50 protein-coding genes, 1 tRNA gene and 1 pseudogene (1 of these 52 running past the window's edge) are annotated in these 56,453 nt (G+C 69.0%); 23 read left to right on the forward strand and 29 right to left on the reverse strand.

What is annotated here, in order from left to right; genetic code table 11:
- Both ACI3KS_RS09300 and ACI3KS_RS09305 read left to right on the forward strand, forming a co-directional pair.
- Positions 1-1,152 (forward strand): DUF222 domain-containing protein (locus tag ACI3KS_RS09300; protein WP_404917505.1); only part of this gene is annotated, 1,152 nt, incomplete at its 5' end.
- Between the two features lie 712 nt (positions 1,153-1,864).
- On the forward strand, positions 1,865-2,707 hold the full coding sequence (locus tag ACI3KS_RS09305) for an NAD-dependent epimerase/dehydratase family protein (RefSeq protein WP_404917507.1): 843 nt from the start codon (positions 1,865-1,867) through the stop codon (positions 2,705-2,707).
- Between the two features lie 256 nt (positions 2,708-2,963).
- Here ACI3KS_RS09305 and ACI3KS_RS09310 read toward each other — a convergent pair whose 3' ends face one another.
- The gene (locus tag ACI3KS_RS09310; protein WP_404917509.1) at positions 2,964-4,664 is read right to left on the reverse strand and encodes a hypothetical protein; all 1,701 of its coding nucleotides are present in this window, start codon (positions 4,662-4,664) and stop codon (positions 2,964-2,966) included.
- A 72-nt stretch (positions 4,665-4,736) separates the two neighbouring features.
- Here ACI3KS_RS09310 and ACI3KS_RS09315 point away from each other — a divergent pair, with 72 nt between their 5' ends.
- Positions 4,737-5,981: a D-arabinono-1,4-lactone oxidase gene (locus tag ACI3KS_RS09315; RefSeq protein ID WP_404917511.1), complete on the forward strand. Its 1,245-nt coding sequence runs from the start codon at positions 4,737-4,739 to the stop codon at positions 5,979-5,981.
- Between the two features lie 106 nt (positions 5,982-6,087).
- Here ACI3KS_RS09315 and ACI3KS_RS09320 read toward each other — a convergent pair whose 3' ends face one another.
- The 10 genes from ACI3KS_RS09320 to ACI3KS_RS09365 form a co-directional block, all read right to left on the reverse strand.
- Positions 6,088-7,203, reverse strand: coding sequence for a LacI family DNA-binding transcriptional regulator (locus tag ACI3KS_RS09320; protein WP_404917513.1), 1,116 nt, complete (start codon positions 7,201-7,203; stop codon positions 6,088-6,090).
- 139 nt (positions 7,204-7,342) lie between these two features.
- The gene (locus ACI3KS_RS09325) at positions 7,343-8,098 is read right to left on the reverse strand and encodes an SDR family NAD(P)-dependent oxidoreductase (RefSeq protein WP_404917515.1); all 756 of its coding nucleotides are present in this window, start codon (positions 8,096-8,098) and stop codon (positions 7,343-7,345) included.
- 2 nt (positions 8,099-8,100) lie between these two features.
- On the reverse strand, positions 8,101-8,949 hold the full coding sequence (locus ACI3KS_RS09330; protein WP_404917517.1) for a phosphogluconate dehydrogenase C-terminal domain-containing protein: 849 nt from the start codon (positions 8,947-8,949) through the stop codon (positions 8,101-8,103).
- A complete protein-coding gene (locus tag ACI3KS_RS09335) occupies positions 8,946-9,740 on the reverse strand; it encodes a sugar phosphate isomerase/epimerase family protein (RefSeq protein ID WP_404917519.1) in 795 nt (264 codons plus the stop codon). The genes ACI3KS_RS09330 and ACI3KS_RS09335 overlap by 4 nt, the downstream gene beginning before the upstream one ends.
- Positions 9,737-10,513: a triose-phosphate isomerase family protein gene (locus ACI3KS_RS09340; protein ID WP_404917521.1), complete on the reverse strand. Its 777-nt coding sequence runs from the start codon at positions 10,511-10,513 to the stop codon at positions 9,737-9,739. The genes ACI3KS_RS09335 and ACI3KS_RS09340 overlap by 4 nt, the downstream gene beginning before the upstream one ends.
- Positions 10,513-10,983, reverse strand: coding sequence for a ribose-5-phosphate isomerase (locus tag ACI3KS_RS09345; RefSeq protein ID WP_404917523.1), 471 nt, complete (start codon positions 10,981-10,983; stop codon positions 10,513-10,515). Before ACI3KS_RS09345 ends, ACI3KS_RS09340 begins: the two co-directional genes overlap by 1 nt.
- The gene (locus ACI3KS_RS09350; protein ID WP_404917525.1) at positions 10,980-12,722 is read right to left on the reverse strand and encodes a dihydroxyacetone kinase family protein; all 1,743 of its coding nucleotides are present in this window, start codon (positions 12,720-12,722) and stop codon (positions 10,980-10,982) included. The genes ACI3KS_RS09345 and ACI3KS_RS09350 overlap by 4 nt, the downstream gene beginning before the upstream one ends.
- Complete coding sequence (locus ACI3KS_RS09355; protein WP_404917527.1) at positions 12,719-14,077, reverse strand: MFS transporter; 1,359 nt, start codon at positions 14,075-14,077, stop codon at positions 12,719-12,721. Before ACI3KS_RS09355 ends, ACI3KS_RS09350 begins: the two co-directional genes overlap by 4 nt.
- A 193-nt stretch (positions 14,078-14,270) precedes the next feature.
- A complete protein-coding gene (locus tag ACI3KS_RS09360; RefSeq protein WP_404917529.1) occupies positions 14,271-15,890 on the reverse strand; it encodes a hypothetical protein in 1,620 nt (539 codons plus the stop codon).
- Between the two features lie 60 nt (positions 15,891-15,950).
- Complete coding sequence (locus tag ACI3KS_RS09365) at positions 15,951-17,285, reverse strand: ABC transporter substrate-binding protein (RefSeq protein ID WP_404917531.1); 1,335 nt, start codon at positions 17,283-17,285, stop codon at positions 15,951-15,953.
- A 167-nt stretch (positions 17,286-17,452) separates the two neighbouring features.
- Between ACI3KS_RS09365 and ACI3KS_RS09370 the strand changes: the two genes are divergently transcribed.
- Both ACI3KS_RS09370 and ACI3KS_RS09375 read left to right on the forward strand, forming a co-directional pair.
- Positions 17,453-18,223: a FadR/GntR family transcriptional regulator gene (locus ACI3KS_RS09370; protein WP_404917533.1), complete on the forward strand. Its 771-nt coding sequence runs from the start codon at positions 17,453-17,455 to the stop codon at positions 18,221-18,223.
- An 18-nt stretch (positions 18,224-18,241) separates the two neighbouring features.
- The gene (locus ACI3KS_RS09375) at positions 18,242-19,132 is read left to right on the forward strand and encodes a nucleoside hydrolase (protein ID WP_404917535.1); all 891 of its coding nucleotides are present in this window, start codon (positions 18,242-18,244) and stop codon (positions 19,130-19,132) included.
- Between the two features lie 229 nt (positions 19,133-19,361).
- Here ACI3KS_RS09375 and ACI3KS_RS09380 read toward each other — a convergent pair whose 3' ends face one another.
- Entirely contained in the window at positions 19,362-20,327 is a 966-nt protein-coding gene (locus ACI3KS_RS09380; RefSeq protein ID WP_404917537.1) for a serine hydrolase domain-containing protein, read from the reverse strand.
- A gap of 47 nt (positions 20,328-20,374) precedes the next feature.
- Here ACI3KS_RS09380 and ACI3KS_RS09385 point away from each other — a divergent pair, with 47 nt between their 5' ends.
- From ACI3KS_RS09385 to ACI3KS_RS09425, 9 genes are all read left to right on the forward strand, one after another.
- Positions 20,375-22,153: an ABC transporter ATP-binding protein gene (locus tag ACI3KS_RS09385; RefSeq protein WP_404917539.1), complete on the forward strand. Its 1,779-nt coding sequence runs from the start codon at positions 20,375-20,377 to the stop codon at positions 22,151-22,153.
- Positions 22,154-22,217: 64 nt separating this feature from the next.
- Complete coding sequence (locus tag ACI3KS_RS09390; RefSeq protein ID WP_404917541.1) at positions 22,218-23,306, forward strand: Gfo/Idh/MocA family protein; 1,089 nt, start codon at positions 22,218-22,220, stop codon at positions 23,304-23,306.
- Positions 23,303-24,214: a hypothetical protein gene (locus ACI3KS_RS09395; protein WP_404917543.1), complete on the forward strand. Its 912-nt coding sequence runs from the start codon at positions 23,303-23,305 to the stop codon at positions 24,212-24,214. The genes ACI3KS_RS09390 and ACI3KS_RS09395 overlap by 4 nt, the downstream gene beginning before the upstream one ends.
- A gap of 182 nt (positions 24,215-24,396) precedes the next feature.
- Positions 24,397-25,692: an ABC transporter substrate-binding protein gene (locus tag ACI3KS_RS09400; RefSeq protein ID WP_404917545.1), complete on the forward strand. Its 1,296-nt coding sequence runs from the start codon at positions 24,397-24,399 to the stop codon at positions 25,690-25,692.
- Positions 25,693-25,751: 59 nt separating this feature from the next.
- Positions 25,752-26,753 carry a carbohydrate ABC transporter permease gene (locus tag ACI3KS_RS09405; protein ID WP_404917547.1) on the forward strand — a complete coding sequence of 334 codons (1,002 nt, stop codon included), beginning with the start codon at positions 25,752-25,754 and terminating at the stop codon, positions 26,751-26,753.
- Positions 26,750-27,661 carry a carbohydrate ABC transporter permease gene (locus ACI3KS_RS09410; protein WP_404917549.1) on the forward strand — a complete coding sequence of 304 codons (912 nt, stop codon included), beginning with the start codon at positions 26,750-26,752 and terminating at the stop codon, positions 27,659-27,661. The genes ACI3KS_RS09405 and ACI3KS_RS09410 overlap by 4 nt, the downstream gene beginning before the upstream one ends.
- Before the next feature lie 2 nt (positions 27,662-27,663).
- On the forward strand, positions 27,664-28,323 hold the full coding sequence (locus tag ACI3KS_RS09415) for a hypothetical protein (protein ID WP_404917551.1): 660 nt from the start codon (positions 27,664-27,666) through the stop codon (positions 28,321-28,323).
- 62 nt (positions 28,324-28,385) lie between these two features.
- A complete protein-coding gene (locus tag ACI3KS_RS09420) occupies positions 28,386-29,390 on the forward strand; it encodes a LacI family DNA-binding transcriptional regulator (RefSeq protein WP_404917553.1) in 1,005 nt (334 codons plus the stop codon).
- Positions 29,391-29,700: 310 nt separating this feature from the next.
- Positions 29,701-29,789: transfer RNA gene (locus ACI3KS_RS09425), tRNA-Ser, on the forward strand.
- 15 nt (positions 29,790-29,804) lie between these two features.
- Here ACI3KS_RS09425 and ACI3KS_RS09430 read toward each other — a convergent pair.
- Positions 29,805-30,728: a helix-turn-helix transcriptional regulator gene (locus ACI3KS_RS09430; RefSeq protein ID WP_404917555.1), complete on the reverse strand. Its 924-nt coding sequence runs from the start codon at positions 30,726-30,728 to the stop codon at positions 29,805-29,807.
- 149 nt (positions 30,729-30,877) lie between these two features.
- Between ACI3KS_RS09430 and ACI3KS_RS09435 the strand changes: the two are divergent.
- Positions 30,878-31,717, forward strand: a pseudogene (locus ACI3KS_RS09435) (SDR family oxidoreductase).
- 28 nt (positions 31,718-31,745) lie between these two features.
- A complete protein-coding gene (locus ACI3KS_RS09440; protein WP_404917557.1) occupies positions 31,746-32,723 on the forward strand; it encodes an aldo/keto reductase in 978 nt (325 codons plus the stop codon).
- On the opposite strand, the gene ACI3KS_RS09445 is transcribed toward ACI3KS_RS09440, so the two are convergent.
- The 6 genes from ACI3KS_RS09445 to ACI3KS_RS09470 are packed head-to-tail and all read right to left on the reverse strand — an operon-like array spanning position 32,687 to position 38,806.
- Positions 32,687-34,201 (reverse strand): ROK family protein, encoded by a 1,515-nt coding sequence (locus ACI3KS_RS09445; RefSeq protein ID WP_404917559.1) that lies wholly within the window; start codon positions 34,199-34,201, stop codon positions 32,687-32,689. The two genes, ACI3KS_RS09440 and ACI3KS_RS09445, sit on opposite strands and share 37 nt — an antisense overlap.
- The gene (locus ACI3KS_RS09450) at positions 34,198-35,211 is read right to left on the reverse strand and encodes a sugar phosphate isomerase/epimerase family protein (RefSeq protein ID WP_404917561.1); all 1,014 of its coding nucleotides are present in this window, start codon (positions 35,209-35,211) and stop codon (positions 34,198-34,200) included. The genes ACI3KS_RS09445 and ACI3KS_RS09450 overlap by 4 nt, the downstream gene beginning before the upstream one ends.
- On the reverse strand, positions 35,208-36,359 hold the full coding sequence (locus ACI3KS_RS09455; protein WP_404917563.1) for a Gfo/Idh/MocA family protein: 1,152 nt from the start codon (positions 36,357-36,359) through the stop codon (positions 35,208-35,210). The genes ACI3KS_RS09450 and ACI3KS_RS09455 overlap by 4 nt, the downstream gene beginning before the upstream one ends.
- Entirely contained in the window at positions 36,356-37,282 is a 927-nt protein-coding gene (locus ACI3KS_RS09460) for a TolB family protein (protein ID WP_404917565.1), read from the reverse strand. Before ACI3KS_RS09460 ends, ACI3KS_RS09455 begins: the two co-directional genes overlap by 4 nt.
- Positions 37,279-37,746, reverse strand: coding sequence for a heme-binding protein (locus tag ACI3KS_RS09465; protein ID WP_404917567.1), 468 nt, complete (start codon positions 37,744-37,746; stop codon positions 37,279-37,281). The genes ACI3KS_RS09460 and ACI3KS_RS09465 overlap by 4 nt, the downstream gene beginning before the upstream one ends.
- 25 nt (positions 37,747-37,771) lie before the next feature.
- Entirely contained in the window at positions 37,772-38,806 is a 1,035-nt protein-coding gene (locus ACI3KS_RS09470) for a Gfo/Idh/MocA family protein (protein WP_404917569.1), read from the reverse strand.
- A gap of 142 nt (positions 38,807-38,948) precedes the next feature.
- Between ACI3KS_RS09470 and ACI3KS_RS09475 the strand changes: the two genes are divergently transcribed.
- Positions 38,949-40,214: an MFS transporter gene (locus ACI3KS_RS09475; protein WP_404917571.1), complete on the forward strand. Its 1,266-nt coding sequence runs from the start codon at positions 38,949-38,951 to the stop codon at positions 40,212-40,214.
- Positions 40,215-40,269: 55 nt separating this feature from the next.
- Here the strand turns inward: ACI3KS_RS09475 and ACI3KS_RS09480 are convergent, their stop codons facing one another.
- Positions 40,270-41,301, reverse strand: a complete 1,032-nt coding sequence (locus ACI3KS_RS09480) for a LacI family DNA-binding transcriptional regulator (protein ID WP_404917573.1) — start codon at positions 41,299-41,301, stop codon at positions 40,270-40,272.
- A gap of 311 nt (positions 41,302-41,612) precedes the next feature.
- Positions 41,613-42,185, reverse strand: coding sequence for a TetR/AcrR family transcriptional regulator (locus ACI3KS_RS09485; protein ID WP_404917575.1), 573 nt, complete (start codon positions 42,183-42,185; stop codon positions 41,613-41,615).
- A gap of 90 nt (positions 42,186-42,275) precedes the next feature.
- Between ACI3KS_RS09485 and ACI3KS_RS09490 the strand changes: the two genes are divergently transcribed.
- Positions 42,276-44,453: a glycoside hydrolase family 3 C-terminal domain-containing protein gene (locus ACI3KS_RS09490; RefSeq protein ID WP_404917577.1), complete on the forward strand. Its 2,178-nt coding sequence runs from the start codon at positions 42,276-42,278 to the stop codon at positions 44,451-44,453.
- A gap of 124 nt (positions 44,454-44,577) precedes the next feature.
- Complete coding sequence (locus ACI3KS_RS09495; RefSeq protein ID WP_404917579.1) at positions 44,578-45,879, forward strand: MFS transporter; 1,302 nt, start codon at positions 44,578-44,580, stop codon at positions 45,877-45,879.
- 131 nt (positions 45,880-46,010) lie between these two features.
- On the opposite strand, the gene ACI3KS_RS09500 is transcribed toward ACI3KS_RS09495, so the two are convergent.
- From ACI3KS_RS09500 to ACI3KS_RS09520, 5 genes are all read right to left on the reverse strand, one after another.
- Complete coding sequence (locus tag ACI3KS_RS09500; protein WP_404917581.1) at positions 46,011-47,393, reverse strand: DUF3100 domain-containing protein; 1,383 nt, start codon at positions 47,391-47,393, stop codon at positions 46,011-46,013.
- Positions 47,394-47,413: 20 nt separating this feature from the next.
- Positions 47,414-48,556, reverse strand: coding sequence for an amidohydrolase (locus ACI3KS_RS09505; protein WP_404917663.1), 1,143 nt, complete (start codon positions 48,554-48,556; stop codon positions 47,414-47,416).
- Positions 48,557-48,650: 94 nt separating this feature from the next.
- Positions 48,651-49,679, reverse strand: coding sequence for an Lrp/AsnC family transcriptional regulator (locus tag ACI3KS_RS09510; RefSeq protein ID WP_404917583.1), 1,029 nt, complete (start codon positions 49,677-49,679; stop codon positions 48,651-48,653).
- A gap of 261 nt (positions 49,680-49,940) precedes the next feature.
- Positions 49,941-51,032 (reverse strand): zinc-binding dehydrogenase, encoded by a 1,092-nt coding sequence (locus ACI3KS_RS09515; protein ID WP_404917585.1) that lies wholly within the window; start codon positions 51,030-51,032, stop codon positions 49,941-49,943.
- A gap of 24 nt (positions 51,033-51,056) precedes the next feature.
- On the reverse strand, positions 51,057-51,677 hold the full coding sequence (locus ACI3KS_RS09520) for a TetR/AcrR family transcriptional regulator (RefSeq protein WP_404917587.1): 621 nt from the start codon (positions 51,675-51,677) through the stop codon (positions 51,057-51,059).
- Positions 51,678-51,751: 74 nt separating this feature from the next.
- Between ACI3KS_RS09520 and ACI3KS_RS09525 the strand changes: the two genes are divergently transcribed.
- A complete protein-coding gene (locus tag ACI3KS_RS09525; RefSeq protein ID WP_404917589.1) occupies positions 51,752-52,579 on the forward strand; it encodes a hypothetical protein in 828 nt (275 codons plus the stop codon).
- A 179-nt stretch (positions 52,580-52,758) separates the two neighbouring features.
- Here ACI3KS_RS09525 and ACI3KS_RS09530 read toward each other — a convergent pair whose 3' ends face one another.
- On the reverse strand, positions 52,759-53,763 hold the full coding sequence (locus ACI3KS_RS09530) for a cation transporter (protein ID WP_404917591.1): 1,005 nt from the start codon (positions 53,761-53,763) through the stop codon (positions 52,759-52,761).
- Positions 53,760-54,248 (reverse strand): hypothetical protein, encoded by a 489-nt coding sequence (locus ACI3KS_RS09535; RefSeq protein ID WP_404917593.1) that lies wholly within the window; start codon positions 54,246-54,248, stop codon positions 53,760-53,762. The genes ACI3KS_RS09530 and ACI3KS_RS09535 overlap by 4 nt, the downstream gene beginning before the upstream one ends.
- A 207-nt stretch (positions 54,249-54,455) precedes the next feature.
- On the opposite strand from ACI3KS_RS09535, the gene ACI3KS_RS09540 reads away from it, so the two are divergent.
- A complete protein-coding gene (locus ACI3KS_RS09540; protein WP_404917595.1) occupies positions 54,456-54,956 on the forward strand; it encodes a hypothetical protein in 501 nt (166 codons plus the stop codon).
- A 69-nt stretch (positions 54,957-55,025) separates the two neighbouring features.
- On the opposite strand, the gene ACI3KS_RS09545 is transcribed toward ACI3KS_RS09540, so the two are convergent.
- A complete protein-coding gene (locus ACI3KS_RS09545) occupies positions 55,026-55,421 on the reverse strand; it encodes a VOC family protein (protein ID WP_404917597.1) in 396 nt (131 codons plus the stop codon).
- 170 nt (positions 55,422-55,591) lie between these two features.
- Here ACI3KS_RS09545 and ACI3KS_RS09550 point away from each other — a divergent pair, with 170 nt between their 5' ends.
- Together ACI3KS_RS09550 and ACI3KS_RS09555 are read left to right on the forward strand one after the other, a co-directional pair.
- Entirely contained in the window at positions 55,592-56,416 is an 825-nt protein-coding gene (locus tag ACI3KS_RS09550; RefSeq protein WP_404917599.1) for a sugar phosphate isomerase/epimerase family protein, read from the forward strand.
- On the forward strand, positions 56,413-56,453 hold the 5' end (the start) of the coding sequence (locus ACI3KS_RS09555) for a Gfo/Idh/MocA family protein (protein ID WP_404917601.1). The gene runs 1,081 nt beyond the window's last position; the window shows 41 of its 1,122 coding nt (coding positions 1-41); the start codon lies at positions 56,413-56,415; its stop codon lies beyond the right edge, outside the window. Before ACI3KS_RS09550 ends, ACI3KS_RS09555 begins: the two co-directional genes overlap by 4 nt.

The raw sequence follows: 56,453 nt of genomic DNA on the forward strand, positions 1-56,453 counted from the left end.
GGGGATACGGACGTGGATGCTGACGGCGAGACCGGTGGCGACGGTGGTGCGGGTGCCGAAAGGGACGGCAGCGATCGAGACGGCGCTGATGCGGCGTCGGCGGCGTCGGATGGCGCGGGGCGGGGTGGGCGGCAGGGTCCGCCGGCGACGCCGGGGGAGTTGCGCAACGCTGCCCAGTATCTCGCGGCGGTGTTGGATCCGGATGGGGCGGAGCCGAAGGACAGGGATGCGTCGTCGCGGCGGTTCGTGAGGATCGGGGCGGCGAAGAACGGGCTGCACTCGATCACGGGGAACCTGTTGCCGGAGGTCGCCGCACAGTTGCAGTTGATCTTCGACGCGTACAACAACCCGAAAGTCGGCGGCGCACCCGTACCCGGCGGTGTGCACTTCGCGCCCTCCGACGGCGGATACACCGACGGTGAAACCGCGATCGGGAACGCCGGACGTGAGGATGCCCCGTGCGACGGGGCCGCCTGCAACGGAGCCGGCTGCGACGGGTGCAGTTCGTGCGCCGGTCCGATGCCGGACGCAGCCCGCCTGGATAACCGTGATGCGGGGATGAAGCGACATGACGCTCTCGCTGCCGCGCTGGGAATCGCCGCACGGCATGAGGACACCCCGTCTCTGGGTGGGGCGTCGCCGACGCTCGTGGTGCACGTGAACGTGTCCGATCTCGCGGCCGGGACGGGGTGGGCGCGGATCCCGGGTGCTCCGGGAACGGACAACGGGTCCCTCGCCCATGTGCCGGTCTCTGTTGCGACGCACACGGCATGCACGGGGGCGATTCAGCGGGTGTTGATGGATGAGGGTCGGATCGTGGGGATCAGTGTCACCGACCGGATCTTCACGGTCCATCAGAGGCGGGCGATCATCCTGCGGGATAAGGAGTGTCTGATCCCGGGGTGTCATGTGCCGGCGTCGTGGTGCGAGATCCACCATGTGACCGAGCATGCTCGGGGTGGGCCGACGCATACGGACAACGGGGTCCCGTTGTGCTGGTGGCACCACCGGTCGTTGGACACGTCCGGGTGGGAGATCCGCATGAACCATGGGGTGCCCGAGATCCGGGGTCCGGGCTGGTGGGACCCCGCCCGCAGGTGGCGCACCCCACGACCCATCCTCCAACCTGTTCACGCCGCCGGGACCGGCTGACCACGCGGGGAAGCGGACCACCACGCCCGGACCAACTCGCCACGACGCGCGGGTCGGCTGACCACGGCGCGGGCCGGCGGGCTACGGTGCGGGCCGGCTGACCACCGCCCGGACCGGTTGACCACGACGCGGAACCATCTTCCACCGTCCGCGCCGGCTGTAAACACTGTCGTGCTTTCGAAGTCCTGTAACCAGCCCTCGTCCTGTGCTGGTGGTCGCCCGTGCCGGCCGTGCCGGCCGTGCCGGCCGACAGGCGTACGCGTGAGCACGTGACTTCAGCGGGAATCGGGACGAGACCGTCGTCGATCCTGAGATTCTTTGGGCCTGTCTCTGCGGCTTGAGCGCGCCATCGTGGTCACCGCTGTCGTCTGCTTGGCCCGCGGAGACTGCATCAGTGGGAAGCGCCTCTCGTGTGCGTGTACGGGTGCGAGTGCGGTGCTGATGCGGGGATCTGGGCTGGGGCCGCGCTTTCTCTCGTCCACGACCTTCCTTGGGTTGCCCGCGCCACCTTGGTTGCAGACGTCGCTGCCGCGCTTCCCCGCGCTTCTGCACGTCGCCAGCGCTGCTGCCGCCGGACTGGCTGAACCTGATCAGATCTGGCCAGCTACTCTGCCGCATCCGGCTGTGCCACATGGAAGACTGGAGTCGGGCGGCGAGTGACACGTTTCAATGAGGATCAGCCGCTGACGAGGAAGACGACGAAGGAGTCCTGATGATCATCGGCGTGACCGGCAGCGAGGGGAAGCTCGGAAGGGCGACCGTGACCCGGCTGCGCGAAGAAGGCCATGAGGTCATCGGGTTCGATCTCGCTGGGCCCGCGGGTCCTGGCTTCACCCGGGTCGATCTCGCCGACTACGGGCAGGTCCTCGATGCGCTCCTCGGCGTCACCGCACGACACCGAGGACTCGACGCTCTCGTCCATCTCGCCGCGATCCCGGTCAACGGTCTCGTCCCCGACGTCACGACCTTCGAGAACAACGTCCTCGCGTCATTCCACGTGCTCCTCGCTGCCCACCGCGCCGGCATCCGCACCGTGGTGACGGCATCCAGCATCACGGCCACTGGGTTCCCGTACGAGGTGCCGCCGCCCTTTCTCCCGCTCGACGAGTCCCACGCGCAGGCCTTCAATACGTACGCCCTCGGCAAGATCGTCGAGGAGGCGATGGCCGCGCAGCTCGTGAACTGGGCCGACGGCACGTCGATCACAGCCCTGCGCTTCACCAACGTCGTGGCTGAGGGCGAGTACGCCACCTTCGAGCGGGCGGCGGAACCCGGATATCGGCGCGACCTGCTGGGATCCTGGATCGACGCGCGCGACGGCGCTCAGGCGGTCTCGCTCGCGATCAGGCACGCCCGGCCGGGCTTCGAGATCTACCACGTCGCGCATCCGCAGTCCGGCGTCGCCTCGCCATCGCGGGATGCTGCAGCACGGTGGTTCCCTGGCACTCCCGTCGCTGACGATCTGGGCGAATTCGAGTCGCTCTTCTCCGTGCGCAAGATCCAGGAGCGCCTCGGCTTCGCACCAGAGTTCGACTGGCGTCAGCCGTCCGCCTGACAGCGCTCACACCCCGCACACGCGGGGGCGGAGTTCACCGTCTCGGGCGGAAGAATCTCTAGGATTTCTCCGCCCGAGCGTGTGTTCTCCTTCCCGCCGTGCGGGTGCTGCGTGGATCGAGGAGCGGGGGTGCGCGCACGCTGGGGCAGAGTTCGCCGTCTTGGGCGGAAGAATCTCTAGGATTTCTCCGCCCCAGCGTGTGTTCTCCTCCCCACCGCACGGGACGCCGCGAATCTCCAACGGCCGAGACCGCTCGTCAGACCCGCACGAGCTGCCACGCCCCGGCATCCACCCGGACGATCACGTCCTCGCGGCCCGGAACCGCCACCGTGATCCGTCGAGCCTCCCGTCCGACGTTCGCGACCAGCAGGGCATCGCCCGACTCGGCCCTCGACCCCACGGCCCAGACCAGGCCGTCCGGGCTCTCACCCGTCAGCAGCGTCCCGCCGCCGAGCGACACGAGCGCCTGAACGGCCTCAGCCGCCGGCGTCCCCTCGACCCCGCGCGGACCGACCGTCTCGAACCATGACAGCGTCTCGACGCCGGGAACGGCAAGCGCCGCGGCGCTCGCGACGACCCACGCCGCGAGCTCGGGAGCTGACTGCCGCGCATCGACGGCGCCGGTGAACTCTGCTCCATATCCTTCGGAGAGGTCGCTGCGCGTCGGCGCGGCCTCGGGGCTCGTCGCCACGTTGTTGAACCGGGGTCGCAGCGACACCGGACCGATGTGCACCGGTAACCCGTCCGCGATGACCACGCTCTGCAGCGCGATCAGGCGCTGCATCGGCAGCGCCTCGACCAACTGCTCGGTGTCGAGCGTGTGGAACAGCGGCGTCGTGTTCACCGCGATGCCCGCGACATCCCGTGCGATCCGCGCCTGCTCGCGATTGAGCTCCGTGAAGTGCGACCGCGCCCCGGCCAGCACGGGGGCGTCGACGCCCGCCGCAGACAGCGCCGCGCGCGCAGCCGCAACCGTCGCCTCCTCGCTCACGTGCGACACGGAATCGAACGGCGTGACACGAACGACATCGAGCCCGCGAAGTGCGGATGCCACCGCATCGAGAGCATCCGGCGCTCCGTCAGTCACGATCCGCACGTCCAGCGGCACGCCGTCCGCCGCCGCCCGCGCGAGCGCAGCCGGCCAAGGGGGAGTCGTGAGGTTCAGCTCGACGACACGGAGCGCTCCGATGTCCGACTCATCGACGGGAGATGCGGCCGTCGACGCCTCCACGCCGACGGCCGGGAACATCCCTGCCTCGACCAGCGCGATCATGGCATCCGAATCCCTGACCTCCGATGCGTCACCGCGCGGCGGACGCACCGTGATCGACTGCGCGATGCGCTCGCCGGCATCCAGCCGATACGGATACGGCAGCCCGAGCGGCCGGCTGTACGTCTTGAATGAGGCATCGGTCCAGTTGCGCTGGTCCTCCATCTCGAACACGTCGCCCTCGAAGCGCAGCGTCGCTCCGTCGTCGATGCGCAGTTCGCGGATCTCGAAGATCGGCTGATGCGGGCTGATCGCGGTGGGGAACGCGGTGCGCTCGACGCTGCCGTCCGGATGCTCGACGGCTGCTGCGGTCCCCGCCTCGGCCGCCGGATGCAGAGCCACGAGCCCGACCCGGCAGGTGTGGAAGTCCGGGCCGTTCACGGCCTCCCACGAGATGACGAGCTGCTCGTCATCCGCCGCCACCGTGAGGCGAGAGGTGATCAGAGCGCCCAGACCCTCGTGCCGAAGCTCGAGGGCCAGGGAATCGTCGGTCGACGTCACCGACGAGACGGCCACGGGAACCGTGAGCCATCCGTGATCGCGCACCGCCGCCCGCACCGCGCGCAGCAGCATCCGTCCGCCGTACGAGATCTCCGCCAACTCGTCGCCGCGGAGCTCAATGCTCCACCCGCCAGAGCGCCACTGCTGCGCGTCCGTGCGCCACCAGGAATCCGTCGTCGATGCCATCCATCCAGCGTAACCGGTTGACCAATTCGACCGATAGTGTCATCCGAGATACACCGAGCGGAAAGGGCCGCGATGACAGGCAACTGGGCAGGCACATACCAGTATCGAGCACCCCGGCACATCGCCGTGTCGACGGAGGAGGAGCTCCGCGAAGCGCTCAGCGGCGACGGTCCCGTGCACGCGCTCGGCACCCGGCATTCCTTCACGGACCTTCCCGACACCACCGGCACGCTCATCGAGATGAGCGGCTTCGACCGCCCGGCCGTCATCGACGCCGAATCGCGGACCGTGCGCGTCACTGCGGGCACCCGGTACGGCGTGCTCGCGAAGCAGCTGCACGACGCCGGTTGGGCGCTGCACAACACCGGTTCCCTCCCGCACATCAGCGTCGGCGGGGCCACATCGACCGGCACGCACGGCTCGGGAGACCGCAACGGCGTCCTCACGAGCGCGGTGGCCGCGATCCGGTTCCTCGACGCGAACGGCGAGGTGCACGAGGTGCGGCGCGGCGAGCCCGACTTCGCGGCGCTCGCCGTCGGCGTCGGCGCCTTCGGCATCCTCACCGAGCTCACCCTCGACATCCAGCCGACGTACGACGTCCGCCAGGACATCTACGAGGGCGTCACCTGGGACGACCTCCTCGACGACATCGACGCGGTGACCACAGCGGGCGACAGCGTCTCGGTGTTCACCCGCTGGGCCGATGACCTCGGCTTCGTCTGGGTCAAGCGCCGCAGCACCACCCCCGAGTCGGTCATTCCCACCGAACTGCTCGGCGGGCGACTCTCCGAGACCGGCGTTTCGCCCCTCGGCATGGGCGACAACGTCACCGAGATCGGCACCGCGGGCCCCTGGTACCAGCGCTGGCCGCACTTCCGGGCGGATGCCGAGCCCTCGCGCGGCGACGAGATCCAGTCGGAGTACTTCGTCGACCGCAAGGATGCCGCTGCCGCGCTGCGCGCCGTCCGCGCGGTGTCCCCGGCCTTCGCCGAGCACGTGATCTGGACCGAGCTGCGCACGGCCGCCGCCGACGACCTCTGGCTCAGCGGTGCCTACGAGCGCGATGCGTTCATCATCCACTTCACCTGGGAGAACCGCCCGGACGCGGTGACCGAGGCGCTGAAGCTCATCGAGCCGGCACTCGCACCGTTCCGCGCCCGCCCGCACTGGGGCAAGTGGCACCTCCTCGAGCGCGCCGACATCGAACGCGTCTCGCCACGGCTGGCCGAAGCGCGCGCCGTGTTCGAGCGGCTCGACCCCGAGGGGCGCTTCGTGAACGAGCACCTGGTGCGGGTGGGACTGCGCGAGGCGCGCTGAGCCTCGCCGCCGCCCCCTCCCAGCGCCCGCGCCCCCTCTGATTCACGCACGCTGACCGTCGCCGACGCCCCCGCTCGTCGCCCGCGCCCCTGCTGAATCACGTGAATCAGAGGGGGCGCGGATGCTCAGCAGGGGCGTCGGCGTGCCAACCGGCGTCGCCGCGTCGCCGCGTCGCGGCGACACCCATCGTGCTCTCGCCCGCACGGATGCCGATCGGCAGCACGACGCGTTCGTGAACGTGGTCCGGCTCTCCCTCGGCGGCCAGCAGACGCACGCCCTCGGCTCCCATCGCGAACCCGGGCAGCTCGATCGAGGTGAGAGTCATCCAGTCGGCACCGCCGTCGCGGTGGTCGCCGTCCATGCCGACCACGGCGACGTCGTCGGGCACCCGCAGATCGCCGTGCTCGCGCAGCTGCTGCAGGCAGCCGAGCGCGACCTTGTCGTTCACCGCGAGGATCGCGGTGCGCTCGCCGCGCAGCCAGGGGGCCAGGGCCGCCGTGCTCGCGTGACCATCCGCCGACAGCAGACCCGTGGTCTCGACCTCGATGAGCGTGATCCCGAGCCGCGCCGCGGCCTCCCGCGCGCCCCGGCGACGCTCGACGACGGGCTGCACGATGTCGGGGATCGACAGGAACACCGCCCGACGGATGCCGAGGCCGGCGATGTGTTCGACCGCTGCCCTGCCCACCTGCTCGTTGTCCATGAGAACCGTGCACCAGTCGGCATCCGGCACGTCGTAGTTCACCACCACGATCGGGCGCACATGGTTGCGGATGCGGGCGATGCCCGCGGCGGGGTCGCGCATGGAGGCGACCATCACGCCGCCGGTGCGCGCCTCCGCGAAGTGCTCGAGGAACTCGTCCTGCATGTCGAGCTGCGCGGTCCCCGCCGCGAGCTCGTGCGCGTTGAACAGGCTGTTCGCCATCATCAGATACCGACCGTTCGCCGCCGCGGTGAGCTGCGCACCGCGCGCGATCTCGACGAACAGGACGTTCACGAGATCGGGCGTGATCAGGCCGAGGGCGTCCGAGCGGTTGCGGATCAGCGTGCGCCCTGCCGAGCTGCGGATATAGCCGAGACGGTCGATCGCCTCCTGCACGCGCTGCAGGGTCTCGGGAGCGAGGCGATCGGGGGAGTTGATCGCGTTCGACACCGTCCCCACCGACACGCCCGCTTCGCGCGCCACCGCGTTGATGGTGGGATTCGGCCGATAGCCCGTCATCGGACCCTCTCTCGCTCTGCGGTTTCACGCAATCGTACGGCGAGCGCGGGATGCCGGCGGTCTCGGCGCACCGGACACGAACCGCGCCCCTGTCGTTCCAGGGCGAACGGCAGGGGCGCGGTGGTGCGTGCAGCGAGGCTCAGAGGCTGGTCATGCCTCCGTCGACCTGGAAGGTCGCGCCGGTCGCGAACGACCCGTCGTCGCTGGCGAGGTACACCATGATGCCGGCGACATCGTCGGGTGTGCCGGCACGGCCGATCGGGATGCGGCCGACGATCGCCGCCCGCGACTCGGGGTCCTCGCTGATCGCGGCGACCAGGGGGGTCTCGGTGTACGCGGGTTGCACCGTGTTCACGCGGATGCCGCGGTCGGCATACGCCGCGGCCACGGTGCGACCGAGACCGTGCATGCCGGCCTTGCTCGCACTGTAGGCGGTGAAGTCCTTGCCCTCGCCGTTCACGGCCGTCGGGCTGCCGGTGAGGATGATGGATCCGCCACCCGTCTTCAGCATCGACCGCACCGCGTACTTGAGGGTCAGGAACGAGCCGGTGAGGTTGATGTCCACCGTCCGCCGCCAGACCTCGAGGTCGAGGTCGGCGATCTGCGCGTCCTGGCCGAAAAGCTGCACGCCGGCGTTCGCAACGACCACGTCGGGCGCCCAGCCGTCGGCCTCGATCTCGGCGAAGCCTGCGGCGACGGCATCCTCGTCGGAGATGTCCATGGTCACCGCACGTGCCTGCGCACCGATGGCGGCCGCCGCAGCTGCCGCACCCTCACCGTTGCGGTCCGCCAGCACGACCCGTGCACCCTCACGGGCGAAGCGGGTCGCGACGGCGAGACCGATGCCGAGAGCCGCGCCCGTGACGAGCGCGGTCTTGCCTTCGAGCTGTCCCACGGTCAGCGCTCGATGTGGTCGAGGTGCAGCATGCGGGCGAGGTTCTTGTCGAGCTCGTCGTCCTGGAAGATCTTCTTCCAGTCGTCCTTGATGATGCTTTCGCGACCGTAGTCCATCGCGATGAGGCAGGCGTCAGAGAACGGGTTGTCGCCGCGCAGACCGTTGGCGAGAGCGACCTGCGTGTGCCCGTACAGGATGCTGCGCGCAGCGGCCTCGGGAACCCCCATGGTGTTCACCGTCTCCTGCAGAGCCTCGTTGAGCAGGTCGCCGATCATGCAGGCGACGGTCTCGACGAGGGTCGGCTCGAGCTGCGCGAGCTGCTTGATGGTGACCCAGTGCACGTCGATGACCGGCGCGTAGATCGCACGGACGGTCTCCTCGACGATCGCCTTCTTGGCGGGGTCGTCGCTCTCGATCGCGGCGATCGCGTCCTGCGGGGCGGCGATGCCGCCGAACGTGTCGGCCCACTGCTCGGGCGTCTCGCGCTGCAGGAAGATCGACGGGTGGCACGGGTGCGCGACTGCCTGGATGATGTCCTCGCGCGTGGTCAGCAGGCCCGCGTAGGCGGCAGCCGGGTCGAGCGTCAGCACGATGGTGCCGGGCTTGAGCTGCGGCACCAGGTCGGCGGTCACCGGGCCGAGGGCCAGGTCGGGCACGGCGAGCACGACGATGTCGGCGTCGGCGACGGCGACCGAGGCCTCGGTCAGCTCGCGACCGGCGGCGAGCGTGCGCTCCTGTCCGGCCGGCGAGTTCTCGACGTACCAGACGGTGTGGTCGGTCTTCACGAGGTTGTTGGACACGCGGGTGCCCATCTTGCCTCCGGCGCCGATGACAGCGATCTTGTGGCTCATTGCGTACTCCTCAGGTATTCCAGGGTGGTGCGGGTCCATTCCCGCTCGGTTCGGATGGTGGTCTGTGCGTCTCCCTGCCAGGGGAGCCAGTGCTCGACGATCTCGTTGATGCCGCGCTCGCGCGGGCTGACGGTCTCGAGGAGGTGCGGGTAGTCGTGCAGGCCGGTGCCCATGGCGGTGCCGGAGTAGGTGAAGCCCACCCAGCCGTCCTGCCGCGCGAACGCGAAGTCCTTCACGTGCACGTTCGCGACCAGCGGCGCGGTCTGCTCGACGCACGTGCGCGGCTGCTCGAGCCGTGCGACGATGTTCGCCGGGTCGAGGCAGATGCCGATCCGGTCGCTGCCGACGCGCTCGACGAGACCCACGAGATCGGGCGTCGCCACCTGCTCGTACGTTTCGAGCGCGAGCGTCACACCCGCCTTCTCGAACGAGCGGATGCTGCTGCGCAGCCAGGTCTCCGCCTCGTCGAGCGAAGGACGTGAATCGGGGCCGTAGACCATGCTCCGCACGAGCTGTGCGTCGAACACCTCGGCGAGACCGAGGAACCGGCTCAGGTGCTCGGGGACGATGCCCTTGGTGCCGAGCTCGACCGTGAGGCCGAGGTCGCGGGCGGCCGATGCCGCATTGCGGAGCTCGGCATCGCTCATCGTGTCGAGCGGCGCGTAGTCGCAGATCTGGAACAGCTCGACGCCCTGCTCGCGGGTGTCCTCGAACGCGCCGATCAGGCTCAGCGGCTCGGGAACCCGATCAGAGTGCTGCCAGAAGTAGGCGTAGGTGCCGAAGCCGATCATCCGGTCGCTCCCTCCCGACGAGCGGCGAGCTCCGCCGCCTCATCGAGCACGGTCACCAGAGCGGCGGGATCATGCGCGAAGCGGCCGAGGAACACGCCGTCCACGGCGTCGCCGAGTGCGGTGAGCAGACCGGGGCCCGCTGCGCCGCCGTAGATGACGGCGGAGCCCTCGCGGTCGGCATCCGCCTCCACAGCCGCGCGCAGCGCCGCAGCGACCACGCGGATGTGATCGTGCCCGGCGGGTTCCGGGGCGCCGATCGCCCAGACGGGCTCGTAGGCGACGATGACCGGGCCTGCGTCCGCACCGTCGAGCGCCGAGCGCAGCTGCGCCACGGCGACCTCGGCCGCGGCATCCGGATCCTGCTTCTCGACCTCGCCGATGCAGAGCAGCGGAGTGAGGCCGGCGCGGAGAGCGGCGCGGGTCTTGGCGGCTGTGACCTCCTCGGTCTCGCCGAACAGGCGACGACGCTCGGCATGACCGATCTCGGCGATCGAGGCGCCGACCTCGGCGAGCTCCGCGGCCGAGACCTCACCCGTGAATGCGCCGGAGTCCTCGGAGGAGACGTCCTGGCCGCCGATGCGCACCGGGGTGCCCTCGAACGCGGCCACCGCGGGCAGCACCTGCAGGTACGTCGGCGTGATGAACAGCTCGACGGCTCCCGAGCTCACGGCCTCGTGCGCGCGCACGCGTGCCGCGACCTCGTCGAACCAGGCGCGAGCCCGCTCGTGCCCGAAGTACATCTTCAGGCTCACGCCGACGGTGACCTTCGCCATCAGCAGGTTCCGGTGGTCTCGTACTCGTCGATGACGGCGACCTTCTCGGCGCTGGCGCTGGTCTCGTCGAACCGGTAGGTGAGCCACTCGCGGACGAGGCGGCGGGCGAGCTCGATGCCGATGACGCGCTGGCCCATGGTGAGCACTTGTGCGTTGTTCGAGAGCACGGCGCGCTCGACGGAGAAGGAGTCGTGGGCGGTGACGGCGCGGATGCCGGCGACCTTGTTCGCCGCGATCGCGACGCCGAGTCCGGTGCCGCAGAACAGCAGGGCCCGGTCGGCTTCGCCCTTGGCGACGAGTTCGGCGGCGGCGATCGCGACGCGGGGGTAGGCGGTATGTCCATCCGCGTCGACGCCGACATCGACGAGGGAGGCGACGCCGTCGTTGTTCTGGAGATCCTTCTTGACGATCTCCTTGTAGTCGAAACCGGCGTCATCGCTGCCGATGACGATGCGGAGCTGGTCGGTCATGAGTGTGTTCCCTTTCCGTTCGAATGCTCGGCGAGCATAGCGCCGAGAGCAGTGGTGATCAGTGCGAACGAGACCGCACCGGGGTCGGGGGTGCCCACGGCGTGCTCGCCGTGGGTGCGGGCGCGGCCCATCTTCGGCAGCAGATCCGCCGAGGCCTCGGCGGCACGCGTCGCGGCCTCGGCGGCGGTGGCCCAGGCCGGAGCGAGCTCGGCACCGCCGTCGACAGCCGCGCTGAGCGTGGTGGTGAACGGCACGAGGGCGTCGACCATGGTCTTGTCGCCGACCTCGGCCTTGCCGTAGGTCTGCACGCCGCGCACGCCGTCGGCCACGCCCGCGGCCACGGCGACGGCATCCGGACGTCCGCTGTCTCCGAGGTGGGCGGCGACGGCGTTGAGGATGACGCCCCAGAGGGCACCAGACGTGCCTCCGGCCTTGTCCGCCCAGGCATCCGCTGCGCGCGTGAGCGCCGTCTGCGCCCCGGCACCGGCCTCGACCGCGATCACGACGGCGTCGAGCGCGGCATGCGAGCCGCGCTGCATGCCGATGCCGTGGTCGCCGTCGCCGGCGATCGCGTCTATGCGTCCGAGCTCGTCGACGTTCTCGTCGATCGTGTCGACGATCAGACGGATGGCGGCGCCGACGGTCTGCGCGACGGTCTGCGAGACCGGGTCGCCCTGGGCGATCGTGTCCTCGGCATCAGCGCGATCCGAGACCTCTGCCTGGGCGGCGGCGACGACCGATCCGCGGCGGTAGGCGGGGGCGTCGACGGGGGTGTTCCAGAGGGTCTCGAGTTCCTCGTCGAGCCAGAACAGGGTCAGCGAAGTGCCTGCCATGTCGAAACTCGTGCAGTACTCGCCCACGTGCGGGTCGACGATCACCAGGCCCGCGGCTTCGAGCAGCTGTGCGATGCGCCGGTACACGACGAACAGCTCCTCGTACTTCAACGATCCGAGCCCGTTCAGTACCGGCACGACCCGGGCGCCCTGGGCCTCGACGCCGTCGGGGATCTCGGCGAGGAGCCTCGAGACGAGGAGCTCGGCGAGTTCGTCTGCGGTGGGGATGTCGGTCTCGTCGACGCCCTGCTCGCCGTGGATGCCGAGTCCGATCGCCATGCGCCCCTCGGGGACGGTGAACAGCGGGGCGGGAGCGCCGGGGAGCGTGCAGCCGGTGAAAGCGACACCGAACGACCGGGTGCGCTCGTTCGCCCTGGCCGCGACTGTGGTCACGGCGTCGAGGTCGTATCCGGCCTCCGCCGCGGCGGCGGCGGTGCGGAACACGGTGAGGTCGCCGGCGATGCCGCGGCGCTTGTGCTTCTCGTCGAGGGGGGCCGAGGCGATGTCGTCGGTCACGGCGACCGTCTGCGTGGGGATGCCCTCGGCACGCAGACGCTCCTGGGCGCTGTCGAAGTTCAGCACGTCACCGGCGTAGTTGCCGTAGGAGAGGAACACCCCGCCGCCGCGGTGCGCGGTCTTCGCGACCGCGTGCACCTGCTGCGTCGAGGGAGAGGCGAACAGGTTGCCCATCGCCGCGCCGTGCGCGAAGCCCTGGCCGACGAGCCCGCCGAACGCGGGGTAGTGGCCGGAACCGCCGCCCACGATCACGACGACCTGCCCCTCGGGCACGACCGTCGAGCGCACCACGCCGCCCGGTACGCGGCGCACCGACCGCGAGTTCGCGGCGACGAAGCCGTCGATCATCTCGTCGGCGAAGTCGGCCGGGTCGTTCCACAGACGCGTCATGCTGCGACCTCCGAGGTCTCCGCCTTCGCGCGGTTCTGGCGGGAGAGGACGATCATGAGGACGGCCGAGAGCAGCATGAAGCCGCCGACGATGAACATCGGGATCTCGTAGCCGCCGGTCCAGTCGTGCACGGCACCGGTGATGTAGGGGGCGCTGAACCCGGCGAGGTTGCCGAGCGTGTTGATCAGCGCGACACCCGCTGCGGCGGCGACACCGGTGAGGAACTGGGTCGGCAGCGTCCAGAAGTTGGGCAGCGCGGCGAAGATCGCGCAGGCGGTGACGGTGATCACGGCGATGGTCGCGGCGGGGGAGCCGGCGAACAGGGCCAGCGGGATCGAGACGGCGCCGGCGATCGCGGGGACCGCGATGTGCCAGGTCTTGAGACCGCGCTTGCTCGCATCACGGGACCAGAAGTACATCACGATCGCGGCTGGGAGGTACGGGATCGCGGTGATCAGCCCCTTCTGGAGCACGTCGAAGGTGACGCCGTTCTCGCCCTGGAAGCCCTCGATGATCGTGGGGAGGAAGAACGCGAGAGCGTAGAGGCCGTAGATGAATCCGAAGTAGATGAGCGACAGCATCCAGACGCGGCCGCTGGAGAACGCGTGGCGGATCGAGACGTGCTTCTGGCCGGCCTCGGTCGTCTTGCGCTCGGCCTCGAGAGCGCCGGTCAGCCAGACCTGTTCCTCGGACGTGAGCCACTTCGCATCGGAGGGCTTGTCCTTGAGGTAGAACCAGGCGACGATGCCGATCACGATCGCGGGGATCGAGACTCCGAGGAACATCACGCGCCAGCCCTCGAGACCGAAGAGGCCGTGCTGCTGGAGGAGCGCACCGGCGAGCGGGGCGCCGATCACCGTGGTGAGCGGCTGCGCCAGGTAGAAGAGCATGAGCACGCGACCGCGGTACTGCGCGGGCACCCAGAGGCTGAGGAAGAGGATCGCGCCCGGGAAGAACCCGGCCTCGGCGACGCCGAGCAGGAAGCGCAGGATGACGAGCTGCTCGAAGTTCTGCACCCAGGTGAACAGCAGCGCGACGATGCCCCAGGTCACCATGATGCGGGCGAGCCAGCGGCGGGCTCCGAACTTGTGCAGGGCGAGGTTCGAGGGCACCTCGAGGATGATGTAGCCGATGAAGAACACGCCCGAGGCGAAGCCGAACTGAGCGGCGGACAGGGCGAGGTCGTCGTTCATCCCGTTGGGGGAGGCGAACCCGATGGCCGAACGGTCGAGGTAGTTGATGAAGAACATCAACGCCACGAACGGCACGAGGCGGATGGAGATCTTCCGGATCGCGGATTTCGCGATCGGATTCTCACTCTTGGTTGTCTGGTCCACTACGACTCCTGGGCTCATCGACGGTGATCGAGGTACGCGCACTAGTGTGTCAAACCGGTTGACCAATTGCAAGGCCGGTTCGTGCACTGCGACGTACGAACGTCGGTCGAGAACACGAACGTCGGTCGAGATCGCGGATTTCGGCGGACATTCGTCCTTCCGACCGTCGGATGCCGCTGGGCGCCGGCTCCGCGCTACGCCCGCCCGCCGATCAGGACGGGCCGACGACCTCGAACTCGAGCGCCTCCCCGTACTCGTCCGCTGCGGTGATGCGCAGTTCGTGCGTGCCGAAGCGCTGCGTCCACACCTCCGGCGAGCCGCTGTGCGTGGCGATCGCCTCCTGCGCATCCGGCTCCTGGATGTCGTCGTAGACGATCCAACGACCTGCGATGCTGCTCGACGACCTGCTCGGGTCGCACAGCCATGACGGGATCAGCACGGTGGCGCCGGCATCCGCTCTTCTCCGCAGGACGTCGAAGGTCGCGGAGGGCAAGCGGCTGCCCGCGACCACGATCAGCCCGGCGTCCGTGAGCGGCGACTCCGTCACGTGCTCGTCGAAGGCCAGCACCCCGTGCACGGGCTGGAACAGGCCGTGCACGGGGTGCTGCTGGGCGGCACCCGACCGGAGGGGGAAGAGCGCGCGATCGACGTCGTTCAGACGGTGCCGCGGGAAGTCGTATCCCGGCATGTGCATGTTGCTGCCGCCCGCTGGCAGGGTGCCGTGGCTGAGCGCGTGCCACGCGGCGAACACGCTGCGGGCGGTCTCGGGTGCCGCGGAGGCGCGGTTGCCGAACGGACGCTCGCCCCGACCGAAGTCGCTGTCGTCGGCGTGCACGAGCGCGATGTCGGCCCGCGCCTCACGATGGTTCCAGTGCAGCGGATGCTGCGGCACGAAGTCGCGGACGAACTCCTGCCAGACCTCGCCGTGCTCGGTGGGTTCGACACGCCCGCCGCCGGGGTGCCGCATCAGCACGTCGATGTTCTCCACGAACAGGCGGGTGGGGGCGAAGAAATAGGCGAGGCGCAGCGCGGAGGCGAACTCGTCGGGGGAGTGCCCGGGGAAGCCGGGAGCTCTGGTCGTCCACGGGCCCACGTCCGGCCCCCAGAGGTCGGCGCAGATCCACAGTTCCCGTCCGTACTGGAGCGCTGCGCCCAGCGCGGTGCCGAGCTGCAGCGACTGGAAGGACTCCTTCATGACCTTCGTGGTCGGCGTCATCCCGGCCCTGGCCAACGCGTGGAACAGCACAGGGAAGACATGCTCGGCGAGGACGGGGATCTCGGTGCCGACCGCCCGGTGCACGTCGTCGACGATCGAGCGCGCCGTGGCATCGATGATCGCGAGCGCGCCGTCGGCATCCGTTCCGTGCGTCTGTCCGAAGTGCGGAAGGTGCGCGTCCGCGCGGTACTGATCCGCATGGATCTGCAGATGCTCGGGCTCGTCGTAGAGCACGCCGATCAGTCGCCCCGCCTCGGATGTCGCCGCGATGAGCTCGGCGGGGATGTCCCAGCGGTTGGTCCCCTCGACATACGGCCCGTTGATGTTGCCGTACTCGTTGCCGAGCACCACATCGATGCCCGCCTCGGTGAGGTCGTGCAGCATCCGCGAATGATCGGACTCGGTCGGCAGCACGTGGTGCACATAGAATTCCGCGCCGAGATCGCGCAGGGTCGACGTGAACTGCGCCGGGGTGAGCGGCGGGTCCTGCGAGGGGATCGGGATGCCGGTGCCGGTGCGCATCACGGCATCGGAGGCATCGCCGGCCCAGGGGTCCGCGAGGGCGACGGCCGGGCCCTGGATGCCGAACGAGGGGTGTGGGGGTGAGGCGTTCATGAGTCTCCGGAAGGAAGGCGGAGCGGGGCCCGGCGAGTCCGCCGGGCCCCGCGGGGCGCGTCACTGGTCGACGACGACGCCCATCTCGGTGAAGAACTGCTCGACGGCTTCGTCGACCGTGATCGTGCCGAAGTTCAGCTCCTCGCCGAGCTCGCGGAACTTCTCGTGCAGCGATCCGTAGCCGACGATCGGCACGGGCGGTGCGTCGCCGAGCCGCTCGGCGATCGACGCCTCGTAGTCGGCGATGGTCTGGCTCAACTCGTCGAGGTCGGCGGCGTCGCGGGCGGTGGCGGATGCCGGCAGGCCGCGGTTCGTGCCGAAGATCTCGCCCGACTCGGGCGAGTTCACGAGGAAGTCGATCAGTGTCGCCGCGGCAGCGGGATGGTCGGAATTCGCGGCGATCGAGTACATCTGCGATGCCTTGAGGAACAGGTCCTTGCCGCCCTCCTCCGTCAGCGGCGGGGCGACCAGCTCGATCTCGTAGCCCTCGCCGAGGTTGCCGAGGAATCCGGCGCCCGTGTTGTCCCACGTGGCGTCACTGGCGGTGAGAGCGGCGTCGAAGGCGGTCAGCGGCTGCACTTCGGCGACCCGCTGCTGCGGTGCGACCTGCCCGTCGGCCCGCTGGTCGGCCACCGAGTTCCAGAACTCGGCCAGGCGCTCCTCGTCGAATCCGGGTGTGCCGTCCTCGTCGAACAGGTTCGCGCCCTCGGCGCGCAGCTGCAGTTCGAAGTTCTCGATGCGGGTCGTCGGGTCGACCCCGCCCCAGGCGTCGATCCCCTTCGCGGATGCCGCGTCGCTCACCTCGCCGATCCAGGTGTAGTAGTCGTCCCAGGTGCCGCCATCGAAGCCGTCGACGCCGATCTCGGCGAGCAGCGTGGTGTTGAGGAACATGCCCCAGGAGTTCGTCGACAGCGGGATCGCGGTCGTGGTGTCCTCGACCACGCCGGCTGAGAGCACCTGATCCTCGATCGCGTCGGTCTGGATGATCGAGCCGAGATATGGTTCGAGGTCGAGCAGCGACCCGCTCTCCGAGTACTGGCGCAGGTAGGCGAGGTCCATCGTGACGACGTCGGGGAGCCCTCCGCCCGAGGCTTCGATCTGCCGCTTCTCCCAGTAGTCGTTGGGCGAGAGGAAGAGCACCTTGACGTCGATGTTCGGATGCTGCTCCTCGAACGCGGCCACGGCCTCGTCGTAGAGCGCGGCGCGCACATCGTTGCCCCAGAACGTGAAGCTGATGGACACGTGCTCGTCGGGATCGAGGGTCGTCACCGCCTCTCCGGGGCCTGCGGAGGAGCATCCGGCCAGGGCGAAGGCGGCGACCAGTGCTGCTCCTGTCGCTCCGATCGCCGTGCGTCTGCGGGTCCCGGTCAGGGGAGCAAGGTGTCGGGGAGTCATCGTGATCGCCTCTCGTCGTCGAGTGTCGTCGCGTCTCCTCGATCAGTGAGGAAACGTTTTCTCGCTTGGTGCGGAGAAGGGCGACCGTGGCCGCCCGCCGCCAGTCTGCCAAACCGGTTGACCGAAATCAATGTCGAAATCGCGACGACTGCCGTATCTTGATTCCCATGCCCGCGTTTCCCGACGACCGCTCCGCCGAGATCACCGCGGCTCTCGGCGTGCTGCCGTCCGGCACCCCGGTGTCGGAGGTCGCCCGCCGGATGCTCGACCTGTTCACCGGTGGTTCGATCGCCGCCGGCACCCGCCTCCCGCCGGAGCGGCAGCTCGCGACGACTCTCGGCGTCGGGCGCTCGGCGGTTCGGGAAGCCCTGGCCGCTCTCGAGATCCTCGGGATCGTCGATGTGCGCCCCGGTTCGGGCACCTATCTGCGGGGCTCAGCGAGCGAGCTGCTGCCGCAGACGCTGCGCTGGGGTCTGTTGATCGGGGAGCGCAACACCGCCGAGCTGCTCGAACTGCGCGAGGGGCTGGAGATCTTCGTGGCGCGGCTCGCCGCAGCGCGCGCCGACGAGACGATCACGGCACGGCTCGAGAAGGACGTGTCCCGCATGCGCGAGAGCTACGACGACCTGAACGCGTTCGCGCGGGCCGACCTCGACTTCCACCACGCCCTCGCCGAGGCGGCGGGGAATGCGACGCTGACCGACCATCTGCACGTGATCCGTTCGCTCCTCCAGGTGTACGCGGATCGTGCCGTGCACGACCGCGAGCACGCGGAGATCGCCACCTCCGAGCATGAGGCGGTTCTTGCCGCGGTCCGTGGCGGAGACGGCGACGCCGCGGCATCCGCCATGGCCGTGCACATGGCCACCGCCACCGCTCGACTGCTCGCCGAGCGCGCCGACCCCCCCATCCCGCTGAACGCCACCGACGGCCGCTGAGGGCCACCGAAGGACGACATGATCAACGACGATCGACGCACCCGCCGCGTCATCATCAACTCCGATGTGAAGAACGAGGCCGACGACCAGTTCGCCATCGTGCACGCGCTGCTCTCGCACACGCTCGATGTGCGAGGGGTGATCCCTGCGCACTTCGGCACGCACCGCACGACCGAATCTCTCGCCGAATCCCGCGCCGAGCTCGACCTGCTGCTCGAGCTCCTCGACCTCGGTCGCGACGTCCCCACCGCCGACGGCGCCCCGCACGCGCTTCCCGACGAGAGCACGCCCGTCGACAGCCCCGGTGCGCGGCTGATCATCGAGGAGGCGCGGCGGACGGATGCCGGGCCGCTGTTCATCGCGTTCCTCGGGCCGCTCACCGACATGGCGAGTGCGCTGCTGCTCGCGCCCGACATCGCCGACACCGACACCACGGTGATCTGGATCGGCGGCCCGCCCTACGGCGACCTCGTCTCGGTCGGATCGTGGCCGGAGTTCAATCTGCGCAACGACATCGCCTCGGCGAACGTCGTGCTCGATTCCGGCATCCGCCTGTGGCAGGTGCCCTCGAACATCTACCGTCAGGTGAACGTCGGCTATGCAGAACTCGAGGCGCGCGTCGAGCCGCAGGGAGAGCTCGGCCGCTACCTCGCCCAGCAGGTCGTCGACTTCAACTCGCAGTACCACCGCGTCGCCGTGGAGTCGCGCTCGCTCGGGGATTCGCCGGCCATCGCGCTGATGATCGACCCGTTCTGTGCCGCGATGCGCCGGCAGCCGGGGGTGCGGTTCACCGCCGATGGGCACTACGAGGCCGCCGACCCCGAGCGGGAGATCCTCGTGGTCGAGAGCGTCGACGTGCGCTTCCTGCTCGAAGACATGTTCGCCAAGATCGCCCGGCACGCCGGCTGAACCGGGGGTGCCCTCGGAACCCCTGCACGCCGGACTGATCCGTCACGCCGGCTGACCTTTCGGGGTGCCTGACCGGCATCCGCGTGCATTTCGTCGGGTCGAAATCGCTTCGTCGGGGGAGAACGCGTTTTCCGGCCCGATATTCGGTGATCGGCCCGACAAACCGTCGCGGTCTCGGCCCCGTCGCGGTCTCGACCCGGTCCTGCTCGACGGAGTCGGGACCGGTCGATCAGACCCCGGCGACGACCGCGTTGTCGAGCTGGTCCGGATCCACGCCGGGGCGAGCGTACGCATTGGTGAGCAGCACCCAGCAGACGCTGGCACTCGGATGCACCCAGAACTCGGTACCCGCCCACCCGCCGTGGCCGTACACGTCGCGGTCGATCAGGCCGGCGGCGCGCGAGCGCAGGTTTAGGGTGAAGCCCCAGTCCTGACCCCGTTCGGCGGGGTAGGGGTCCAGGCGTGGGATGTCTCCGGTGAGCGGTCGCCGCATCATGGCGAGCCCGGCAGGAGTGAGGATGCCGTCGCGCGCGCCCTGATCGATCCGCAGCAGTTCCGAGCCGATGCGCAGCAGATCCTCCGCCCGACCGAGCAGCCCCGCGCCGGGCGCGCGCGTCGCGCGGAACCGGTGCATGTCGAGGCCGCCGGCCGCGGCATCAGGCACGTCGACCGACCCCTCGTGCTCGAGCGTCAGACCGGTCGCTCCCACCGAACGCGCCCACTCGAGCGTTCCGGCATCCCAGGTCGTGCCGGTGGTGTGCTCGATCAGGGCGGCGACGCCCTCGAATGCGATGGTCGAGTAGCGGGAGGCGGTACCGGCGGCGAAGTCGCGGCCCCGGGTGAGCAGCTCCTCGCGCAGGGGCACGGCGGTGTCGAGCGGCGGTTCCGCGATGCCCGAGGTGTGCGAGGCGAGGTGCCGCAGTCGCACGACGTCGTCGCGCTCGGCTCCGAACGAGGGCAGCGCGTCGGTCAGCGGGGTGTCGGGGGTGAGCAGCCCGCGCTCGATCGCCCTGGTCGCGGTGATCCCGGTGAGCATCTTGGTGATCGAGAACAGCGGGTAGACGGCGTCGGGATCCGCCCCGAACGCGTCGAGGGTGCGGATGCCGCCGGCGTCGGCCACTCCCACGACGGCGGTGGGCAGGCGCCCTGCGTCGACATGACGGCGGGCCCAGTCGATGGCGGATGCGAACTCCATGATGTCGCCTCTTCTCTGCGGTGGCTTGTTGTGCCTACGATAGGAGCATGCCACAGAAAGCGCTTTCCCATCCGGCCGCGCTCGTGGACGGTCAGCATCCGGTCCGCTCCGTGCTGCGACTGCTCGCGCGGCGCCCGTGGCGTCTGACCTTCGCCGTCGCGGCGTTCACGGTCAAGGAGATCCCGCTGTGGTTCCTGCCGGTGATCACGGCGGGCATCATCGACATCGTCGCGAGTGATGGCGATGTCGCCGGCGTGCTCTGGTGGTTCGCGCTCGCCGCGGTGCTGCTCGTGCAGAACTACCCGAACAACATCCTCTACACCCGCAACTTCATGACGGTCGTGCGCGACCTGGGCGCCGACCTGCGCAACGCGCTCACGGCGCGACTGCAGAGCCTGTCGATCGGCTACCACACCCGCACGAGCTCATCGATCGTGCAGACCAAGGTCGTGCGCGACGTCGAGAACGTCGAGCTGATGCTGCAACAGGTGACCCACCCGCTGCTCTCCTCGCTCATGGTCATGGTCGGTGCGCTCGCGATGACGGCGATCACGGTGCCCCAGTTCCTGCCGGTGTACGCGCTCGCGGTGCCGATCGCGATCGCCATCCGCTATGCGATGCGCAACCGCTCGAGGCGTCGCAACGAGATCTTCCGGCGGGAGATCGAGACCCTGTCGGCGCGCGTCGGCGAGATGGCCTCGTTGATCCCGGTGACCCGCGCCCACGGTCTCGAGGAGACCGCGATCACCCGCGTCGCCGGCGGAGCCGATGGCGTGCGGCGCGCCGGTCTCGACCTCGACCTGCTCAACGGGCGGGTCGCCTCGATGTCGTGGGTCGCCATGCAACTGCTCGGCGTCGCCTGCCTCATGCTCGCGGCGGTCTGCGCGCTCACCGGCTTCCTGCCGATCACGCCCGGTGAGGTCGTCATGCTCTCCACGTACTTCACCCTGCTCACCGGCGGCATCACGCAGTTGCTCATGCTGATCCCCGTCGGTGCGCGCGGGCTGGAGTCCGTGCGGTCGATCGCCGAGGTGCTGCAGGAACCCGACGTCGAGCAGAACTCGGGCAAGAGCCGGGTCGAGACGGTCGGCGGCGAGATCGTGCTGCAGACGGCGACCCATCGATACGCGGATGCCGATGACGACGCGCTGCGTGCGATCGATCTGCGCATCGCGCCAGGGGAGACGGTCGCGTTCGTGGGGTCATCGGGTTCGGGCAAGTCCACGATGCTGAACCTCGTGCTGGGCTTCGTGCGACCGACCAGCGGTCGCATCCTGCTCGACGGACGCGACATGCAGGAGCTGGACCTGCGTACCGTCCGGCGATCGATCTCGGTCGTGCCGCAGGAATCGGTGCTGTTCGAGGGCTCGATCTTCGACAACGTGACCTACGGGCTGCGCGACGCCTCGCCAGATCGCGTCGAGCAGGCGCTGCGTGACGCGAACGCCTGGGAGTTCGTCTGCGATCAGCCCCAAGGCTGGGACACCGTGGTCGGGGAACGCGGGGCGCGGCTCTCAGGCGGACAGCGCCAGCGGCTCGCGATCGCCAGGGCGCTGGTCCGCGACCCGCGCATCCTGCTGCTCGACGAGGCCACCAGCGCCCTCGACCCCGAGTCCGAGGGGCTGGTGAAGGAGGCGCTGGAGCGGCTCATGGCCGGCCGCACCACACTGGTCGTCGCGCACCGTCTGTCGACGATCCGTCGCGCCGATCGCATCGTCGTGCTCGAGCACGGCAGAGTGGTCGAGCAGGGCTCGCATGAGGAGCTGCTCGCCGCTGGTGGACGCTACGCCCACCTGCACCTGGTGCAGAACGGGGCGTCCCGATGAGCGGGTCCCTGAGCCTGCCGAAGGTCCCGTCCCGCACCCGCCATCCCCGTCCCGAGGAGGACTCATGACCACGCCGACCCTCCGCTGCGCACTCGTCGGCACCGGCGCCGTCGCGAACCTGCACGCGAGGGCGGTGGCCGCGCACCCGCTGGCCGAGCTGGTCGCCGTCGCCGACATCCGTCTCGACGCCGCAGAGGCGTTCGCCGCGCAGTACGGCGTCGCGGCAGCCTATGGCGATCTCGACGAGATGCTCGCCGCGCAGCATCCGGACGTCGTCCTCATCTGCACCCCGCCCGGCGTGCACCGCGAGCAGGCGCTCGCCGCCTTCGCCGCCGGCGCCCACGTCGTGGTCGAGAAGCCGCCGGCACCGTCGCTCGACGAACTCGACGAGATGCGGGCCGCCGCCGACCGGGCCGGACGCCGCCTGGCGGTCGTGTTCCAACAGCGCACCGGAACGGGTGCCGCACACGTCCGCGCACTGCTGCGCAGTGGGGCGCTGGGTCGTCCGCTCGTCGCCGTCTGCCAAACGCTGTGGTTCCGCGGCGCCGACTACTTCGCGGTGCCGTGGCGCGGCGAGTGGGCGACGGAGGGCGGGGGCACGACCCTGGGGCACGGCATCCACCAGATCGATCTGCTCGCGCACCTGCTCGGCGACTGGTCCGCCGTGCAGGGGCGGCTGTGGCGGCTCGACCGCGAGACCGAGACCGAAGACGTCTCGACCGCGACCGTGCTGTTCGAGGGCGGTGTGGTCGCGCAGCTCGTGACCAGTGCGGTGTCGCCGCGCGAGACGAGCTCGATCCGCATCGACACCCAGAAGGCGACCATTTCGGTCGACCACCTCTACGGGCACGGGCATGAGAACTGGCGCATCACCCCCGCGCCCGGATTCGAGGACGAGGCCGCCGGCTGGGCGTTCCCCGACGCGGAGGAGCGCAGCGACCACGCGCCACTGCTGCGCGACGTGTTCGACGCCCTGCTCGATGACGCGCCGCTGCCGGCGACGGCGGACGCTCCGGCCCGCTCGCTCGAGATCGTCGCCGCCGTCTACGCCTCGGCGGCCGCCGACGGCGCGGTCGTGACCCCCGAGATCCTCGCCGCGCACCCCACGCACCGGGCGGGCTTCGCGAGCCCGGTGACGGACCTGCGGGCATGAGCGAGCTCTACCGCGACCCCGTGTACGACGGGCCGACCGATCCGCGGGTCGTGATCGACGACGCCGGCCGCTGGTGGATGTTCTACACCCAGCGTCGGGCGAACGTCGCGGATGCCGGGCCTGGCGTCTCGTGGATCCACGGCACCCGCATAGGCGTCGCCGCGTCGGCGGACGGACTCGAGTGGAGCTATCAGGGTACCCTCGAGCCTTCGGCGTCCGGTCTCGCGCTCGATCCGGCCGGACCACCCGAGCTCGTCGACCGCACGCACTGGGCGCCCGAGGTGATCCACGACGGCACGCGCTGGCGGATGTACCTCACCGAGATCGACGGCATCCCCGATCGGTGGCCGGGCCACGCCAGGGCGATCGTCGAGTACGTGTCAGAGGATCTGCGTTCCTGGCAGCGGATCGGTCCGCTCGCACTGGCGAGCGACCGCGTGATCGACGCCGCTGCGGCCCGCACTCCTGACGGACGCTGGCGACTCTGGTACAAGGACGAGGCGGCGGATTCGGTCACGAAGGTCGCGGTCTCGGACGACCTCGTGTCGTGGTGCGACGAGGGGGTCGCGATCGGCGGACGCCCGCATGAGGGGCCTACCGTGTTCGAGCTCGGCAGCTGGTGGTGGATGATCGTCGACGAGTGGCGGGGGATGGGCGTGTACCGCTCATCGGATGCCGTGACCTGGACCCGCCAAGGTGGGGAGGATGCGGTGATCCTCGACGCGGCACCGGCCGGAGGCCTCGGCAGCCACGGTGCTCAGGTGCGTCACGGCGATGACCTGTGGTTCCACTACTTCGCGCGCCCCGAGGTCGGGGAGCCCCATGCTGCGGGGGAGATGCGCCGCTCGGCGGTGTACCGCGGACGCCTCGTCGTGCGTGAGGATGCGCTGAAGATCGATATTCTCTGAATACGGGGCACTATAGTGTGAGAAAACGTTTTATCGATCATCGCAGATCGCGCTTGCAAAACGTTTCAAACTGGTCTAGCGTGACGGTAAGCGTTTTCCCGATGTCCGGGTGAATCGCTCACCACACACGGACAGTGACGTTCCGCGGCTCAGCCGGACGAGGACGTTCAGAGAGGACGACGATGTTCAGCAAGAAGCGTGTGGCGGCCGTCGCGGCGGTCGCGACGAGTGCCGCGCTGGTGCTCGCAGGCTGCGGCGGGAGCAGCGCTCCCCAGGGGGAGCCGAGCTTCGACCCCGATGAGAAGGTCACGCTCGACCTCGCTTTCTGGGGCAACGACGTGCGCGCAGACCTGTACAACCAGGCGATCGACGCGTTCAACGAGGAATACCCGAACATCACGGTGAATGCGACGTTCCTCACCTTCCCCGAGTTCTGGGAGAAGCGTCAGACCGAGGCAGCGGGCGGCGGACTCCCCGACGTCATGCAGTTCGACTACTCGTACCTCCGTCAGTACTCCGAGAACGGACTCCTGCTCGACCTCGAGCCCTACCTCGGCAGCATCATCCAGACCGACGGGCTGTCGGACCAGATCCTCGGCATCGGCGTCGTCGACGACACGACCTACGGCATCACGACCTCCACGAACGCCTGGGGTCTGTTCACCAACCCGGCCCTCCTCGAGACCGCTGGTGTCTCGGAGTTCGAGGGTGGCAGCTGGGAGGACTACAACGACTGGATCGCCGAGGTCACCGAGGCCAGCGGCGGAGCGTTCTGGGGCGGAAGCGACTACACCGGCCGCATCCAGAACTTCGAGCTGCAGCTGCGCAGCGAGGGCAAGAACCTCTTCAACGAGGACGGCACCCCCGGCTTCGACGAGGAGCGGCTCACCGAGTTCTGGGAGTCGGGAGCGGATGCTCGCGACGGTCAGGTCGTGCCGCAGCAGGTGGTCGAGGAGCTCAACCCGCTCACCGCGTTCGACTCCGCGAAGGGAGCCAGTGAGCTGACCTGGGACAACTTCGGAGCCGGCTACCTCGCCAACCTCGGCGAGGGCTACACCGAACTCGGCCTCATCGCCCCTCCGGTCACGAAGGAAGGCGCGAAGGACCTCTACCTGAAGCCGTCGATGCTGCACACGATCTCGGCGAAGACCGAGCACCCCGAAGCCGCGGCAACCCTGGTGGACTTCCTGGTGAACTCGCCGGAGGCGGGGAAGATCTTCGGCACGAACCGCGGTCTGCCGGCATCCGAGACGGCTCTCGAAGCCGCCGACCTCGACACGATGAGCCAGCAGGTCAAGGACTACGAGGAGTCCATCGCCGACCGTCTCGGCGACGCGCCGCCCGTGCCGATCGTCGGCTACGGCACTCTCGAGGAGAAGTTCCGCGTGCTCGGCACCGAACTCAACTTCGGCACCACCACCGTCGATGACGCGGTCTCCCAGTTCTTCTCGGAGATGGACGTCGTCCTCAACCAGTGATCCCCGGCCGGGCCCGCGGCTGACGCGGGCCCGGCCCTCACAACTCGGAAGGAGTCGACGTGAGCACCACGGAGACACGGGTGATCGTCACCGAGAACCCATCCCCACGCGGCCGTGCTCTGCGCAGCGGTCGCCGCCCGGAGAAGGTGTTCGAGCGCCCCGGTCAGCGCGCCAGGTCGCGCAAGGAGACCGCGGCGGGCTACGCGTTCCTCACCCCGTGGCTGATCGGCTTCTTCGGCCTCACCGCCGTGCCGATGATCTACTCGCTGTACCTCTCGTTCACGAAGTACAACATCTTCCAGCCGCCCAAGTGGATCGGCTTCGACAACTATGTCCGCCTGTTCACGAGCGACCCGAACTTCATCCAGTCCTCGCAGATCACGCTGGTCTACGTCTTCATCGGAACCCCGATCACGCTGGCGGCCGCTCTCGGCGTCGCGATGCTGTTGAACTACCGAGACAAGGGCGCCGGCTTCTTCCGCTCGGCGTTCTACGCGCCGTCGCTGATCGGCGGCTCGGTCTCGGTGGCGATCGTGTGGAGGGCGATGTTCTCCAGCGAAGGGCCGGTCGACAGCGGACTGCAGATCTTCGGCATCGACATCGGCGGCTGGATCGGCAACCCCGACCTGATCCTTCCGATGATGATCCTGCTGGCTGTGTGGCAGTTCGGGTCGACGATGGTGATCTTCCTCGCGGGTCTCAAGCAGATCCCGAAGGAGCTGTACGAGGCGGCCGAGATGGACGGCGCGAACGCGTTCCGCCGGTTCAGCGCCGTGACGATCCCGATGCTCTCGCCGGTGATGTTCTTCAACCTGCTGCTCGGCCTGATCGGCGCCTTCCAGGTGTTCGCCTCGGCGTACATCATCTCCAACGGAACCGGCGGCCCCGCCGGGATGACGAACTTCATCACCGTGTACCTGTACAAGCGAGGATTCTCCGACGGACAGATGGGCTACGCGGCCGCGATCGCGTGGGTGCTGCTCATCGTCGTCGCGATCATCGCCTTCATCCTGTTCCGCACCCAGCGCTCCTGGGTGCACTACTCGGGAGACGACCGATGACCACCACGCGACCCGAACTCACCACCGAAGCCGTCGTGACGGCATCCGCTCCGTCCACCCGGCGGCGGGTGAGCCGCAAGACCTGGCAGACCGTCATCTGGTTCATCGGCCTCATCATCGTCACGGCCATCGTGCTGTACCCGCTGGTGTGGCTGTTCCTTTCGACGTTCAAGCCGAACTCGGAGTTCGGTCAGAACCCGGGCCTGTTCCCGAACGCGCCGACGATCGACAACTACGTCAAGATCTCCGAGGGCATCGCCGGAGTGCCCATGTGGCGCTTCTTCCTCAACTCGTTCGTGCTCGCGGCATCCGCAGTGGTCGGCACCGTGCTGTCGTCCGCTCTCGCGGCGTACGCGTTCGCACGGGTGCAGTTCAAGGGGCTCGGCGTCCTGTTCGCGGCGATGATCGGCACGCTGCTGCTGCCGTTCCACGTCGTGATCATCCCGCAGTACATCATCTTCAACCAGCTCGGCTGGGTCGACACGTTCATCCCGCTGATCCTGCCGAAGTTCCTCGCCACCGAGGCGTTCTTCGTGTTCCTGCTCGTGCAGTTCATCCGCCAGATGCCGCGCGACATGGACGAGGCCGCCCGCATCGACGGCGCCGGTCACCTCCGGATCTTCTGGTCGATCATCCTGCCGCTCATCAAGCCGGCGCTGATCACCTGTGCGATCTTCGCGTTCATCTGGGCGTGGAACGACTTCCTCGGGCCGCTGCTGTACTTGACGAGCCCCGAGAACTATCCGCTTCCGATCGCGCTGCGTCTGTACAACGACCAGACGTCGACGTCGGACTACGGTGCCACCGTCACGGCCTCGTTCGTCGCGCTGCTGCCGGTGCTGCTGTTCTTCGTCGTATTCCAGCGGTTCCTCGTCGACGGCGTCGCCACGCAAGGACTGAAGGGCTGACGATGTCGATCTTCAGCGGAGAGCGCAAGGCGGAGCGGGCCGCCGTCCGCGAGGCCCGCTCCGGTGCGGGCCCCACCCGCGAGGGTGTGGAGCCGGGGCGCAACCCCGGCGCCGCGGCGAAGTTCGGCCTGTTCGGCGAGGTGCTCACGGTCGGTCTGCTGATGGCCCTGCTCTCGCTCGCCGTCGTGACCCTGCCGATCGCCCTGGCCGCCGGCATCCGGCACCTGCGGCGTTTCGTCGCCGCCGAGGACTCGCGCACGACGTTGTTCTGGCAGGAGGTGCGCGCGGGGATCGTGCCGTCGCTCGCCGTCGGTGTCCCGGCGGCCGTGATCGCCGCGGTGCTGGGCCTCGACATCGTGCTCGCGGGCACGGGTGCTCTTCCCGGCGGTCAGGTCATCGCGGTGGTCGGCTGGGCGGGCCTGCTGGTGCTCGCGGTCGCGCTGCTCATCGCGGCCCAGCAGTGGGACCCGGCGCGGGGCTGGGCGATGGCCGTCCGTGCGGTGCCGCAGGCGGCGATGTCGGATGCCGCCGGCACGGCGTACCTCGCGGCCACGGCCGTGTTCGCCGGGGTCGTGACGTGGATGCTGGCGCCGCTCGTCATCGCCGGTCTCGGCTGCGCCGCGCTCGCCGCGGTGGCGATCCCCGAGCGTCGTATCCGATAGAAACCGCTCGGTGATGAGAGTGTTGTCCGATACGGTGATTTCTCTCTGAACGGGGGTGCCTGATGGCAGTCGGCGTCAAGGATGTCGCGGCCGCGGCGGGTGTGTCTGTCGGGACGGTCTCGAACGTGCTCAACCGGCCCGATCGGGTGTCGGAGGCGACGGTCGAGCGCGTGCAGCGCGTGATCCGGGAGCTGGGATTCGTGCGCAACGACGCGGCACGTCAGCTGCGGGCCGGGCGCAGTCGCAGTATCGGGCTCGTGGTGCCCGATATCGGCAACCCGTTCTTCGCCGAGGTCGCGCGAGGGGCCGAGGATCGGGCAGCGGATGCCGGCATGACCGTGCTGCTCGGCAACAGCGACGAGCGCGATGAGCGTCAGGTGGCGCATCTCGAGCTGTTCCAGGAGCAGCGGGTGAACGGCGTGCTGCTCACGCCCGCGTCGGACGACCTCACTGGTGTGCACCGGTTCGCCGCCGGGGGAACCCCGGTGATCCTCGTCGACCGCGAGGTCGAGCAGGGGCTGCTGCCGTCGGTGTCGGTCGACGACGTCGAGGGAGGGCGGCTCGCGGTGGATCATCTGCTGTCGTCGGGGCGACGTCGCATCGCCTACGTGTGCGGGCCGCGGTCGGTGCAGCAGGTGGCCGATCGTCTGGCTGGTGCGCAGGCTGCCGTCGATTCTTGTGCCGACGCGACCCTCGAGGTGATCGAGAAGCCGTCGCTCACGGTGCTGCAGGGGCGTGAGGCGGGGGAGGAGCTTGTCGCCCGCCCCGAGGGGGAGCGACCGGACGCCGTGTTCGCGGCGAACGATCTGCTCGCGGTCGGGCTGCTGCAGGCGTTCAGCTTCGGCTCCGGCATCCGTGTTCCCGAGGACATCGCGATGGTCGGCTACGACGACATCGACTTCGCGTCCGCGACCGTGGTGCCGTTGAGCTCGGTGCGCCAGCCCGCCCGGTTGCTCGGGTGGACCGGCGTCGATCTGCTGCTCAAGGAGCTCGACGGCGTCGACCACGACAGCAGGGTGCGGTTCCAGCCCGAGCTCGTGGTGCGGGACTCGTCGGCCGGTCGTTGAGCGCCCTTCGTCTCGTCGCTTCGCTCCTCGCTCAGGAACCGCGAAGCGAGACGAAACGCCCTTCGCTCGGAATGCGCACTTCCGGTCGTTGAGCGAGCGAAGCGAGACGAAACGTCCCGATCTCAGGAACCGAGAAGCTCTCCGGTCGTTGAGCGAGCGAAGCGAGACGAAACGTCCATGATCCGGTCGCTTCGCCCCGCGCTCAGGAACCGCGAGCGAGACGAAACGCCCCGATTCGCGAGTCGATTCGTGGCCGCCCGCCGGAACCGTTACACTGACAGAGTGCATCCGGTCTTCGGAGCGGATGCCTGGAGACGTCGCATAGTCCGGCCGAGTGCACCACCCTGCTAAGGTGGAGTCCCCTCACGGGGACCAGGGGTTCAAATCCCCTCGTCTCCGCAGTAGATTTCCTGGTCAGATCCTGAATCCAGGATCCGCCGAGGGCTGCGGGGCGTCGCGCTCGAGCGCATCGCGCCGCATCTCGGCATCGTTCGTCTCTGCACAGTTCGCGAGGATCTGTAGGCGATCGTGCGATTCCGATCCGGGCTCTGCCGAGAACGCGAGCATCTGAAGGTCGCGGTCGGACGCGAGATCCATGCTCTGGTAGGTCAGCGTCAGGTCTCCGACGATCGGGTGATGGATGCTCTTGAGCCCGGTGCGGTGCTCCTTGACGTCATGCGCACCCCAGAGCCTTCGGAAGAGCTCGCTGCGGGTGGAGAGCTCACCGACCAGATCGCTGAGCCGCCGGTCGTACGGTGAGCGTCCCGCCTCGGCGCGCAGGATCGCGACGATCTGACGGGTGTTGCTCGGCCAGTCCTGGTAAAAAGTCTGGGCTCTCGGATCGAGGAAGACGAAGCGCGCGGCGTTCGCGGGGGCGATCGCCGCATCGAGCATCTCGGAGAAGAGCGCGCGTCCGAGGCGGTTGGCGCCGATGAAGTCGAGGCGCCCGTTCTGGATGAATACCGGCACGGTGGACATCGCCTCGATGGTCTGCCGCATCCCCGCAGTCAACTGATGCGTGCGCGTCGCTCGACGACGCTGCGGATGCGCTCCGACGTTCGCCGCGCGGACGAGGTCGGTGAAGTGCGCGTGCTCGGCATCGTCGAGTCGCAGAGCGCGGCTCACGCCGTCGACGACGGCTTCGGAGACCCCGGTCGCGTTGCCGCGTTCCAGCCGCTTGTAGTACTCGGCGCTCATGCCGGCCAGCAGAGCGACTTCTTCGCGGCGAAGCCCGGGCACGCGGCGGCGCCCGCCGAAGTCCGGCAGCTCGACGTCTGCCAGCGTCAGCCTGGCTCGGCGAGTGGTGAGGAACTCGCTGAGGTCGTCGTGGATGTCCATGCCACCGACGTTACGCCTCGCGGCGCGATCGTGAGGGGCCCTGCGAGGGCACCTGTAGACGGGGCCACGCTCACGGCGAGAGATGCGCGTTGACTCGTTCCATCGGCCGCCCCGCACGGAGCGGCGAAGACTTCAGGAAAGGCATCACCATGAGCACGAACGTCTGGTTCATCACCGGGGCGGGCCGCGGCCTCGGCCTCGACATCGCCCGCGCAGCCCTCGCGGCAGGCCATTCGGTCGTCGCGACCGGCCGAGATGCGGCGCGAGTCGAGAAGGCGATCGGAGCGGCTGAGAACCTGTTCGCCGTCGCCCTCGACATCACCGACCCGGATGCCGCGGAGCGCGCGGCGGCTGCGGCCGTCGAGCGGTTCGGCCGCATCGATGTGCTCGTCAACAACGCGGGCAACTTCTACGCCGGATACTTCGAGAACATCAGCCCCGAGCAGTTCCGTGCCCAGGTGGAGACGAACTTCTTCGGACCGCTGAACGTGACGCGCGCGGTCCTCCCGGTGATGCGGGCGCAGCGCTCGGGACAGGTCATCACCGTGACCTCGGCCGCCGGACTCATGGGGCAGTAGTTCTGCGCGGCATACGCGGCATCGAAGTTCGCTCTCGAGGGATGGATGGAGTCCCTGCGCCACGACGTCGCACCGTTCGGCATCACGACCATGGCCGTCGAGCCCGGCTTCTTCCGCACCGAACTCCTCGTCGAGGGCGCGTCGACGATCTGGCCCGAGCTCGAGATCGAGGACTACGCCGAGCGCACTGCGCAGACGATCGCCGCCTGGAGTTCGATGAACGGACTTCAGGGCGGCGACCCCGAGAAGCTGGCGGACGCACTCGTCACGCTCTCCGACTCGGACGAGCTGCCGCTGCGATTCCTCGCTGGTGAGGACGTCATGAGCGGCGTCGAGCGGAACCTCGCCGCGATCCAGGGGCAGATCGACGCCCATCGCGCCCTGTCCGCCTCCCTCGCCTTCGACGAGTGAGCACCCGCAACCGCACAGGAGAACTCTCATGAAGAACGCACGACTCGGGACCCTCGAGGTCTCTCGCATCGGCCTCGGCGCCATGACCATGGCGGGCACGTACACCGCCGAAGGCGGTCTGGATGAGGCCGAATCCATCCGCACGATCCACCGCGCTCTCGACCTCGGGGTCACGCACATCGACACGGCCGAGATCTACGGGCCCTTCCTCAGTGAGGAGATCGTCGGTCGTGCGCTCACGGGGCGTCGCGACGGCGTCGTCATCGCGACGAAGTTCGGACTGTATTCCCACGACCTCGATCAGCGCAGCCCGGACAGCAGCGCGGCGAACATCCGCACTGCCGTCGAAGGGTCGCTGAGGAGACTCGGCACCGACCACATCGACCTCTACTACCAGCACCGGGTCGACCGGAACACGCCCATCGAGGAGACCGCGGGCGCTGTCGCGGATCTGATCGCCGAGGGCAAGGTCCTGCACTTCGGCCTGTCCGAGGCATCGCCGGAGACCATTCGGCGAGCCCACGCGGTGCAGACCGTGAGCGCGCTGCAGACCGAGTACTCGCTGTGGACCCGCGATGTGGAAGCCGAGATCCTTCCCCTTCTGCGCGAGCTCGGAATCGGGCTCGTGCCGTACTCGCCGCTCGGCCATGGCTTGCTCACCGGGCGGATCCGCACCGTCGCCGACTTCCCTGACGACGACTGGCGCAAAACCAACCCCCGGTTCACCGGCGAGAACTTCAGCCGGAATCTCGCCATCGTGGAAGAGGTCCGTGCGATCGGCGCGGAAGCCGGGGCGACACCGGCGCAGACGGCGCTCGCGTGGCTGCTGACCCGAGGAGACGACATCGCTCCCATCCCGGGAACGCGTCGCGTCGACCGGGTCGAGGAGAACACGGCCGCCGATCGGATCGAGCTCACCACGAGCCAGGTCGCGCGCCTCGACGACCTGACGCCGGCGGCCGGCGCTCGTCACGACGACGGGAACATGGCCTCCATCGACCGGTGAGAGTCCTGGGCGACGCATGCTGAGTCGCGCCTTCGCTGCATGCCGACGAGCGTCGCGAACGTCTCCGGGCGCACGCGCACGCCGCAGATCCCCGTATCTGCTGCAACGACCAGACGGCGCACGGTCTCGGCTCCGCACCCCGCTTCGCGGGCGATCCTGCGGATCGACCATCCCTCGAGCCGCAGGTCCCGGATCATCGGCAGGATCGCATCCGCGATCACCGGTTCCACCCGCGGGGCCACTCCGCTGCGTCGGGCCGCGGCCAGGCGCGACCGGCGGCGAGCCTCGAGGCAGGTGAGACCGTCGGCACCCCGCGGGCACCGGGCCTCGTCGGTGCATCCGCTGAGCGCGCCGCGCGTGGTGCCGTGCTCCACCGCCTTGCCATGGCCGTCCATCCGACGGGCCCGGTACTCGGCGAGGTAGTCGCGACGGGCCTGCGCGCAGGTCTTCCGTCCCGACCCCCAGTGCGGGCATCCGCTGTCCTGCCGGCAGCCGCGGCGATACCCCCAGGCGGTGCCGTGCACGCGATCGAGCGCCCCCGGCGGCGAGAACGACAGAGAACGGGGGAGCGGGTGATCCCGGGGGAGACGAGCGGCCTGGAAGTCGGATCGACGCCGGGTCATCGCCTCGACGCAGGTGAGCAGCTCTCCGTCGCGGTTCGGGCAGCCGCCGATCGAGACGCAGCCCTCGGCGTACCCGGCCGCGCTCCCGTGCGCGGAACCCGTCATCGTCGGCGCGACGAGCCAGCGGCCACCGCCGCGCCGACGATGCCCCCGTCGTTGCCGAAGGCCGCGCGGACGATCGGGGCGTCGACGTCGAGCCGCGCACGGATCTCGTCGAAGTAGATGCTGCCGCCCCCCGCCGATCACGAACAGCGACGGCGAGAACAGGCGCTGGAGGTGACGGAGGTAGCGGTCGACCCGCTCCGCCCAGACCTCGACCGCGCGGTTCTCGCGACGGATGGCCGAGAACCCGACGGACCTGTCGACGAGCTCGCCGTCCATCGTGAGGTGGCCGAGCTCGGTGTTCGGGGTGAGCACGCCGTCGGTGAACAGCGCGGATCCGATGCCCGTTCCCAGCGTGATCGCGATCACGACACCCGCGCGCTGCTGCTCGTCGAGCGCGGCGATCTCGGCCAGGCCCGCAGCATCCGCATCGTTGAGCACCTGCACCGCACGCTGCAGTTCGTCCTGGAACAGCGCCACCGCATCGGTGCCGATCCACGCCGTCGAGACGTTGGCCGCCGACCGCGCCACTCCTCCGACCACGATCGTGGGCAGGCAGATCCCCACAGGCGCATCGGCATCGTCCGAGATCTCCGACAGGATGCCGCGCACGGCAGCCGCGATCGCGAGCGGCTCGCCGCCGAGGGGCGTGGGCGTCTCGCGGCGGCGCAGCACGGTCGACGTCCCGGCGTCGACCGCACCGGCCTTGATCCCGGTTCCGCCGACGTCGACCCCGAGCAGGCTGCCGGTCATTGGTTGCTGAACGCCGCGTCGAACGACGCCTCGGGCAGCTTCCAGAGCAGCGACCGGATGTAGGTCACGGCTTCGGCGGCACCGTGCAGCCGGTCCATGCCCGCGTCCTCCCACTCGATCGAGATCGGACCCTCGTAGCCGATCGCCGAGAGCGCGCGGAACGCGTCCTCCCAGGGGATGTCCCCGTGCCCGGTCGAGACGAAGTCCCAGCCGCGTCGCGGGTCACCCCAGGGGAGGTGGGAGCCGAGGATCCCCTGCCTGCCGGAGGCAGTGCGGATGCGGGTGTCCTTGCAGTCGACGTGGTAGATCCGGTCGGCGAAGTCCGAGATGAATCCGACTGTGTCGACGCCCTGCCAGGCCATGTGCGAGGGATCCCAGTTGAAGCCGAACGCCGCTCGACGGTCGATGGCCTCGAGGGTGCGCACCGAGGTCCAGTGGTCGTAGGCGATCTCCGAGGGGTGCACCTCGTGGGCGAACCGCACGCCCTCGGCGTCGAAGACGTCGAGGATCGGGTTCCACCGGTCGGCGAAGTCCTGGTAGCCCGCGTCGATCACCGCGGCGGGAACCGGTGGGAACATCGCGACGTAGGGCCAGATCTTCGATCCGGTGAACCCGACGACGGTGTCCGCCCCCAGCTTGCGAGCCACGCGCGCCGCACGCTTCATGTCCTCCGCCGCGCGCTGACGCACGCCCTCGGCATCGCCGTCGCCCCACACGTAGTCGCGCAGGATCGCCTGATGACGGAAGTCGATCGGGTCGTCGCAGACCGCCTGGCCGGCGAGATGGTTCGAGATCGCCCACACCTTCAGCCCGTAGCGGTCGAGGATCTCGAGCCGTGACCTCAGGTACGCCTCGTCCTCGTCCGCACGGCGGAGATCGAGATGGTCGCCGGATGCGGCGATCTCCAGGCCGTCGTAGCCCCACTCGGATGCTCGGCGGGCGAGCTCCTCGAAAGGCATGTCGGCCCACTGGCCGGTGAACAGGGTGACGGGGGCGCGTCCGGCGCTCATGCTGCCTCCTCGGCGTGCAGGGTCTCGTCGACGATCTCGGTCCACGCCCCCGAGTTCGACGACCGCAGGAATGCGTCGATGATCTCGACCGATCGCAGTCCGTCCACGACGGTGGGGAGTCCTTCGGGGTTCTCGCCGCGGACAGCGGCGTAGGTGTCCGCCACGAACGACGAGAACGCGTCGGGCCAGCCCTGCGCGTGACCCGCCGGCGTGCGGTTGAGACGGCCCTGGTCTGCGGCGACCGAGCCCTCACCGCGTCGGAGGACCGTCGCGCCCTCCTCCGAGCCGAACCAGACGGCATCCGGCTGCTCCTGGTCGAAGACCGCGGACTGTGCGGAGCCGTCGATCTCGATCCAGAGGCGGTTCTTCCGGCCGCCGGAGACGTGCGAGATCACGGTGTTGGCCAGGACGCCGCTCGCCGCGCGGAACGTCGCGAGACCGATGTCCTCGGTCGTGACCGGCACCCGGTCGCCGCCGCCGTCGCCGCTGAACGACGGTCCGGACGGCACCGGTCGCGTGGGGTGCGCGATGGATGCCGCGGCGGTGACCTCGACGAAGCGCTCGCCGGAGACGAACTCCGCGAGGTCTGCCCAGTGCGAGCCGATGTCCGCGAACGCCCGCGACTCGCCACCCGAGCGCGGATCGACGCGCCACGTCGACGCATCGGCCGAGAGCAGCCAGTCCTGCAGGTATGAGCCGTGCACGAGCAGCACCCGCCCGAGCTCTCCGCCCAGACGCCGAGCACGGATCTCGCGGATCAGCGGGTGATAGCGGTAGACGTAGGGCACGGTGGCGACGGTGCCCGCTCTCTCGACCGCCTCGACGAGCAGACGTGCGTCCTGCACCGTGGTCGCGATCGGCTTCTCGACGACGATGTGCAGCCCTGCGGCGGTGAGCGTGAGGGCGTAGTCGAGGTGGGTATCGTTCGGCGTGCAGATGTGCACGACGTCCGGGCGGTCGGCGATCAGGGCATCGAGGTCGTTCCAGGAGGTCGAGAGTCCCCACGCGTCGGCGGCCTCGCGCGAGCGCCCGGGGCGCGAGCCGAGCACGCCGACCACCTGTGCGCCGGCATCCCTCGCCGCGCGGACGTGCGCGTTCGCGATCATGCCGGTGCCGATGATCCCGACCCGCAGCGGTGCGGCGCTCATGACTCGTCGGCCGTGCGGTCGTCGTCGCCGAGGAACGGGTAGTCCACGAAGGCGAATGCCGAGCCGTCGGGTGCCCAGCTGGGGACGTTGATCGTGCCCTGACCGCCGTCGAGCTCGTGCAGGGTATGGGGCGCCGACCAGTCCTCGCCGACCAGGCGCAGCTCCACGGCGAGGTCGGCAGGGTGCCCGGTCGTCCCCGGAGGGAAGCTGAGGTACACCGTCAGGTCACCGGTGGGTGCGGGGTGCGGGAACCAGTTCACGCGCTCGTCGAAGGTCAGCTGCTCGATCCCCGAGCCGTCGGGACGGATGCGCGCGATCTGCGCGTGACCTGCGGTCTCGGAGAACTGCTCGGTGTTGAAGTAGATCCACTCGCCGTCCGGCGACCACTCGCTGCCGTCGGCGGGACCGCGATGAGTCGTCACCGCCACGTCGTCGGTGCCGTCGATCGCGATCGTGTGGATCGAGGCGTGAGCCCACCAGTCGTCACCCTCGGGGACGAGCCTGACGTAGGCGAGGCGCTCGCCGTCGGGGCTGACACCGTGCAGGAAGTGCAGTGCGCCGTCGTCGGGGGTCACCCGTACGGGTGCGCCGCCCGCGAGCGGCAGCGTCCAGATGTGCCAGTCGTTCGCCGAGGCGTACACGGTGCCGCCGTCGGGGGAAAGCACATGATCGTTGTTGACGTCGGGCAGGCCCGGGGCGTCGATGCGCGTCGGAGCCTGCGACCCGTCGGCGGGCAGCGTCCACAGCAGGCCGTCGCCGTTGATGAGCAGCCGGCCGTCGTGCGTCCAGTTCGGGGCCTCGAACAACACGTCCGACGAGGTGAACACCGTGCGGGTCGCTCCGCCGTCGCGCTCCCAGACGCGGATCCGTGCCACCTGGCCCGGGGCCAGCACGCGCGGGGGGAACTCGCTCGCGTCGATCATCGCGCCGCCTCCTCGAGGTGCGCGCGGATGCCGGCCACGATGAGGTCGTGATCCTCCGACGAGGCCAGGCCCGACACCGAGACGGCTGCGACGACGCCTACACCGCGCACGCGGATCGGGAACGACCCACCGGTGACCGCGTAGTCCTCGCCGAGCCATCCACCGGTGAACGGATCGATGCCCATCTCTCTCCATTCGGCTTCGACGCGGGCGCCGCTCTTCTCCATGCGCAGGGCGACCGCGGCCTTCCTGGCGAGCCAGACGTCCTGGTCGGCGGTGATGCCGGGCAGTGCTGCCCGGAAGAGGGTGAAGCCAGGGCGTCGGATGTCGATCCCGACCGCGTGGCCGGCCGCACGGGCGGCTTGGGTGATGCGGGTGCCGAGGAGCCAGGCCTGCTCGAGGTCGAAGGAGTCGAAAACGAGCTCCTCCTCCTGCTGGGCGAGTGTGTCGATGAGGGTGCTCATGAGGGGTTCCGTTCGTGTCGAGGGGTCAGCGCTGCGCGACCTGTGCGCGCGCCTGGTCGATGGTCGTGAGGATCGAGATCGTCTCGTCGTGGGTGTGCACGGGGGACTCGAGGCGTCCCTCGCCGACGAAGCGGGCGAGGGCGTTCGCCTCCCACGACAGGCCGGCGAAGCCGCGCACATCGGTGGGATCGCTCCAGGTGAGCGGCGTCGAGAAGAAGTCGGCGCCCATCAGGGTGAACGTCGTCGGGTTGTAGAACGGGCCGTCGAGCGAGATCGTCGCGTCGGTCCCGGCGATGACTCCGGCCATGGGCGTGCGGGCGATGATCGACGAGTGCAGCGTCGACTGCGCCCCTCCAGCGTGCGTGAGCACCACGGTCGACGCGGCATCCACACCGGTGGCGGTCATCTCGCCGGCGGCGAAGACGGTGGTGGGGGCGCCCAGCACCATCGACGAGAACTGCACGGGGTAGATGCCGAGGTCGAGAAGCGCGCCGCCGCCGAGCTCGGGGCGGAACAGGCGGTGCTCGGGCCCGGCGGCGATCGCCTGACCGTGGTCGGCGAGCACCTGGCGGACATCGCCGAGCACTCCGTCATGGAGCAGCTGCTGGATGACCGAGGTCTGCGGAAGGTAGCGGCTCCACATCGCCTCCATCGCGAGCACGTTCGCGCGGCGGGCGGCGTCCGTGAGCTGGTGAGCCTCGGCGGCGCTGACCGTGAAGGGCTTCTCGATCAGCACATGCTTGCCCGCGGCGATCGCGGCCAAGCCGATCTCGAGGTGCGAGGTGGGGGTCGTTGCGACGTAGACGACGTCGACCTCGGGATCGTTCACGAGTGCGTCGACCGAGCCGTGCACTCGTGCGATGCCGTGCGCGGCGGCGAACGCGGCGCCGGTCTCGGGGGAGCGCGACGACACGGCCACGAGCTTCTGGTCGGTGTGTGCCTGCAGTGCCTTCGCGAACTCGCCGGCGATCCAGCCCGGACCGACGATGCCCCATCGCAGCGACGGTTCGCCCGCGCCGGAGCTGTAGAGAGTCGGAGTGGGCAGGTGTGCGGGAAGCATGGGCGTCTCTCGATTCGACATCGGTGTGGACAAGATCATTAGCACGAGCTAATGTAGCGGACAGCCCTTAGGTTGGCACGTGCTAATTCGGTCGTCACCGATGACAAATGAGGGATTGACAAGCGACTCAAGGAGGCGTCGGATGGCAACGGAACTGCCAGCTCATCCGTACACGACGGACACCCCGATCAAGCGGGTGAGCAACCTGTACTTCCTCGGATTAGGCCTCGCCCAGTTCGGGATCTTCATCGCGATTCTCTCGCCGGTGTTCATCAGCATGCAGCTGAAGGCCCAGGAGATCAATCCGACCGACCCGGCATCCGTCGTGGGCAGCGTGCTGCCGATCGGTGCACTCGGAGCCCTGATCGGAAACCCCGTCTTCGGCGCACTCAGCGACGCGACGCGCACCCGATGGGGGCGCCGTAAGCCCTGGCTGCTTGCCGGAATCCTCGGTCTGCTCGGCGGTCTTTTCTGGGTGTCGGTCTCGTCGAGCGTCCTCGAGCTGACCTTCGCGTGGCTCATCTGCCAGCTCGCGTCGAACGCCGCATCGGCCACCCTGATCGCGAGCTTCGCCGACAACGTGCCCGAGAACCAGCGCGGTCGTGGATCGAGCATCTTCGCCCTCGCGCAGAACGTCTCGATCCTCGCCGGCATCTACGGCGCCGTGCTGCTGGCCGACAACCTGCCGGTGCTCTTCCTGCTCCCGGGCATCATCGGTGTGGTGCTCGTCGCCATCTACGTTTTCATCACGCCGGACAAGCTCCCCGAGGTCGAGCCTCGGAAGTTCTCTTTCGTGCGGATCATCTCCACGTTCTGGACCAACCCGATCAAGCACCCCGACTTCGCTCTCGCCTGGTGGTCGAGGTTCCTCATCATCTTCGCGTCGATGCTGTTCACGACCTACCGCTACCTGTACATGACCGATCACCTGGGACTCGACAGCGATGTCGCCCTGACGGCGGTCGCCAACGGTGTGCTCTTCTACACGATCGCCCTCATGATCGCGACGGTGGTCTCCGGCTGGCTCTCCGATCGCTTGGGCCGTCGCAAGGCGTTCGTCGCCGGATCGACTCTCCTGTTCGGCGTCGGGCTCGTGATGCTGGCTTTCGCCGACGGAGTCGGAGCCTTCTACATCGCCGAGGTCGTCCTGGGGCTCGCCTACGGCGTCTACACCGCCGTGGACACAGCGCTCGTGGTCGACGTGCTTCCGGATCCCGAGAAGCCCGGCAAGGACCTCGGGGTGATCAACATCGCCAACTCGCTGCCGCAGTCCCTCGCACCCGCACTCGGTCTTGTGCTGCTCGGCATCGGCGGTGCGACGGGTAACTACGTCGCCCTGCTCTGGGGAGCCGGCGCCATCGCGCTGATCGGTGCGATCGTCGTCCTGCCGATCCGCGGAGTCCGCTGATCACAGAAGCCAGGCCGTCGTCCGGGAGCCCTGACCTCCCGGACGGCGGTCTTTCTCATGCTGAAGGTGCGGGCCCCGTCGTCGCTCTGACGACGAGCGTCGCAGAGGTGGCGATGACGGATGCCGGGCGGTCGAAGTCCTCGAGGCGGGCGAGGATCGCTGCGAGCGTGGCATCCACCGTCTCATCGACGTCCTGGTGCACGGTCGTGAGCTGGTTGTAGGAGAGGCCCGCGATGTAGCTGTCGTCGAACCCGACGATGGAGACGTCCTCGGGGACGGACACGCCTGCCCTCACCAGGACGGCGAGCAGACCCACCGCCGTGAGGTCGCCGCCGCAGACGAGCGCTGTCGGGCGTCGATCGCGCCGCAGGTACTCGTGCGCGGCGGCCGCGCCGTCCTCCTCGAAGAACCCGGTCGCGATGACATCGATCCGATCGGCGAGGCCGGCGGCGTGCATAGCCCGTTCGTAGGACTTCGCCCGGTCGCGACCGAGCTTTCCGCCCTCGCCGCCGACGTAGGCGATGTCGCGGTGCCCCAGAGAGGTGAGGTGCTCGACGACCAGCCGCAGGCCCTCGTCCTCGTCGACATGGACGTTGTCGCTCGATCGGCTGTCGTCCCACTCGCCGAGGAGCACGGTGGGGATGCGCCGGGTGGCCTCTTGGAACGCCGGGGATGCCGGGTCGAGGTTGAACGCGACGAGGGCCTCGACCCGCTCCTCGATGAGCTGGGCGACGACGGACTCAGTGGGGCGGTCCGCCGAGGTCGGGCCGAGGGCGATGCCGTACCCCAGTTCGGTCGCCTTGGTGAACAGCTGTTGGACGACGCGCACCTGGAACGGGCTTCCCATCCAGAAGATCGCACCGATCAGACCCGTGCGGTTCTTGCGAAGCAATCGTGCAGAGGCATTGGGGCGGTAGCCGAGCTCGCGGGCTGCCGCGAGGATGCGATCCTTCGACTCCTGTGACGGCCCGGGCTTGTCTCGCATCACCATCGAGACCAGAGGGCGCGAGACGCCGGCGAGCCGGGCGACGTCGGCCATGGTCGGGTGCGGTGTGGGTGCTCCTGAGGTCTCATTGGGCTGCACCACAGCAGGATTCTTTCACGTGGACGACGTGAGCGTCGATGGATCGCCGGGAGTCCCGAGTTCGCGCAAGCCGGGGGCGTCCTGAAGGCGGCGCTCAGCACGCGATCTCGGCTTCCATGTCGCCGTGGTGTCGGATGCGATCGCCGATCTGCAGGCATCGTCGCTCGAGCATGCGATGCGCACGGTCTTTCCGGTCATCGGGCGTGTCCTGACGTCGACCGAGGTCGTCGCAGAACTCGGCTGATCAGCGAGGTGCCGCGACCCCGCTGCGGTGCGGCAATCGTTCTGCCTGAGTCTGCCGCCGTGGCGTCCGCTCAGGTCAGAAGATCCTCGGCTCTGGCCCACAGCTCCTCGAGGTCGAGTGTCGGGTCGCGCAGCCACTGGAGCTGCAAACCGTCCATCCGGCCGAGCAGCTCGACTGCGAGCATCTCGGGATCCTCTGCCCACTCACGAGTCGACGAGGCGATCAGCTCTCGAGCGTAGACGAACCGCTCGGCGAAGTAGTCGTGCGCCGGGTGCCCAGGGTCCAGGGCCTCGGCGCCGAGGATCGTGTACAGCCTGACGATCTCACGCTGTCCTGCGTTGCGGCGTACGAGTGCGGCGAGGAGTGCGCGCGTGGTCTCCCGATCGTGCGGAGGTGCGGGGAATGACTGGGTGACTGCGGCCTCGTCGACCTCGTCGCGATGGCGGAGCACGGCGACGAGGACGTCTTCTCTCGAGGGGAAGTGATGCTCCACGCCCGCGCGGGAGAGTCCGGCCTCCTTCGCGAGTTCGGACATCGTGAACGTGTTGAACCCTGCGGCGGCGATCAGCCGCGTGGCGACCTCGATGATCTGCGCGCGTCGGACATCGGGCGTAAGCCGTGTCCGAGGGCGCGAGGGAGGCATATCCTCAGCTTCCCACACGGGGCTTGCGGGATATGTTGCGCGTCCCTACAATTCTCTTACCGGCACTGGTGCAGGTAAGGATGGAGAGAGATGTCGACGACGACCGAAACCGGCGAGCAGTTCGAATGTGGCGTGCGCGCGATCCGCGGGGGCGCTGACCTTCAGGCGGAGACCGAGAAGCTCCTGAACGAGCTGACTCGTGACGAGAAGCTGGCTCTGCTCGATGGAGACGACGAGTTCTGGCCGGGCTTGGCAGAGATGATGAAGGGATACAACACGGTCCCGATCGTGATGGGCCGTATCGATCGTCTGGGAATCCCCGGCCTTCGGTTCAGCGACGGCCCGCGAGGGGCCGTCGTGGGCAGGTCCACGGCGTTCCCTGTGTCGATGGCTCGCGGCGCGACGTGGGACGTCGAGCTGGAGGAGCGCATCGGTGAGGCGATCGGCGCGGAGCTGCGCGCGCAGGGGGCCAACTTCTTCGGCGGAGTCTGCATCAACCTTCCTCGCCACCCCGCCTGGGGGCGTTCGCAGGAGACCTACGGTGAGGACAGTCTCGCCCTGGGGGAGTTCGGTGCCGCGCTGACCCGAGGGGTCCGACGACACGCGATGGCCGTGGCGAAGCACTACGCGCTCAACTCCATGGAGAACGCGCGCTTCACGGTGGACGTCACCGCCGACGATGCCACCCTGCATGAGGTCTACCTGCCGCACTTCCGCCGCGCCGTCGAGGAGGGGGTCGACGGCATCATGACCGCGTACAACAGCGTGAACGGTGAGTGGGCCGGAGAGAACGAGACGCTGATGGAGGGCATCCTTCGTGGCGAATGGGGATTCACCGGCGTCACGGTCTCGGACTTCATCTTCGGGCTACGCGATCCCGCCCGCTCGTTGCACGCCGGCCTCGATGTCGAAGAGCCGTTCCGCCAGCAGCGCGCGCAGCATCTTCCGGCCGATCTGGAAGAGGGGCGGGCATCCTGGGACGATGTGGACCGAGCCGCTCGACGCATCCTCTCGACGCAGCTCGCCTTCGCCTCCCGCGACCTCGCTCCGGAGCCCGGACCCGACGTCGTGTTCTCCCTCGAACATCGTCAGCTTGCTCGCGACGCAGCCGCCTCGGCCGCGGTGCTCGTGCAGAACGAGCCCATCGACGGCGTGCCCGTCCTTCCTCTCAACGCCGGAGAGCTCTCGCGACTCGCGGTGATCGGCCGGCTGGCGGACATCGCGAACACCGGGGACGGTGGCTCCTCCAGCGTCCGCTCGCCCGAGGTGGTGACGCCCCTCCAGGGACTCGTCGCCGCGCTTCCTGACGTCGACGTCGTCTTCCGCGGTGAGGACGATGCCCGGCTGGCTGCGGACGCGGCCCTGGGCGCGGATGCCGCGATCGTCGTCGTCGGGTACACCGCCGAGGACGAGGGGGAGTTCCTGGGAGATCTGACCAGCGACCCGACCCTTCAGGGGCTCTTCCCACCTCCTCCCGAGGGCATCGACCCCTCCGTGCTCTTCGCGGCAGCAGACGGTGATGAGGCGATCACGATGGGCACCGCGATGGGCGGCGACCGCACTTCGCTGCGGGTGCGCCCGGTCGATGCGGAGATCATCCGCGCTGTCGCGGCAGCGAATCCCCGCACTGTCGTGGTGATCGTCACCGCAGGTGCCGTGATCACGGAGGAGTGGCGTCACAGCGTTCCCGCGATCCTGGTCGGCTGGTACGACGGCAGCGAGGGCGGGCACGCGCTCGCCGACGTCCTGCTCGGAGAACATGATGCGACGGGGCGACTTCCGTACTCGATCCCGACGGACGAGAGCCACCTGCCGTACTTCGACATCGACGCGACCACCATCACCTATGACCGCTGGCATGGCCAGCGACTGCTCGACCGCGATGGTCGGGATGCCGCATTCCCTCTGGGATTCGGGTTGTCGTACACGACCTTCGGCATCTCCGAGGTCAGCGTGGAGAACGTCGAGGGTGAGCATTTCGACGCCCACGTGACGGTGTCGAACACGGGAGAGCGGCCCGGGCGTCACGTCGTCCAGATCTACGGCGTACTCGAGGCGGAGGACTTCCCGCGGCGTGTCCTGCTCGGATTCGCGCCGGTCGAGCTCGCGCCCGGTGAGACGACGCGAGTCGCCGTTCGGGCGTCGTTGCGACCGACGAACCGATGGAGCGACGGCGGATTCGTTCCCGCCACCGATCGTGCCGTGATCGAAGCATCCGCGTACTCCGGCGATCCCGCCGCAGCCCGTACGACGCTCGATCTCGTCTGATCGCTTCACACCGGGGCGGGCGACCACTCGCTCGTCCCGGTGCGGTCGCGCACCTCAGCGCCGCCGCGAACCTGCATCCCAGGCTCTTGCCCGACCATATCCACCTGTCTCCGGAAGGACGACGATGTCCCCCTCTCCTCTCGACTCCACCTCTCCCGATCGACACGCCCCCGACACCGTCAGCATCACGACGGATCCTCATGACGGGCGCACCACATTCCGCCCCGTACGTCTCGGCATCGCCCTGTTCCTCGGTGGCGTGCTGTGGATCGGACCCTTCTTCGCGAACAACGCCGTACTCCTGCCCGCCCGCTTGGAACAGATCGCGCCGGACGACAAGGTCGGCCTGATCGCGCTCCTGGCGATCACGGGGTCGATCGTCGCCATGCTCGCCAACATCTTCTTCGGCGCCCTCAGCGATCTGACCCGCGGCCGACTGGGACGCCGTGCCCCCTGGCTGATCGTGGGATCCTTCGGTGCGAGTGCGTCGCTCTTCCTGCTGCAGGCGGCCTCGTCACCCGGGGCGATCCTCGCCGCCTGGATGGCGTTCCAGCTGTTCCTCAATGCGATCGCCGCACCGCTGCTCGCCATGCTCGCCGATCGGGTACCGCCCGCCCGGCGGGGCACGTACTCCGCGATCTACGGCGTGGGTGTCATGTTCGGCATCTTCGGCTCCCAGATCGTGGCATCCGGATTCGTCACCGATCCGGTATCGGGGATGACGGTCTTCGCCGTCGCCGTTCTGATCGCCGGTCCGCTGGTGGCGCTGATCGCTCCCGAGAAGTCCAATCTCCATGTCCCGCGGGAGCGGTTCAGCGGCTCGATGATCGCCCGCAACTTCTCCTTCCCGCGCCGAGGTGCCCGTGACTACTACCTCGCGCTGTCGGGGAAGCTGCTGTTCATCCTCGGCACCTACTCGCTGACCGGCTATCAGCTCTACATCCTCACCGACTACATGGGAGTCGATCTCGCGGGTGCCGGAGCGATCATCGGCCAGATGGCCGGTATCCAGCTCGTCACCGCGCTGGTGTTCGGGGCGATCTCCGGCCCGATCTCCGACAGGCTGCGTCGCCGGAAGGTGATCGTCATCGGCTCGGCGTTCCTGGTCGCTGCGGCGTCGCTGATCCCGTTCGCGGTCGCACAGCCCTGGGCGATGCTGGCCTACGCGCTCATCGCGGGGATCGGAACGGGCATCTACAACTCCGTCGACCAGGCGCTGAACACCGAGGTGCTCCCGAACCCGGAGAACGCGGCGAAGGATCTCGGAATCCTCAACATGGCCAACACCGGCGGCCAGATCCTGGGCCCCGGCCTGACCTCCGCGATAGTCGGACTCTCCGGCTCCTACGGACCCGTCTTCATCGTGGCGACGGCGGTCGTCGCGGGGTCGGCGCTCCTGATCGCGCCTATCCGTTCCGTACGATGACCCGTGACGGCGCCGTCTTCTGTCGGGACGGCGCCGTCACGCGAGCACGCGTCGGACCGATCCAGAGCGGGAACAGTTCGGAGCGGAGGAGTGGATCCCGAATCGGACCCACGCCTCCGCTCAGACAGGGCTCAGTGCCCCCACAGCCCCAGTGCGAACTCCGCGACAACGGCCGAGAGGAGGAACGACGCGGCGATCGCAACGGTTCCGACCGGGATGATCTTCCACCCGATGCTCTTCAGCATCGGGAGGTCCTTGCCGAGGCTGAGTCCCGCGATGGTGAGCATCACGGTGATGATCGAGAGGAAGTCCACGCTCGCGGTGACGGCGGTGAACCATCCTGCGACCGGTGAGATCGGCGATGACAGCAGCGCGCCGACGGTCATCACGACGATGATCGCCGGCACCTTGCCCCGGGTGATCCTCGCGACCCCCAGCGACAGGGCGACGAGTCCGCACAGGACGGCGTAGGTGAGGATCATGTCGAGGGAGAACGTCTTCGCGGCGATCATCGCCACCACGATGCCGGCGGCGCTGATGATCGCGAGCGACACCCAGAGCCGGATGCCGACGGTCGGCTTCGCGAGGATCGACGCGGCGGCAGCCTGCACGGCCTCGGTATCGGGGGAGTTCTTCGGGCGACGCCCAGGCAGCTGCGCATCCTTGTTCCTGGTGAGCATCCGGTAGAACCGCTCGGCCAGGGGCAGCGAGACCCACACGCCGATGTAGAGACCGAGCAGCCCGGTGATGAGGTTGGACGCGGCCGCAACGGCGAGCACCTGATCCTGCATCTCCGGGTGCTCGGCGACGACGACCGACACCGCGGCCGCCATCATCGACCCCGAGCCGACGCCGGCGCCCATCGCGAGGGCGAGCGGATCGAACCACCCGAGCGAGACCGCGAGCGAAGCGAGCAGGCTCACGATGATCGCGCCGAAGACGGTGCCGAACACGTACATCGACAGCACGCCGCGATAGTGCGGGGAATCCGAGCCGTAGCGCTCGCTCACCATCGCGAACGATGCCTCCCGATCGATCGAGAAGGTGGCACCGATGGTCGCCGGTCCCATGCGCAGCATCACCGCGAGCGGAAGCGCGAGCAGGATCGTGCCGAAGAGGTGACCGACCTCCTGCAGCAGCAGCGCAGGCCCCGCCTGGAGCAGGATCGGGATGTTCGGGCCGATCGTGAAGGACATCCGGGCACCGAGGAACAGCACGGCGACGCCCATGATCGCGGTGGCGGCCTGCTGCAGGTCGAGGGGCAGCGGTCGGACACGCTGACCGGAGAGCAGGGTGCCGATCAGCAGCCCCCAGATCATGGGGAGCAGAGTGATCGAGGCGACGCCGAGCGGGATGACGGCGGGGCCGATCGCCTGCGCGCCTGCCGCGATGGCGACGATGAGAGCGATGAGCACCCACAGTCGTCGATCGCGCAGGCCGAGCATATAGGCGGCGCCTGCCTTCTCGGCGAGCGAGGGGGAGTCGGGAGTGGTTGTCTCCGGGGTGGAGGTCATGTCGGGTTCTCCTGGCGGGATCAGGCTTCGAGCGTCGTCCGGGTCGCCCCGGCGGGGCGCTCGGCGGTGCGGCGGAGGAGGTCGGAGCGGAGCTCGGGGGAGCCGGCGATATCGAGCACGGTCCAGGCGAGGATCGTCGCCCCGTCGATGATGGCGTCGTCCGCAGCCGGGGAGGCGGCGGATGCGGTGAAGTCGGGGTTGTGCGCCGGACCCGTCTCGCCGAGGAACGCGATGGTCGGGTGGATCGCCGGGAGAACCTGCGACACGTTGCCCATGTCGGTGGATCCGCCGCCGAGCGACGCCGGTGCGATCTCACGTCCGGTGGCGATCAGGTTGCGGTCCCAGACCTCGGCCAGCAGCAGGTCGGGGGCGAGCGGGGAGTACGGATGCTCGGTCGCGCGCCACGACCAGGAGCAGCCCGTCGCGATCGCTGCGCCTTCGAAGCAGGCGAGCACCTTCTTCTTCATGTCGCGCCACTCGTCGAGCTCGTAGGCGCGCACCTCGACCTGCACCACGGTGCGACCCGGGATGATGTTGGTCGCCTCCCCGCCCACCGAGATGAACGTGTTGAGGTTGGTGTCCTTGGGCAGGTGCTGACGGAGCAGCGCGATCGCGGTCTGGGCGAGAGTGGCCGCGGATGCCGCGTTCACCCCCTGCTCGGGCATCCCGGCGGCATGGGCCGTGCGCCCCAGGAACTCGACCTCGAAGCGGTCGACGGCGGTCGAGCGGAAACCAGATGCCGAGATGTCGGTGCCGGTCATGCCGTGCACCATGAGCGAGAAGTCGACGTCCTCCCAGGCGCCGGCCGTGAGCATCGGGATCTTGCCCCCGCCGTGCTCCTCCGCGGGGGTGCCGAGAAGCTTGATGCGCAACCCGGCCTCGTCGGCGAACGGACGCAGAGCCAGCGCCGCGCCGACGCCGATCGCCGCGATGACGTTGTGTCCGCACCCGTGGCCGATCTCGGGCAGCGCGTCGTACTCGGCGCAGATCGCGACCGTGAGGTCGCCGGTGCCGTAGACGGCTTCGATCGCGGTCGGCACGCCGTATGCTCCCAGCTCGACGTCGAAGTCGGCCTCGACCATCGTCGCGGCGACCAGTTCGGCGGCGTCTTCCTCCCAGGACAGTTCGGGGTTCGCGTGGATGGTGTGGCTGAGAGCGACCAGCTGGTCGCGGAGGTCGGTGACGGCCGCTGCGGCGCGTGCCTTCTGCGCGGTGGCGTCGGCTCAGTTCGCCGGGCGGTTCAGTTCGCTTCGCGGTTCAGTTCGCCGGGCCGAGCGAGCGGGTGTCGGGACCGATCAGCTGGTTCATGGGCTTGCGGATGCGCAGCACCACCGACCGGTCGGCGATCCTCGCTCCGGGGAGCGCGGCTTCGAGGGCGATCTCGAAGCGGTTCACGTCGGGAAGGCTTCGCAGCCAGACGGCGAGGATGAGGTTGAACCTGCTCGACGACGCCACCGCCAGTCTGACCTCGGGAACCTTGGCGATCGCGGTGCGTGCGGCGTCGATGGTCCGTGCGGGAGCTTCGACGAAGTACCAGGCGTAGACGGGCCACCCGGAGTAGGCGCGGGCGACGTCGGTGCGCAGGAGCAGCTCTCCGGATGCTCGCAGCGTCGCGATGCCGTCGGAGATCCGCTGCGCGGCGATGTCGTAGCGGGTCGCGATCTCGCTGATCGGCGTGCGTGCGTCCCGCCACAGTTCGCGTTCGATCGCCGTTCGCACCTCCACGGGCACGGTGCGCGCGGCTCTCGGACGAGGGGGTCGGGGACGCGGGATCCGGGCGGTCTCCGCCGCGGTGAGATCGCGCAGACGCCAGGCGCCGCCGTCGGTGAGCACCTCGTTGACGACGTGCGTGCGAACGCTGCGCACGCCCTCGATCGCGCCGAGACCCTCGACGACGTACTCCGACACGGATGCCAGATCGGGGACGAACAGCGTCGTGAGCAGGTCGCGCCCGCCGGAGGTGTCGTCGAGCACGATCAACCGATCGTCGCGAGAGAGCGCTGCGGCGGTCGCTTGAAGATGCGATGGGGAGCATTCGATCTCGACGAGGGCGCCCTGGCCATGGCGACGATAGCCGGTCGCCCAGGCCGTGCCGGAAGCCCGCAGGCGCTCCCATCGCCGCCCGAGAGTGGCGGCGTCGACTCCCACCACGGGGGCGAGGTCGCTCCAGCTCGCGCGCGGGTCGATCTGCAGGGCGTGCAGCAGGCGGCGATCTACGGTGTCGAGCGGCGTCGTCTGCTGAGGGGTCGTCTGCAGCGGTGTCATCTGCGGAGGGCGCGTCTGCACAGCTGGACCCCTTTCCGCGGATCTGCTTCAGCGTACCGAGCGTCTCGCCTGTCGGCATCCGCTCGTGGGCGCGCTCGCGGGCGAAGAACGAGACGAAGGGAACGCGCGAGCCTGGCGTAGCCGTCTTCGGCGCGGGCTCGGGCGTCCTTCGTCTCGTCGCTGCGCTCCTCGCTCAGGAACCGGTGCCGAGCAGAGTCCTTCGTCTCCCGGCTCCTGAGCGAGTGCAGCGCGACGAGGTCGTCGATCACCCGCGCGTAGTGGTCACGCGAGATCGGTGATGACGACGCGCGCGATGTCGGGGTTCTTCAGCGAGGCGTACCCCTCGTCGACCTCGGCGAGGGAGATCTCCTTCGACACGAGCGCATCGAGCTCGAATCGACCCTCCAGGTAGAGCCGGGCGTACAGCGGAATGTCGCGCTTCGCCGTGGTGCTGCCCATGTACACGCCCTCGACGTGGCGCTTGGTCGAGAGCAACTCGACGGGCGAGATCGAGAGCGTGGCCGTCGGGTCGAGCACGCCGATGAGGTAGAGGCCGCCTCCGGGAGCCACCATCTGCAGAGCCTGCTGGGTGACGGGACCGAGGCCGACGAAGTCGAATACGGCGTCGGCGCCGACGCCGGTGATCGCCTGCACGGCCGCCACCGGATCCTCCTTCGTGGAGTTGATCACGTGCGTGGCCCCGAACGAACGAGCACGGTCGAGCTTCTCGTCGGCGATGTCGATCGCGATGATGATCGCGGCTCCCGCAGTCACCGCGCCGTTCAGGGCGTTGAGACCGACGCCTCCTGTGCCGATGATGACGACCGCATCGGATGCCTGGACGTTCGCGCTGTTCAGCACGGCGCCTGCTCCGGTCACGACGCCGCAGCCGAGCAGCGCGGCCTGCGGCCACGGGATCTCGTTCGGTACGACGGCGAGCTGGTGCTCGTGGACGAGGACCTGTTGTGCGAAGCCGCCGAGGCCCATGCCCTGCGCCACGGGAACGCCGTTCTCCGAGAGGCGCGGCGGCTGCCCGGCGCCGCGCTCGGTGTATGAGGGGTTCACGCAGAGCGTCTGCTTGCCTTCGATGCAGCGACGACAGGTTCCGCAGTACTGCACGAGGCATCCGACGACGTGGTCGCCGATCGAGACCTGGGTGACGTCCGGGCCGACGGCCGTGACGACACCGGCGACCTCGTGACCGAGGACCATGGGCGGCTCGTAGCCGAGGGGATGGGTGGCCGCGAGCTCGTCGGAGTGGCAGAGGCCGGAGGCGCGCACGTCGACCAGGACCTCCCTGCCGACCGGGGCGGCGATGTCGATGTCGGCGAGCTCGAAGCCCTTTCCGAACTCACGGACGATGGATGCCTTCATGGCGTTCCCTTTCTCTTCTGCCGTCTACTCCGACGGCTGGTTCGTCGGCTCATGCATCCACGCGGGCATGAGCAGGTAGAGGTGGTCGGCGAGCGTCGACGGACTCGCGTCGATCCGTCCCGTCACCCAGTCGGCGAGGACGCCGGTGGCCGCACCGGCGATGTAGCCTGCGGTGATGTCCGCCCGGATCCCCTCGGGCGGCTGGACCGTCTCGATGTGCGCGGCGAGCGGCACCACCATGGCGTCGCGCATGCGTTCCAGAAGCGTGCCTCCCGGCAGCAGGAAGGCAGCGCGATAGAGCGAGCGGTCTGCGTGGACGTGTGCTGCGAGGCCTTCCTGGGCCTCGCGCATGGCGCGATGGGGGTCCTCCGCACGTGCCGCGGCCGCGGTCGCCGCGATCTCCTCGAAGACCGGCTCGATCATGCGGAGAGCGAGCTCTCCGACGTCGGCGAAGTGAGTGTAGAACGCCGAGCGACTGACACCGGCCTCGCGCACGAGCGCGCTGACCGAGACCTCGTCGTCGCGCGCGCACAGCGATTGAGCGGCCGCGAAGAGTCGTTCTCTCGTCCTGCCGGCGCGCGGGTCCGACGACTTCCGGAGTCCTCGGCGTACGTCTTCCGATCCTCCGGAGGCCTGATCGCTCATGATCTCGATGCTAGACATATTCTGGACATGTGTCCATAAGAATGGGCCCCGGCATCCTGTGGCAGGTTGGATGGATGACCACTCCCGCCTCCGCAGGCCGCCGCATCGACCGTGCCATGATCGTCGGCTTCGGCGCTCTGGGGCATCGCGTCGCGGCCGACCTCGTCGCCGAGGGCGCCGAGGTGCTCGCCGTCCGGCGCACCGCCGGCGGATTCCCGGCCGGCGTCACCGGCATCGTCGCCGACGTGGCGGGCCCTCTCGACCTCGAGCTCCCCGCCGTCGACACCTTGATCGTCACGCTGCCTCCCGGCCCGACAGCCGACGCGTATCGCAGGGCCCTCGGCCACGTCGCGGACGCGCTGCCGGCCGCCCCGGACCGAACGGTGTTCGTCTCCTCGACCGGAGTCTTCGACGGAGAGACGGATGCCGTCGTCACCGAAGCCGTCGACCCCGCGCCCGTCACCCCGCGAGGCCTGGGGCTCCGTGACGGAGAGCTCGCCGCGATCGAGATGTTCTCGGCCGTCATCCTGCGTCCGGCCGGAATCTACGGCCCGGGCCGCGACTTCCTCATCCGGCAGGTCCGCGCCCAGAACGCCGTCGACCACGGACGCCGCACCAACCGCATCCACGAGGCCGATCTCGTCCGCACGATCCTCGCGCTGGCGCGGACGGATGCTCCACCCGCGGTGCTGCACGCGGTCGACGGCCACCCTGCGCTGATGCGCGACGTCGTCGCCTTCATCGCGCGCGAGCTGGACACACCGGTCCCGCCGGACAGCGGCTCCGGTGAGCCGCACGGAAAGGTGATCGACGGCGGCCTGCTCGCGCGGTTCCTCGGTCCTCTGCGGCATCCGTCGTTCGACTCCGGCTACGCGGAGATGCTCGCGGCAGCGACCGACTGAGCGCGCACCCGCGCCCCTCACCGGTCCGGCGATCCGCCCCGAGACCGACGATCCGCCCCGAGACCGACGATCAGCCCCGAGACCGACGATCCGCCCCGAGACCGACGATCCGGCGCGAGACCGACGATCCGCCGCGAGACACACGCTCTCGCGGTCGGTCCCCCGCAGAATCGTCGGTCTCAGCGAGAAGACTCCTCCTCGCGCGCCTCTGCCGCATCGTCCGCCTCATCCGGCAGGTTCTCCGCGGGGATCACCACGACGTCCTGCACCTTCCAGTCGAGCGCGGTGATCTCCTCGGCGAGGGCTGTCAGATCGGATGTGCGCACACGCGTCCTCCGCGGCTGCACGAACACCTCGAGATGGAAGACCTGGCCCATGTCGCGCAGCCGCACGGCGGCATCCGCGATCCACCCGTGCCCGCGGGCGAGGCGCACGACCTCGGCGGCCAGCGGATGCACGCTCTTGTCGTCATAGGTGCGCGCCTGCTGATCCATGAGGTCGATCACGGCGCTCTTCGTGTTGCGGAAGCCGTCGTGGATGATGCCCACCGAGATGAAGAGCGCGGCGGCGCCGTCGAGCCACCACACGCCCAGCCCGATGCCGAGCACACCGACGACCGACGCCACGTTGGTGTGCCAGTCGGCCTTCGCCATGTCGGCATCCGCGAACAGCAGCTTGTTGTGCAGCACCGGTGCCAGCTTGGCCTTCGCCGGGCCGTAGACGAACACCGGGCCGACCACGATCACCGCCATCACGAGGATCATGAACCAGCCGAGCCAGACCGTGTGGCCGAGCACCCTCACGGTCCCGATCGTCGGATGCTCCGCCGCCAGGAGCCCCGTGACCGCCTCGATCGCGAGGTTCAGACCGACCACCAGCAGCGCGACCCCCGCGACGAGATGGCCGACGCCCATCGTCCGGTGCAGTCCGTACGGATGCCGTCGCGACGGGCGGCGCCGAACGAAGATCAGCGCGGTGAGGAACGCGAGCTGAGGGATGAGGGAGAGCATGTCCTCGATCCAGGCCGTGCGCATCGCCTGCGAGTTGCCGACCACGACCGCGACCAGAGCGATCGTCACCGAGGTGTAGCAGATCGTGAAGACCTCCCACCTGACCGCCTTCTTGAGAGCGCGGTGCTGCTCGGGCGGCAGGTCGACGCGTCCGAATCGGTAGCGGTCGCTCATCCGCCGACCTCCTCGTCGAGGAAGATCTCGAGCTCGGACAGGAAGGCGTTCTCGCCGAGCGGGACGAGCATCACGATCGAGCGCCCGTCCGCGCCGTCGATGCGGGTGTAGCCGCGGCTGATCCCGGCTCGGTCTATCCATGGCGTCGACTCCGAGAATCCGCCGACCGCGAGGTCGAGGTCGCCGCTCTCGAGCAGACCGACCAGGGTCTCCTCGCCGGCGATCGTCCAGTCGGTGTCGGCGTCGATCGACTCCGCGAAGTCGTCGACCAGATCGACCAGCGGGCCCTCCGGCACGCCGCCGACCTCCGACGCGAGACCGGGGTCCATGCTCACGCCGACCCGCAGGTCGCCGCCCCGCACGCGATCCAGCGTGCCCTCGGGGTCGGTCGGGATCGTCGCGCCGCAGCCCACGAGCGACAGCATGAGCGCCGCGCTCGCGGCGAGGGCGATGCGAGGTCGAAGGCGGGGCGATCTTCTTCTCACCCGATCATGGTCGGGCGAGAGCCGTTCGAGGGGAAGCGGCTTGACAAGGCCTCGTTCCGGGGAGTCGTCCGGGACGGGACATGTTCACGATCCCCTCACGATTCCTCGATGGGTACCGCTCCCCATCGAGGCGGTTCACAGGTGCGTGATAGAAATGCTGTCGTTTGCAGACACGCACCGTCTCGGTGCGACACGGAGGGAAATCACATGAACCGCAAGATCTTCGCACTCACGATCGTGGCTGCCGCCGCGCTCGGCCTGACCGCCTGCTCGGGCTCCTCGGACACTGCTGAGGAGAGCACCGCCCCGAGCTCCGCGTCGTCCTCGTCCTCGTCCTCCGAGGAGACCACGGAGGCTTCGTCCGACCAGTCGGTCATGGACGCCTGCACCACTTTCTCGTCGGCCCTCTCGGCTGCGGGCACGGAGCTCTCCTCGTTCGACGTCGCCGCTGCGTCCGCCGACCCGCAGGCGGCCGTCGACGCGTTCAACGCGACCGTCGAGAGCATCGGTACCGCCGCGAACGAGGTCGGGAACCCCGAGGTCAAGGAAGCCGCCATCGGCGTCTACGACGCGTATGTCTCGCTCGCAGACGTCTACAAGCGACTGCTGATCGACAACGACACCGCGGCCGCGAGCAACATCTCCGACGTGACCACCGAGGTCACCGACGCGGCCACCGCGTTCACCGAAGCCTGCTCCCTCGGCTGATCCGCCTGACTCGAATCGCCCCGCGACCAGCCCGGTCGCGGGGCGATTCTGCGTCTGAGGCGCTCTTGCTCAGCCTGCGGCGAGTACCGAGAGCACGTTGCCGGCCGGATCCGTGAACCAGGCGATGTCCGGCCCGCGGTCGGGCCCGCCGTGGGCGATGCCCTTCTCATCGGTGCCGAAGTCCGGGTCGGTGTAGATCTTCGTCACGACGCCGCGGGCGTTGAGGTCGTCGACCGCGGCCTCGACGTCGTCCACCGGGAAGTTGAGGATCGTGAACGACGCCGAGGTGTGGTTCGGCTTCGCATAGACGAGGACGCTGCCGCCCTGGGGCAGCCGGATGTCGAGGAACCCCATCGGATTGGTCGACACCTCGAATCCGAGGGTCTCGCCGTAGAAGGTGCGTGCGGCATCGATGTCGTCGACGCTGAAGCCGCTGAACGCGTGCGTGGTCTGGAATGCGGTCATGACCACAGGATGCTCCCACCGCAGGTCCCTGTCCAGGGGCTGTTTCCCGACCTGTTCTCAGGTGGCCGAGAAGGCACAGAATTTCATTACTTCCGCATGGAGGTTTCTGCTAGTCTGACGGCGGGCGCCGAGATCGGCACCCCTCATCGCACCGAAGAAGGAAGGTCATTGTGGCCCTGCCCGAAGCATCCGTCCAGCTCTACACGCTCGCCGCGGAGTTCTCCGCCGACATGGGGGGCTCGCTCGACAAGCTCGCCGAGATCGGCCTCCGCAACGTCGAGGCGTTCGACTTCGTCCGTCGCCCAGACGAGATCCGCGCCGCGCTCGACGCCTCGGGCCTCGCCTCGCCGACCGGTCACGCTCCGCTGCTCTCCGACGAGCTGTGGACCCCGGACGGATCGATCCCCACGCCTGCTCCCGAGGTCGTCTTCGAGGCCGCCGCGAAGGTCGGCCTGAAGACCGTCATCGACCCGTTCGTCGCTCCCGAGCGCTGGTTCACGCTCGAGGGCGTCACCGACATCGCCGACCGCCTCAACGCGCTCGTCGACACCGCCGCCGGTTTCGGCCTCGAGGTCGGGTACCACAACCACGCGCAGGAGTTCGTCGAGAGCTTCGACGGCCAGACCGCGTACGAGCGCTTCGTCGAGCTGACCGACGACCGCGTCGTGATCGAGCTCGACCTGTACTGGGCCCTCGTCGGCGGACAGGACGTCACGGGTCTCGTCTCGCGTCTCGGCGACCGCCTCGTCGCCGCGCACGTCAAGGACGGCATCGCTCCCGAGAAGAACCCGTTCGCTCCCGGTGCCGACGCCTTCGGCTCGGACAGCCTCGACCAGCGTCACGCCGGCGCGGGCGACGTGCCCCTCGCCGACGCGCTGCGCGCGGCATCCGGCCTGAAGTATGCGGTCATCGAGTACGACAACGCTCCCGGTGACGTCTTCGCCGACATCGCGGCCAGCTACGCCTTCCTCACAGAGGGGGGCTTCGTCCGATGACGGTGGGAATCGGCATCATCGGCGTCGGTGTCATCAG

The sequence above is a fragment of the Microbacterium sp. ZW T5_45 genome, assembly GCF_044987415.1.
Lineage (GTDB): Bacteria > Actinomycetota > Actinomycetes > Actinomycetales > Microbacteriaceae > Microbacterium.

Coding starts and splice junctions, on each gene's coding strand:
- ACI3KS_RS09305 (WP_404917507.1), top strand. CDS start 1,865: ATGATCATCGGCGTGACCGGCAGCGAGGGGAAGCTCGGAAGGGCGACC.
- ACI3KS_RS09310 (WP_404917509.1), bottom strand. CDS start 4,664: ATGGCATCGACGACGGATTCCTGGTGGCGCACGGACGCGCAGCAGTGG.
- ACI3KS_RS09315 (WP_404917511.1), top strand. CDS start 4,737: ATGACAGGCAACTGGGCAGGCACATACCAGTATCGAGCACCCCGGCAC.
- ACI3KS_RS09320 (WP_404917513.1), bottom strand. CDS start 7,203: ATGACGGGCTATCGGCCGAATCCCACCATCAACGCGGTGGCGCGCGAA.
- ACI3KS_RS09330 (WP_404917517.1), bottom strand. CDS start 8,949: ATGAGCCACAAGATCGCTGTCATCGGCGCCGGAGGCAAGATGGGCACC.
- ACI3KS_RS09335 (WP_404917519.1), bottom strand. CDS start 9,740: ATGATCGGCTTCGGCACCTACGCCTACTTCTGGCAGCACTCTGATCGG.
- ACI3KS_RS09340 (WP_404917521.1), bottom strand. CDS start 10,513: ATGGCGAAGGTCACCGTCGGCGTGAGCCTGAAGATGTACTTCGGGCAC.
- ACI3KS_RS09345 (WP_404917523.1), bottom strand. CDS start 10,983: ATGACCGACCAGCTCCGCATCGTCATCGGCAGCGATGACGCCGGTTTC.
- ACI3KS_RS09350 (WP_404917525.1), bottom strand. CDS start 12,722: ATGACGCGTCTGTGGAACGACCCGGCCGACTTCGCCGACGAGATGATC.
- ACI3KS_RS09355 (WP_404917527.1), bottom strand. CDS start 14,077: ATGAGCCCAGGAGTCGTAGTGGACCAGACAACCAAGAGTGAGAATCCG.
- ACI3KS_RS09360 (WP_404917529.1), bottom strand. CDS start 15,890: ATGAACGCCTCACCCCCACACCCCTCGTTCGGCATCCAGGGCCCGGCC.
- ACI3KS_RS09365 (WP_404917531.1), bottom strand. CDS start 17,285: ATGACTCCCCGACACCTTGCTCCCCTGACCGGGACCCGCAGACGCACG.
- ACI3KS_RS09370 (WP_404917533.1), top strand. CDS start 17,453: ATGCCCGCGTTTCCCGACGACCGCTCCGCCGAGATCACCGCGGCTCTC.
- ACI3KS_RS09375 (WP_404917535.1), top strand. CDS start 18,242: ATGATCAACGACGATCGACGCACCCGCCGCGTCATCATCAACTCCGAT.
- ACI3KS_RS09380 (WP_404917537.1), bottom strand. CDS start 20,327: ATGGAGTTCGCATCCGCCATCGACTGGGCCCGCCGTCATGTCGACGCA.
- ACI3KS_RS09385 (WP_404917539.1), top strand. CDS start 20,375: ATGCCACAGAAAGCGCTTTCCCATCCGGCCGCGCTCGTGGACGGTCAG.
- ACI3KS_RS09390 (WP_404917541.1), top strand. CDS start 22,218: ATGACCACGCCGACCCTCCGCTGCGCACTCGTCGGCACCGGCGCCGTC.
- ACI3KS_RS09395 (WP_404917543.1), top strand. CDS start 23,303: ATGAGCGAGCTCTACCGCGACCCCGTGTACGACGGGCCGACCGATCCG.
- ACI3KS_RS09400 (WP_404917545.1), top strand. CDS start 24,397: ATGTTCAGCAAGAAGCGTGTGGCGGCCGTCGCGGCGGTCGCGACGAGT.
- ACI3KS_RS09410 (WP_404917549.1), top strand. CDS start 26,750: ATGACCACCACGCGACCCGAACTCACCACCGAAGCCGTCGTGACGGCA.
- ACI3KS_RS09415 (WP_404917551.1), top strand. CDS start 27,664: ATGTCGATCTTCAGCGGAGAGCGCAAGGCGGAGCGGGCCGCCGTCCGC.
- ACI3KS_RS09420 (WP_404917553.1), top strand. CDS start 28,386: ATGGCAGTCGGCGTCAAGGATGTCGCGGCCGCGGCGGGTGTGTCTGTC.
- ACI3KS_RS09430 (WP_404917555.1), bottom strand. CDS start 30,728: ATGGACATCCACGACGACCTCAGCGAGTTCCTCACCACTCGCCGAGCC.
- ACI3KS_RS09440 (WP_404917557.1), top strand. CDS start 31,746: ATGAAGAACGCACGACTCGGGACCCTCGAGGTCTCTCGCATCGGCCTC.
- ACI3KS_RS09445 (WP_404917559.1), bottom strand. CDS start 34,201: ATGACCGGCAGCCTGCTCGGGGTCGACGTCGGCGGAACCGGGATCAAG.
- ACI3KS_RS09450 (WP_404917561.1), bottom strand. CDS start 35,211: ATGAGCGCCGGACGCGCCCCCGTCACCCTGTTCACCGGCCAGTGGGCC.
- ACI3KS_RS09455 (WP_404917563.1), bottom strand. CDS start 36,359: ATGAGCGCCGCACCGCTGCGGGTCGGGATCATCGGCACCGGCATGATC.
- ACI3KS_RS09460 (WP_404917565.1), bottom strand. CDS start 37,282: ATGATCGACGCGAGCGAGTTCCCCCCGCGCGTGCTGGCCCCGGGCCAG.
- ACI3KS_RS09465 (WP_404917567.1), bottom strand. CDS start 37,746: ATGAGCACCCTCATCGACACACTCGCCCAGCAGGAGGAGGAGCTCGTT.
- ACI3KS_RS09470 (WP_404917569.1), bottom strand. CDS start 38,806: ATGCTTCCCGCACACCTGCCCACTCCGACTCTCTACAGCTCCGGCGCG.
- ACI3KS_RS09475 (WP_404917571.1), top strand. CDS start 38,949: ATGGCAACGGAACTGCCAGCTCATCCGTACACGACGGACACCCCGATC.
- ACI3KS_RS09485 (WP_404917575.1), bottom strand. CDS start 42,185: ATGCCTCCCTCGCGCCCTCGGACACGGCTTACGCCCGATGTCCGACGC.
- ACI3KS_RS09490 (WP_404917577.1), top strand. CDS start 42,276: ATGTCGACGACGACCGAAACCGGCGAGCAGTTCGAATGTGGCGTGCGC.
- ACI3KS_RS09495 (WP_404917579.1), top strand. CDS start 44,578: ATGTCCCCCTCTCCTCTCGACTCCACCTCTCCCGATCGACACGCCCCC.
- ACI3KS_RS09500 (WP_404917581.1), bottom strand. CDS start 47,393: ATGACCTCCACCCCGGAGACAACCACTCCCGACTCCCCCTCGCTCGCC.
- ACI3KS_RS09515 (WP_404917585.1), bottom strand. CDS start 51,032: ATGAAGGCATCCATCGTCCGTGAGTTCGGAAAGGGCTTCGAGCTCGCC.
- ACI3KS_RS09520 (WP_404917587.1), bottom strand. CDS start 51,677: ATGAGCGATCAGGCCTCCGGAGGATCGGAAGACGTACGCCGAGGACTC.
- ACI3KS_RS09525 (WP_404917589.1), top strand. CDS start 51,752: ATGACCACTCCCGCCTCCGCAGGCCGCCGCATCGACCGTGCCATGATC.
- ACI3KS_RS09530 (WP_404917591.1), bottom strand. CDS start 53,763: ATGAGCGACCGCTACCGATTCGGACGCGTCGACCTGCCGCCCGAGCAG.
- ACI3KS_RS09540 (WP_404917595.1), top strand. CDS start 54,456: ATGAACCGCAAGATCTTCGCACTCACGATCGTGGCTGCCGCCGCGCTC.
- ACI3KS_RS09545 (WP_404917597.1), bottom strand. CDS start 55,421: ATGACCGCATTCCAGACCACGCACGCGTTCAGCGGCTTCAGCGTCGAC.